We start from the raw sequence: 56,505 nt of genomic DNA, 5'->3' as shown, positions 1-56,505 counted from the left end.
GTCGCCAGGAACGCCTGCTAGTTTTCCGGGTGTTGAAGCAGAAGGTGGTGACACGGATTGCCCGAGGCCCGACCGCTGGATCCTGCCGGGCAGCGCCCCAGCTGGGATCCTCGCTTCAAACCCTGCATCCCCACCGTCAGCACCGCCGGCGCGACCGCACACCACTCCCTGCGCGGGCTCTTCGCTCAGGCCGATGACCTGGCCGCCCTCGACTGCGCCTCACCGGGCGAGACCGTAGCCGTCATCGAGTACCTGCTGGCCATCTGCTTCGCCTCCGGCACCTGTCCGTCCTCCGACGAGGACTGGCGCGCCTGGATCCTCGACCACAGGAGCCTCGCGCCTGCCGCCAAATGGCTGGCGGATCAACCGGAAGAGTCATGGGACCTGTTCCACCCCACAGAGCCCCTGGCACAGAACTCCCAACTGGCGCCAGATCTTCGCGAAAGCGGCACCGGCACGGCCCAGCTGGTCATCGAGCACGCCGGTGACTACAACCAGCACTTCGACCAGCATCACCTCGAACTCGACAACCCGCTCCCGGCGGCGGACGCGTTCCGCGCCACTCTCACGCAGCACGTCTACGCCCCTTACGGGCGGGCCCGTATGTCCGGGCAGCGGCTCGGCGCCAAGGTCACCAATCTCGCGGCGGGTCGGCTGACGGGACGGATCCGGGTCATCGCCCTCGGGCAGACGCTCGGCGAGACCCTGCGCCTGAATCTCTACCCGCCCGACGGACCAGGGGAGCCGCTCAACACCTCCTGGACGACGGCCGGCTTCGAGCGTCGTACGTTCAAGGAGAAGCCGAAGCCCCGCGTGCCGCGAAGCTCCGCGGACCTGCACAGCTCCCTGGGGCGTTCCGTGCTGCTGCGTCCGGCGCGCGGGCCGCATGGGCAGGCCATGGTCGACCGGGTCCTGATCGGCGCCGGCGAGGTGCTGGAGCCCGACCCTGCGCGTCATCTCCAGGACGCCGTGTACAGCGAGACGACGAACGGTATGTCGAAACCGCTGTGGCCCTCTCCCAGCCGGGCCCTCTGGCAACAGGCCCACGCCCTTTACAGCGCCGTCAGAGACGACCGGACCGGGATGTATGCCCGGCTGCGCTCCCTTCTTCCGTACGGGCGAACGGGGCCGCGCGCCACGTACCAGCTCTGGGCTGTCGGACTGCTGGCCAACAAAACGCTCCCCGTCATCTGGACGCACGGTGCCTACCCCTACGCCCCTGGCATGGAAGCGCACCTCTACCGGGCCTCCCGCCGGGGCTCGGACATCGCCGAATACATCGCACGGATCCTGAAGAACGCGGCAATCGTGGCCGCGGAGACCGCGTTCCCCGCCGTACGGGCCGCGGACGAGGCCGGTCAGGTGGCGCGGCTCGACGCCCGGTATGCCTTCTGGCCCGCAGCGGAGGACCCCTTCCACGAATTGCTGGACGAGGTGATCGACCGCGGGCTCGATGACGACGACCCGGTGTCCGCACCACTGGTCGCGTACGCACTGGAGTTGATGAACACGGCTCGCGCCCAGTTACTCCAGCGCCTGGACGCCCTGCCGTTCAGCGACCGCAATCACCGGGCGCGGGCCCGCGCCGTGCGGCTCTTCGAAGCTGCCATGTCCGGTGAGCGGGCCCCCGCCGAACTCCGAGGGGAGATCGCACTTGACTGAGCAGAGTCCGCCGGTCGGAACGGAGGGGAAGCCGTCCCGGTTCCCGCACGACAGCTCGGCGCTCACCACCTGGCTCACCGCCCTGATCCACAACCGCGAGTACGGGACTCTCGCCGAGCTCCGCCGGGCCCGGGTCCGTACCAACGCGCACATCCGCGCGGGCTGGTACGGAGGCGACGACCACCGCGACCTCTTCGAGCGGATGGCGTTCCTGTTCGCGATCTACCACCAGGGACGCTCCACCCCCTCGTACGGCCATGGCAGTCTCGGCGCCGCAGCCCGCAGGATCGGGGACGGGACCGGGCTCGGGCCGGAGAATCCCGGCGCCCAGCGGCTTCTGGACCGCGTCGTCGCCAGTCGGCGCATTCCCTGGCGCCACCTCCAGCACGCGGTCACCCGGCTCCGGTCCTGCGAGCAGCCCCCGCCGTCCTGGACAGACCTGACGGAGGACCTCATCAAGTGGCACGACCGCAAGGCACGCGTCGCATATCGGTGGTCGGTCGAGTTCCACACCCCGTCGGGAGCGACCGGGAAGCCCCGAACGAACCAATGACGCGACCGACGGATCCACTGCTGACGGATCCACCATCGATTCGACCGACGACGCGGAAGGACACCACCTCGTGACCGAGTCATCTCGGAGCCAGTTCCTCTCCTTGCATCTCATCGAGACCCTGGCAGCGGTCCTTCCCGTACGCGACGAGAATGGCCAGCCCAAAACCCTGGTCTTCGGCGGCGTGGAACGCCACATGATCACGAGCCAGGCCCGCAGACGTGCCGAGCGGGTTCATGCCCGAAACCGGGCCAACGCCGGCCGTGGGGCGCTGAAGGGGCGGAGCATGGGCGTCCGTACCCGCGAGTGGGCGCTGCTGGCCGGGCGTGAACTGGAGTCCGCTCACGGCTGGGACAGGGACAGGGCGCTGGTCACGGCCCGTGCGGTGATGGAGGCAAGCGGTCTCAGATTCGGCGACCCGAAGAAGAAGACCGTGGCCAATCTGACCAAGGTGCTCATCTTCGCGCCGTCCGACGCCGGAGTGCGGATCGCGCAGCACATCGCCGACCGGGCGGCGGAGGTCGAGGAGTGGCGCGAGACGTACCTCGATGCTCAGGCTCGCGCCGAGGCGGCGAAGAAGGCGCGTCGCGGGGCCAAGAAGAGGGCCGCGACGCCACCGGAGGCGGAGGCGGAGGACGAGGCCACGGCGGAAGCCGCCGCGGCCGTCGCCATTCCCCCGCTGCCCAAGGCCACCCGCGATGCCGTTCTGCTGGCCCTCGCTCCTCGCGACGCCGTGGACATCGCTCTGTACGGTCGTTTCCTCGCCGAGATTCCCGACTCACCGAACGTCGACGGGGCCGTCCAGACGGGGCACGCCTTCACCGTGCACGAGTCCGAGCAGATCGAGGACTTCTACGCGGCCGCCGACGACGCGAAACTCGATCGCAAACGCAATGCTCTGGACTTCCTCGACGCCGCGGACGACGCGGGCGCGGGCATGACCGGGTACCAGTCGCTGATCTCCGGCACCTTCTACCGGCACGCGGTTCTCGACCGCACGCAGCTCCGTGTCAATCTACGGGTGGCGGGGATGGACGAGGCCGAGGCCGAACAGGCCGCGTCCGAGGCCGAGAAGGAATTCGTGAACTCCTTTGTGGAGGCGTTTCCGGAAGCGAAGAAGAACTCCACCGCGTCTACCGGATCACTCCCGGCGCTCGTCCTCGCCTTCGAAGGGGAGCGCCCCTACAACTACGCGTCCGCCTTCCAAAAGCCGGTGGACGAGGGGCCCCTGTCGGCCGGCGGGGAAGGGCCGGCGGGCCCCGCCGCCGTACGCAGGCTGCTGCGCCACCACGACTTCGTCAGCCGCCGCCGCGACGATCTGCGTACCGCGCGGGTGCTCACGTACGACCCGGAAATCGATCTGCTCCTGAGCGAGTTGGGACTGCCGGAGTCGCTGTCCGTGGTGGAGCGAGCCGAGGGCCTCGCCCCGTGAACGGCACGAACGACTCGCACAACTCACACGACACGCACGTCCTGCTCATCCGGCTGGCCGGCCCCCTGCAGTCCTGGGGCATCACCGGCCGGTTCGCCCGTCGCGACACGCACAGCCGCCCCACCAAGTCAGGCGTGATCGGCCTGTGCGCCGCGGCTCTCGGGCTGCCCCGGGAAGACCCCCTCGGGGAACTCGCCGAGGTGCGTTTCGGAGTGCGGGCCGACCGGCCCGGCACGCCGCTTCGCGACTACCACACGATCGGCGGCGGGACGTATCCGCTGCGCCCGCGTGACCTCATCACCGACCACCAGCGAGCCGCCAAAGCGACGACGGCCCCGCTGCCGGACCCGCTGCCGGTCCCGCCGTCGGACGCCTCGTCGAAGTCCGGTTCGTTCGGCCGCGGGGAGCTGGAAGCCTGGTACGGCTCGCCGAAGTACGTCACCGCCGACCCGACGTCAGGAACCCTCGTCTCCGGAGAGGTACGCCGCCACAGCCTGATCACGGAGCGCTGGTACCTCGCCGACGCCGCCTTCCTCGTCGGTCTGGAGCACTCGGACACAGCCCTTCTGCAACGTATCGCGCACGCCCTGGAGCACCCGAAGCGGCTGCTCTGGCTCGGCCGCAAAGCCTGTCCGCCTTCGGGGGACCTCGCCGTCGGCATCGTTCCGGGCTTCCTCCTGGAAGCGTTCGAGGCACACGCCCTGCTTCCCGACGCCGTCGGCTACGAAGGCGAGCCGCGGCCCGCCACGCCGCGCGTACGTCCCTGGGCCTGGATCGAGAGCCCGCATCCTCTCCCCGGTGTCGGCCCCCTGTCCGACCAACCCGTGCACTTCGGAGCGGACGGAGGCACCCACTCCCTCCGCTGGGAGACCCGCCATCGCATCACCATCGCCGCACACGCCCGTGGATGGGACATCATTCCGTGAACACGACCGCCGCCGCGTCGGATGCGCCGTCGGGCGCGGGTGGGGCCGCCAGATTCGTCGCCGCACAGACGCTGCTGACCCTGGACGCCCGGCATCCGTTCGCCGGTAAATCACTCATCGACGCACAGGACATGCACCGGACCGTCATGAGCGGCTTTCCCGGCTGGCTGGACGACGGAAGCCCGGACCCGCGTGCCCAGATGGGCATCCTGTCGACCTGGACCGTCGACCTCCGTCAGGCGCGGCTGAACCTGGTGGTCCAGTCGTCGCTCCCCGCCGACTGGAACGGCATCCCCCGTGCGGCCCTGGCCGAGAAGCCGGAGCTCCTCACCGTCGACCGCACCTTCCGCGTCGGCGATCAGGTCGCCTTCCGCACCGTCGTCAACCCGGTCCGCAGCATTCCGCCTCCACCGGGCTCTCCACCGAAGACCCGAGGTACCCGCGTCCCCCACACACGCCCCGAACACGTGAAGGGGTGGTTCGCGCGCCGCCTCCAACCGCCCGGCGAACCCGCGACCGCCCCGGACGGTGTCACCCGCATCGGAGCGGACGCCGACACCGACCGGATCGCCGTGCGCATGCTCCCGCGCGTCTCCAGTCCAGCACCGCATAAGGGTCTGCGCATCGCCCGTGCGGAGATCAAGGGCGCCCTCACGGTCACCGACCCCAAGGCATTCGTCGCGGCCCTCGCCCAGGGCATCGGCCACGCGCGCGCGTACAGCTGCGGGCTGATCCTCGTACGCTGAACCGCTCAACCGCTGATCGGGAGACGCGGGCCTTCTGGGTGCGGCTGCCGAGCACTGGCGGATGATGGGCGTCGTACGGGGGCCTCAGTGGCAGGCCGGAACAGCCGACGCTGAGCAGCACAGGCACACCCCCCTCGCGCGCCTCGACGAAGGCGGCCTCGGACCACGCCGCCAGTCGACCAGGTCGTCGGCCTGTTGGAGGAGGTAGAGGATCCTCTCGTGGGCCAATCGGTCCGGTATGCCCCTCTGCCGGACGCCCCAGCCGAGCGGGCGGCAGCCTTCTCCCTCACCGTGGATCTGGGAGCCGTCTGACGGCCGGTAACCGATACCCGATACCCGACGGGCCGGCTCGCTGCGGACGCGACCGTGGCCGGGACTGAACCGCGACTGAGAGGCCCCCTGTGCACTGGCTCTTCGGCGATCAGCTCGGACCGCACTTCCTCACGCCGGGCGAGAACGGTCCGGCGCGGGATGCGCCGCTGTTGATGATCGAGGCGCGGTCGGTGTTCCGGCGTCGGCGGTTCCACCGGGCCAAGGCGCACCTGGTGCTCTCCGCCATGCGGCACAGGGCGGCCGAGTTCGGGGAGCGGATGCACTACGTCCGGGCGGACAGTTACCGGGAGGGGCTCGCCCAGATGGGTGACCGGGCGGTGACGGTGCATCACCCGACCTCGTACGCCGCCGCGCGCCTCGTACGCTCCCTGCCCCAGGTCACCGTGGGTCCGGCACGGGGCTTCCTGGTGCCCACGCGGTCCTTCGCCGCCTGGGCGGACGGGCGTGGCGGCGCCGGGCTGCGGCAGGAGGACTTCTACCGGTGGGTGCGGCGCGAGCACGACCTGCTGATGGACGGCGACGCGCCGGCCGGGGGCCGCTGGAATCTCGACCACGACAACCGGCAGCCGCCGCCGCGCGACGACAGCACGCTCCCGGTCGCCGCTCCCTACCGGCCGCGGGAGGACGAGATCGACGACGAGGTACGGCACGATCTCGACCGCTGGGAGCGGGACGGTGACGTGTCCTTCGTCGGCAGGGACGGCCCGCGGCTGTTCCCCGCGACCCGCGCCGAGGCGCGGGCGGCCCTCGGGCGCTTCCTCGCCCACCGCCTCGAAACCTTCGGCCCGTACGAGGACGCCATGCTGGCGGCCGACCCGGTGATGAGCCACAGCCTGCTGTCCTCCTCGCTCAACCTGGGGCTGCTCGACCCGGCGGAGTGCGTGGAGCGGGCGGAGGCCGAGTGGCGCGCCGGACGGGCGCCGCTGAACAGCGTGGAGGGGTTCGTCCGGCAGATCGCCGGATGGCGCGAGTACGTCTGGCAGCTGTACTGGTACTTCGGCGAGGAGTACCGCCAGTCCAACGCCCTGCGGCACAGCGCCGCGCTACCCGGCTGGTGGAGCGATCTGGACGCGGACGCCGTGCGGGCGCGGTGTCTGCGCACGGTCCTGGCCCAGGTGCGGGACACGGGGTGGACCCATCACATTCCTCGGCTGATGATCCTCGGCGGTTACGCCCTCCAGCGCGGCTGGGACCCGGAGGCGGTCACGGACTGGTTCCATCGCTGCTTCGTGGACGGCTACGACTGGGTGATGGTCCCCAACGTCATCGGGATGTCCCAGTACGCGGACGGCGGCCGGATGACGACGAAGCCGTACACCTCCGGCGGCGCCTACGTGAACCGCATGAGCGACTTCTGCGGCCCCTGCCGTTACGCACCGGGCGACCGTACGGGTGAGCGTGCCTGTCCTTTCACCGCCGGGTACTGGACATTCGTGCACCGGCACCGCGACCGGCTCCGCCACAACCACCGCACCGCCCGGCCGGTGGCTCAGCTCGACCGGCTCGGCGACCTGGACGTCGTGCGCCGGGAGCAGCGGGAGCGGGGGGACGCACCGCCCTGACGCGGTCTCGTCTGGTGTGGTCCCATCTGAAGGGGTCTCGCTCTGGCTGTCCGTGATCTTCGGCGTGATTCTGGCGTGATTCTGGCGTGATTCCGTCGCGGTCCTGTCGTGGTCCCGTCGTGATTCCGTCGTGGTCCCGTCGTGCTTCCCCCACCGGCCTTCGCCCGTCCCTTCCTGCCCCTCCGCGCACCCTCACCACGTTGAGTTATCCACAGGGCTGCCGTATTTCCCGTGGAGACGGAAGACTTGAGGGAAAGAAACCGAAGATCTGAACGGTCACCTTCGGGAGGAGAGCGTATGCCGGGCTCAGTGGTAGCCCTGCGGGACAGCCATCGGGCAGAGGTCGACGGCCTGTTGACGCGGGCGGTCGAGGAGGAGGTGCGCCGGTCGGGCGGGCGGACCGACGCGGCGGTGCTGCTCGCGCGGGGGCGTGCCGAGTTGGCGGACATGGCGGCGAAGGCCGCCGAGGAGTACGGCGCGTATGTGCGCGCCCTGGACGAGGCGGAGGCCACGCAACGGCCGTTGTCCGCGCGGCTGTCGCGGGGTGCGCTGGGCACGCCGGTGCTGGTGACGATCGTGGCCGCGGCGGCGGCCTTCGGTGCGGATCTCGGGTACGGCACCTCGGCGGGCACGGCGTTCGGCGCGGGGGCGACCGTCGCGGTGGCCGGGGCGGCGGCGACGCTCGTCAAGCTGACGGCGGGGCACTGGCCGGCCGCGCACCGGCGGGCCGGGATGCGCGGGCAGCCGGGCGGGACCGAGCAGTTGCGGCTCCAGTGGCTCACGGCCGTCGAAGTGCGGGGCATCCGGCCCTTCCTGGACCAGCACCGGATGGTGTCCGCGGCGACGCGGCGCAGCGCCGGCACCGCGCCGCAGCCGGCGGCCGCGCCGCCGCGCGTGCCCAAGCTGCGCGGCAACGACCGCAGCGCGGCGGCCCGGCGGCGCAGCGTGCTGGAGCAGTCCTTCCAGCATCTGCCGGAGTCCGACGGGCCGTTCGCGGGGCGCCGGGCCCAGCTCACGCAGATCTCGCAGTGGGTGCACCAGGCGCGGGCCAGTACGGAGACCAAGCCCACGGTCGTGCTGCTGCACGGGCCGCCGGGCAGCGGGCGGACGGCGCTCGCGGTGCGGGCGGCGCATCACTTGCGGGACCAGTTCCGCGGCGCGTGCGTGGTGGACCTGCGCGGCGAGAGCGCGGCGGAGGGGGGCGGCGCGCCGGGCGAGCCGCCGGTGCCGACCCGCGACGCGCTGATGCATCTCCTGAACCGGCTCGGCGCGCCCCGCGACCAACTGCTGTTCAGGGAGCGGTCCTCGCAGGACCAGCACGTCAAACGGTTGACGGAGCTCTACGACCAGCACCTGACGGGGCTGCCGGTCACCGTGGTCCTGGACGACGCCGCGGACGTCGACCAGGTCCGTACGCTGATCCCCGAGCGGTCCGAGAGCCTGGTGCTGGTCACCTCGGCCGCGCCGCTGGAGCTCCCGTCGGACCTGGTCGCCTGGGTGCACGAAATGCCGGTCGGGGCGTTGGACGAGGCGGGGGCCGAGGAGCTGCTGGGCGCGGCGGCCCAGGAGCCGCTGCCGGGCCCGTACGACGAGAAGTCGATGGCGCGGATACGGGAGCTGTGCGGGGGCCTGCCGCTGGCGCTGCGGATCGCGGGCTCCTCGCTCGGGCCGCGCTCCCCGCAGACGCTGGCCGCCGAGCTGGACGCGTACGGCCCGGTCGGCACGGTGGAGCGGGCCCTGTGGCTGCGCTACACCGACCAGCCGGAGGACGCGCAGCGGCTGCTGCGTCGGCTGGCGCTGGCGGGGCGGGCTTCGCTGGGGCCCGCCGCCGCGGCGGCGCTGCTCGGCGCCGGGGAGCAGGAAGCGGGCCGGCAGCTGACGGCGCTGGCCCGCGCGGGGCTGATCGAGCACGTACGCGGCGGCCGGTACCGGGTGCACGACCTGGTGCGGGACTTCGCGCTCGCCCGGCTGCGCGACGACGAGGAGGAGGGTGAGCGCATCGCCGCCCAGGAGCGGCTGATCCGCAGCTACGCGGAGCTGGCCGACTCCGTCATACGGCTGGTGGACGGCAAGACGTCTACGCGCGCGGACCAGTTCGGGTCGCACGGCTTCACGTCGCTGGACGCGGCGCTGCGCTGGCTGGACGACGAGTCCAGCTTCATCACGGCCGCGCTGCGGCACGCGGAGGGCGTGGACCAGTCGGTGGTGCTGCATCTGCTGGGCGCGTTGTGCGACTACTGCCTGCTGCGCGGCGATCTGTACCGGCTGGGCGAGCTGAGCGAGCTGACGCAGGCCACGGACCGCGGGCTGCTGGTGCGCTCGGTGCAGTGGCGCACGGGTGTCGCCGCCCGTCAGCTCGGCGAGCTGGACAAGTCCCGCACCACGCTGTCCTCGGTGGTGGACCTGTACTTCGACGCCCACCACCCGGCGGGCGCGGCCCGCGCGCTGCGCGATCTGGGCATCACCTTGCAGCACCAGGGCAATCTGGAGGAGGCCGCGGCGAAGCTGCGCGAGGCGCTCGATCTCCAGAGCACCCAGGAGCTGCGAGGCGACCGGGCGTGGACACTGCACGCGCTGGCGGCGGTCGAGCGCGACCGGGCCCGAATAGCCGAAGCCCTGGGGATGCTGCACGAGGCGCTGGAGCTGCACCGCGAGAGCGAGAGCGTGCACGGCCAGGCATGGGCGCACTTCCAGCTCGGCCAGGTGCGGCTGCGGATGGGCGAGGTGGGCCCGGCGGAGGAGGAGTTCCGCGAGGCCCTCGACCAGTACGGGCGGACGCAGGACGGCCGGGGCGCCTCGTGGGCGCTGACGCAGCTGGGCCGGGCCCGGCTGGTGGCGGGCGACTTCGCGGCGGCCGTCGACCAGCTGCGCCAGGCGCAGTCCCGGCACCGGGAGAACGAGGACGCTCGCGGCGAGGCGTGGACGCTGTACTACCTGGGGCAGTCGCTGGAGGAGCGGGGTGATCAGGACGCGGCGGTACGGGCGCTGGAACGGGCGCGCAATATGTTCAGCCGGATGCGGGACGTGTACGGGCTGGCGTGCGCCCGGCACCACTGCGCGCGGGTGACCCGTGACCAGCGGGCGGCGAAGACGGGTTCGCTGCGCAACAGCGGGTTCGCGCGGCAGCTGCTGCAGGACGCCCGGCAGGACTTCCACCGGCTGGGGGTGCCGCACGGCGAGGGGTGGTCGTGCCTGGAGCTGGCGGTGATCGACGGCGGCAACGGCCGGGCGTCGCAGGCGCTGGAGCTGGTGGAGGAGGCGACGGGGCTCTTCGCGGGCTACGGGGACCGGCGCGGGGAGAGCTGGGCGCGGTTCCTGCGCTGCACGCTGCTGCCGTTCGCGTCGCCGGGCGGCTCGGTGGTCGGCGTGGCGGTGGCCCAGGAGGAGCTGGCGCGGTTGCGGGAGGACCTGCGGGGCGCGGATTGGGTCGGCGATCCGTCGCTGGAGGACTGCGCGGAATCGTTCGCGCTGGTGCTGGAGCGCGGCGTCGAGCCGGAGACGGGTTGGCAGGCGTGGCGGCTCGGCATGGTACCGAGCCGCCGGGCCCGCGAGGTGATGGCGGTGCTGCCGCGGTAGCGGGATCGCCCCGGTGCCCCGGTGGGGGGCGGGCGGGCCCGCTCCCCCACCCCTGCCATGCGCCACGCGCCGTGCGCCGTGCGCCACGCGCCACGCGCCACGCGCCATGCGCCAACGGCAGGCGTCTCCCGTCCGCCACCGCGATCGCTCAGCCGCCGCGGCTACCGGTCGTCGGCTGGGAGGGGGACGCCCCGCCGTTCGTCAGGCGGGGGAGACGCCCTTCGCGCCCTTGGCGTTCTGCGCGCCCTTGGCAGGGGCCGCGGCCTCGCGCTTGGCGGTGCCGCCCTTCGCCGCGCCGCCCTTCGGGGCATCGCCTTCGGCGGACGCGGAGTCGGTGGTTCCGCGCTCGGCGGGCTTCGCGGGCCCGCTTCCTGCGGGCTCGTCGAAGTCCACCTTCCTCATGTGCTTGTTCATGCTCTTCATCAGCAGCCATACGGCTCCGCCGATGAGGGCGAAGACGATGAAGCCGAGGATGCCGGGGGTGACCTTGTTCTTGTCCAGGTCACTGGCGGCGAGCGGCACCAAGTGGGTGACGGCCAGGGAAGCTGTCGCGCTCATCATGGACTCAATTGTTGCGGATACCCGCGAAGAGGTCGTCCTCGGGGAGGGATGTCGGCACCCGCGACTGCGCGAGCTCGTACTCCTCGGTGGGCCAGACCTCCTTCTGGAGGTCCATGGGGACGCGGAACCAGCCGCCGTCGGGGTCGATCTGGGTGGCGTGTGCGATGAGCGCCTTGTCCCGGATCTCGAAGAAGTCGGCGCACGGGATGTACGTGGTCAGGGTCCGCTCGCGCTGCCCGAACTCCTTCCAGCGCTCCAGCCACTGCCCGTACGGCGAGTCGAGGCCGCGGGCGAGGAGCGCCTCGTGCAGGGCGACGGTGCGCTCCCGGTTGAAGCCCTGGTTGTAGTAGAGCTTCAGCGGCTGCCAGGGCTCGCCGGCCTCCGGGTAGTAGGAGGGGTCGCCGGCCCGCTCGAACGCCGCCATCGAGATCTTGTGGGTCATGATGTGGTCGGGGTGCGGGTAGCCGCCGTTCTCGTCGTACGTGGTCATCACGTGCGGCTTGAACGTACGGATCAGGCGGACGAGCTCGCCGGCGGCCTCGTCGACGTCCTGGAGCGCGAAGCAGCCCTCGGGCAGCGGCGGCAGCGGGTCACCCTCGGGCAGTCCGGAGTCGACGAAGCCCAGCCACTCCTGCCGGACGCCGAGGATGTCGCGCGCCTCGTCCATCTCCTTGGCGCGCACCTCGTGGATGTGCTCCTCGATGTAGGGGTCGCCCTGGAGCTTGGGGTTGAGGATGGAGCCGCGTTCTCCGCCCGTGCAGGTGGCCACCAGCACGTCCACCCCCTCGGACACATACTTGGCCATGGTGGCCGCGCCCTTGCTCGACTCGTCGTCGGGGTGGGCGTGCACGGCCATCAATCGAAGCTGCTCAGTCAAGGCTCGATCCTCAGTCACTGGTCAAAAGAGATGCCTCCTATAGTGACCGAAGCGGGGCCCGATTCATTCCGGGTTCCACAACCAGGAGGACGATCATGAGCGCGGTGCGCGAGGAGCTGCCCGCCGGGCGCTACGGCCGGACGGCCGACCAGCGTGCCGACCGGAAGCTGAAGGTGATCGGCGCGGTGCTGGGCGCGGCCCTGGTCGGCGTCGTCATCTGGTTCGGCGTCCACCACATCTCCTCGGCGGACGTCACCGGCGAGCTGATCCGCTCCAAGATCGTCTCCGACGACTCCGCGCAGGCCGTCCTGGAGGTCCGCAAGGACCGGGACGAGACGGCCGTGTGCACGGTGCGCGCGCTCGACAAGAACCAGGCCGAGGTCGGCCGCAAGGACGTCACCCTGAACGAGCGCGAGGACCATCTGACGACGCTCGTCAAGATCCGCACCACCGGCCTCGCGACCGCCTCGGAGCTGGTCGGCTGCAAGGCCGCCACGAGCGGGTGACGTTCCGGCGGGCCCCCCGTTGACCTGCGCTGACGCGTTTCGTATGGCTTTCCTCCTCCCCCTTTCCGCCCGGAATTGTTAGGCTCGTGGTTTCGCCCACCTTTGAAGGCGCACCCTTCTGAGTAGGGCGTTCATTTGTATTCCCAGTACCGACGAGGAGCACCTGTGACCCAGACCAGCGACAACGTCACCTGGCTGACTCAGGAGGCGTACGACCAGCTCAAGGCCGAGCTGGAGTACCTGTCTGGTCCCGCTCGCACCGAGGTCACCGCGAAGATCGCGGCGGCCCGTGAAGAGGGTGACCTGCGCGAGAACGGCGGGTACCACGCGGCCAAGGAGGAGCAGGGCAAGCAGGAGCTCCGGGTCCGCCAGTTGACCCAGCTCCTCCAGCAGGCGAAGGTCGGCGAGGCCCCGGCGGACGACGGCATCGTCGAGCCCGGCATGACCGTCACCATCGCCTTCGACGGCGACCCCGACGACACGCTGACCTTCCTGCTGGCGTCGCGCGAATACGCGAGCGCGGACATCGAGACCTACTCCCCGCAGTCCCCGCTGGGCACCGGGGTCAACGGCAAGAAGGTCGGCGACGACGCGGAGTACGAGCTGCCGAACGGTCGCACGGCCACGGTGAAGATCCTCGCCGCCAAGCCCTACCAGGGCTGACCCGACAGCACACAGCGCTCGGCCCGGACCTCCGCGGAGGTCCGGGCCGAGCCGCTTGTACGGGCCCGAGTGCTCGTACGGCCCCGAGCGCTTGTACGGGCCCCACGTGCCGTACGCGTCCGACGTGGGCTCGGACCTGAGGGCTTGAGCCCCAGGCCATGGGCCCCGGGCCGTAAGCCACAGGCCATGAGCCTCAGGCCGTGGCCGAGCGGTACTTGCGGACTGCGAGCGTCCGGAAGATCACGATGATCACGACCGACCAGATCAGCGACGCCCAGACCGGGTGCTGCATCGGCCAGGCCGCGGCCACCGGATAGTCCGGCGGCAGATTGCCGAACAGATGGCGGGCCGCCTGCACGGTGGCGCTGAACGGGTTCCACTCCGCGATGTTCCGCAGCACCATCGGCATGTTGTCGGCGGGCACGAAGGCGTTCGAGATGAACGTCAGCGGGAAGAGCCAGATCAGCCCGCCCGAGGTGGCGGCCTCCGGGGTGCGTACGGACAGCCCGATCAGCGCGCCGATCCACGAGAAGGCGTACCCGAGCAGGAGCAGCAGGGCGAAGCCGGCCAGCGCCTTCGGGAAGCCCGCGTGGATGCGCCAGCCGACGATCACGGCGACGACCGCCAGCACCACCAGGGTCAGCGCGGTCTGCACCAGGTCCGCGAGCGTACGGCCGGTGAGGACCGCGCCGCGGGCCATGGGCAGCGAGCGGAACCGGTCGATGAGCCCCTTGTGCATGTCGTCGGCGATGCCCGCGCCGGCGCCCGCCGTGGCGAACGTGACGGTCTGCGCGAAGATGCCGGCCATCAGGAACTGGCGGTACATCGTCGGGTCCGTGTTGCCGCCGAGGCTGATCGAGCCGCCGAAGACGTAGCTGAACAGCACCACGAACATGATCGGCTGGATCAGCCCGAATATCACCATCTCCGGGATGCGCAGCATCCGGATCAGATTGCGCTTGGCCACGACCAGGGAGTCGCGGACGGACTGGGTGACGCCGCCGCGGGGCTGCGGGATCGCGGCGCGGGCCGGGACGTCGCTGACGGTGCTCACTTGGCGCCCTCCTTCACGTCGGCTCCCTTGACTCCCTTGGCTCCCTTGGCGCTCCTGGTCTTCTTGGACCCCTTGGGCCCCTTGGCGTCCGGGTCGGCGCCGTCATCGGCCGCCGTCTCGCCGTCGGCCTCGGCCGCGTGGCCCGTGAGGGAGATGAACACGTCGTCCAGGGTCGGGCGGCGCAGCCCGATGTCGTCGATCTCGATGCCGCGCGAGTCCAGCTCCCGGATCACCTCGGCGAGCAGCTTGGCGCCGCCGGTGACGGGGACGGTGACCTTGCGGATGTGCTCCTCGACCGTGGCCTCGCCCTTGCCGAAGCCCCGCAGGACCTCCTGGGCCGCGGCGATGCGCTCGCGCTCGTGCACCACCAGCTCGACGCGCTCGCCGCCCGTACGGGCCTTGAGCTGGTCGGAGGTGCCGCGGGCGATGACCCGGCCGTGGTCGATGACCGCGATGTCGTGCGCGAGGTGGTCGGCCTCCTCCAGATACTGCGTGGTGAGCAGCAGCGTCGTGCCGCCCGCCACCAGCTCCCGGATGACCTCCCACAGCTGCTGCCGGTTGCGCGGGTCCAGGCCGGTGGTCGGCTCGTCCATGAACATCACGGGCGGGCTGACGACCAGGGCGGCGGCGAGGTCGAGGCGGCGGCGCATGCCGCCGGAGTACGTCTTGGCGGGCCGGTCGGCGGCGTCGGCGAGGTTGAATCGCTCCAGCAGCTCCACGGCCCGCGCCTTCGAGTCGCGTCCGCTCATCTGGTAGAGCTGGCCGACCATCTGGAGGTTCTCGCGGCCGGTCAGGTACTCGTCGACCGCCGCGAACTGGCCGGAGAGTCCGATCGAGCGGCGGACCTCGTTGGGTTTCCGCAGGACGTCGATGCCGGCGACCTCGGCCTTGCCCCGGTCGGGCTTGAGCAGGGTGGTGAGCACCCGCACCGCCGTGGTCTTCCCGGCCCCGTTCGGGCCGAGCATTCCGAGCACCGTTCCTTCCGGGACGTCGAGATCGACGCCGTCCAGTGCCCTCACGTCGCCGAAGGTCTTCACGAGACCCTCGGCGTAAATGGCGCCTGGCATGGATTTACCCCCGTTTTTGGGATGGTTCCACGATGAATTTATGGTTCGCCGGAATTGACGCACCTTGCGGCTTTTGTCCACCGTAAGGCCGCCATCAAACCGACACCTCCCGGACCATACCCCAGACGCGATACATCGCGATATCCCTATGTCGCGAGCACCTGCCGCAGGTGCTCGCGGACGCCCGCAGATGCTCGCGGATGCCCGCAGGTGCTTGCGGACGCCCGCAGATGCTCTGCGACACCCGCGGACGCCCGCCGCGGACACCTACGACGCGCATACGCGATCCTCACGCCCGGACGGTGTAGCCCGCCTCGCGCAGGGCCGTGCCCACCTCGACGCAGTGCTCCGGCCCCTTGGTCTCCAAGTGCAGCTCCACCTCCGCCTCCGCGAGCCCGAGCCGGGGATCGGTCCGAACGTGGCTCACATCGAGGACGTTAGCGTCCACCACTGACAACACGTCCAGAAGCGCCGCCAGGGCTCCTGGACGGTCCGTCAGACGCAGTCGCAGCGAGAGATACCGGCCGGCGGCGGCCATGCCGTGCCGCAGCGTCCGCTGCATCAGCAACGGGTCCACATTGCCCCCCGACAACACGGCGACCACGGGCCCCTCGAAGACCTTCGGCGCCGACAGCAGCGCGGCCACCGGGCTCGCCCCGGCCGGCTCCACGACGAGCTTCGCCCGCTCCAGGCAGAGCAGCAGCGCGCTGGACAGCTCGTCCTCGGAAACGGTACGGACCTCGTCCACGAGATCGCCAATGATTTTGAACGGGACGTCGCCCGGACGCCCCACCTTTATGCCGTCCGCCATCGTCGTCGGCGCCTCGATCGACACCGGGCGCCCGGCCGCCAGCGACGGCGGGTACGCGGCGGCGCCCGCCGCCTGCACCCCCACGACCCGTACGTCCGGCCGCAGCGCCTTGACGGCCACCGCGATGCCCGCGGCGAGCCCCCCGCCGCCGATGCCGACCACGATGGTCCGCACCTCGGGGCACTGCTCCAGGATCTCCAGCCCCACCGTGCCCTGCCCCGCGATGATGTCGGGGTGGTCGAAGGGGTGGATGAAGACGGCCCCGGTCCGCCGCGCGTACTCCTGCGCGGCCTCCAGCGTCTCGTCCACGACCTGCCCCTGCAGCCGCACCTCGGCCCCGTACTCGCGGGTCGCGGCGACCTTCGGCAGCGGCGCGCCCTGCGGCATGAAGACCGTCGAGCCGACCCCCAGCAGGGACGCGGCCAGGGCCACCCCCTGCGCGTGGTTGCCCGCGCTCGCGGCGACGACGCCCGCCGCCCGCTCCGCGGGACTGAGCCCGGCGATCCGCACGTACGCGCCGCGCACCTTGAAGGACCCGGTGCGCTGCAGGTTCTCGCACTTGAGGTGCACGGGGGCGCCGACCAGACCGGACAGATAACGGCTGCCCTCCAGCGCGGTGGACCGCGACACCCCTGAGAGCATCTTCTGCGCACTGCGCACATCGTCCAGGGAGATCGCGGGCAGCTGGGCCCCCTCGGGGCCGTCCTCGTCACCAACTTGTAGGGCCATGGCCGCAAGTCTCGCAGCTCGCCCCTCCTGCGACCGCTGCGGCCCGTGCGTAACCATTGGTTTGCGCAGCGCTGGTACGGGCGGCCCGTCGGCCGCGTACTGTGTCCCCCATCCTCAGCCCACCGCACGAAGTGAGCCTCCGGCCATGCCCACCCCTTCGGACATGACGACAACCGCTGCGACCCGGGGCGCGACCCCCGGGTCAGAGACCACCGCGGCCATCGACCCCGTCGTCCTCGACGCGCTCCAGCACCAAGTGGCCGTCTTCGCGCGCCGGGCGGAACAGACCCGCCTGGGCGGCGTCGGCCAGGCCCGCAACTCCATGGACCGCGCCGCCTATCTGCTGCTCAACCGGCTCGACCAGGAAGGTCCGATGGGCGTCAAGGCGCTCGCCGCGGGCATGGGCATCGACTCCTCGACGGTCACCCGTCAGGTGGCGCCGCTCGTCGACTCCGGCCTGGTCAAGCGGACCTCGCACCCCGAGGACGGCCGCGCCGTCGTCCTCCAGCTCTCGCCGCGCGGCCTCGCGCGGCTGGAGGAGGTGCGCACCTCCCGGCGCGAGCTGATGGCGATCGTGACGGACGAGTGGACCGAGGAGGAGCGGAACGCCTTCACCACGCTGCTCACCCGGTTCAACGCCTCGCTGTCCGTCATCCACACCGCGCTCCCCCAGGAGCCGCCGGCCTCCTGACCCGGCCCCCGGACCGCCCCGTCCGGCCTCTTGACCCGGTGCGCGGCCTGCCGTGTGCTTGAGGGCACGGGAGGCACGGTGGGAGAGCGGCAAGCGGCACGGGAACGCCGCCGCGCCCGGGAGTTCGAGGCATTCGTCGGGGGCGCGGGCGGCCGGCTGCTGCACGCCGCCGCGCTGCTGACCGGCGAGGAGGAGCCGCACCGCGAGGCCGCCGAGCGGCTTCTCGTGGCCGCGCTGGCCCGTACGTACGCGGACTGGGACCGGCTGCGCGGCGAGGACCCGTACGACCGCACCCGCCAGGAGCTGGCCGCCCGCTTCGCGCACGCCGCCTGGCACCGCCGGCCCGCCCGTACCGGCGTGCTGGGGCGGCTCTCCCGGCAGGAGCGCCTGGTCCTCGTCCTGCGGCTGTACGAGGGCGTGGCCGAGGAGCAGACCGCGGCCCAGCTGGGCCTCCCCGTGGAGCGCGTGCGGGTCCTGTGCACCCGAGCCGTCGCCGCGCTGCGCAGCACCGCCCCCGTGCCCGGCCGGCGGGCCGAGATGGCCGCCCCGTGAGCGTCCACGACCGCAAGGAGGACGAGGTCCGCCGGATGCTGGACACCCCGCATCCGGTGGTCCGCCCGGAGCTGGCCCAGCAGGCCGCCGAGCGCGGCCACAGGCTGCTGCGCCGCCGCCGGGCGCTGCGGCGGCTGGGATGGGTGCTGCTGGCGGTGGCCGTGGTGGCGTTCTGCGTGTGGGCCGCGCTCGTACAGCCGTGGGTGGCGCCGCCGTCGGACACCGCGCCCCCTCTGGAGGGGTGGTGAGCGCGTCGGCCTTCGGAGGGGGTGAGCGCGTCGGCACGCCCCCGGCGCCATACGGCGAAGGGCCCCGGCTCGTACGAACCGGGGCCCTTCGCGTTCCGTGCGTTCCCGCCTCAGCCCAGCGCGCGGGTGAGGTCGGCGAGCAGGTCGTCCGCGGACTCGATGCCCACGGAGAGGCGCACCAGGTCGGCGGGGACCTCCAGGGCGGAGCCCGCGGTGGAGGCGTGCGTCATCCGGCCGGGGTGCTCGATCAGCGACTCGACGCCGCCGAGCGACTCCCCGAGGGTGAACAGCTCGGCGCGGTTGCACACCTCGACGGCCGCCTCCTCGCCGCCCGCGACCCGGAAGGACACCATGCCGCCGAAGGCGCGCATCTGTTTGGCGGCGGTCTCGTGGCCGGGGTGGTCCGCCAGCCCCGGGTAGTAGACCTGGGTGACCTTGGGGTGCGAGACGAGCAGTTCGGCGATGCGCGAGGCGTTGGCGCTGTGCCGGTCCATGCGGACGGCGAGGGTCTTGATGCCGCGCAGGGTCAGCCAGGAGTCGAAGGGGCCGGAGATGGAGCCCATGGCGTTCTGGTGGAAGGCCAGCTCGTCGGCGAGGGCGGTGTCGGAGGTGATCAGGGCGCCGCCGACGACGTCCGAGTGGCCGCCCATGTACTTCGTCGTGGAGTGCACGACGATGTCCGCGCCGAGCGCGAGCGGCTGCTGGAGGTAGGGGCTGGCGAAGGTGTTGTCGACGACGAGCCGGGCCCCGGCCGTGCGCGCGACGTCGGCGACGGCGGCGATGTCGGTGATGCCGAGCAGCGGGTTGGAGGGCGTCTCGACCCAGACGACCTTCGTACGGGGGCGGATCTCGGCCCGTACGGCGGCCGGGTCCGAGGTGTCGGCGACGGACCACTCGACGCCCCAGCGCTCGACGACCTTGGAGAAGAGGCGGAACGTGCCGCCGTACGCGTCGTTCGGGATGACGACGTGGTCGCCGGGGGTCAGCAGGGTGCGCAGCAGGCAGTCCTCGGCCGCGAGCCCGGAGGCGAAGGCGAGGCCGCGGCTGCCGCCCTCCAGCGCCGCCAGGTTCTCCTCCAGCGCGGTGCGGGTGGGGTTGGCACTGCGGCTGTACTCATAGCCGCCGCGCAGTCCTCCCACACCGTCTTGCTTATAGGTGGAGACTTGGTAGATGGGCGGAACGACCGCGCCGGTCAGCGGGTCGGCCTCCTGCCCGGCGTGGATCGCGAGGGTTTCGAAGCTCTGGACCGGGTGCGGCTGTGAGTGCTTGTCGCTCATTGACCCGAGGGTAGTACCCCGCATCCCGGAACACTCCTGTTCACTTGTCACCGGGGGATGAACGATCCGCCGCCTTCGTCCGTTGAACGATTCCGCCCCCGCACATCAGCTACATACCAGCTATCAGCCCGCCCTACGACGACGCCCCTCCGCCTACGACCACCCAACGGGACGCCCCATGGAGTTTCTGTTCATCCTGATCGCCCTCGTCATGATCTGCGGGGTCGTCGCGGTCCCCGCGATGCGCCGCAGGCGTGCCGGACAGCAGGCCGTACAGGGCGCACGGCTCGCGACCGACCCCGAGGGGGCGTACGGGTTCGTGCCGACGCCCCAGCTCGACGTGCGGCTGCCCGGCCCGGACCCGGAGCTGCTCGCCGCGCTCGACGAGGCCCGCCGCACGCAGGACTGGCAGCCGGCGGCGCGGCTCCTGGCCGGTACGGACACGGCGGGCGAGCTGCGCTGGCAGCGGGTCCAGACGCTCGCGGGCGCGGCGGCGATGGAGCTGGCCGAGGCGCCCGGCACGGGCGGCATGTGGCTGCGCCACTGGCGGGTGGTGGCCCCGAAGGACCCGGGCGGCGCGGCGGTGCAGGCGCAGTTCCTGCTCCAGCAGGCGCTGCGGGACCCGTCCTCGCAGGACTACCGCATGATCCTGGAGGAGGCCCGTACGGTCTGCGGCGAGGCGGCGCTGCTGGCGCCCGGCGACCCGGTCCCGTACATCGTCGAGCTGGGCGTCGCGCGGGGGCTGGGGGCGACCGAGGCCGAGTTCCAGTCCGTATGGGAGACGGTGATGGCGCGCGCGCCGCACCACATGGGGGCGCACCTGGTGGCGCTGCGCTACTGGAGCGCGGCGTGGCACGGCTCGGCGGAGCAGGCCGACGCCTTCGCGGAGCGGGCGGCGGGGTCCGCGCCGGAGAAGACGCTGCTGCCGGCGCTGCCGCTGTTCGCGGTCCACGACCACCTTCCGGACGTCAACCTGGTGCGCGGCCTGTACCGCGGTGCGGTGGTGTCGCGGGCGATCGACGGGGCGCTCTACGCCGTCCAGCAGTCCCCCTCCGACCATCCGGTACTACCGCACGTACGCCATTTGCTGGTGTGGTTCCTCGTCCGTGCGGAGCGTTATGGGGAGGCGATGGAGCAGCTGCGGCGGGTCGACGGGCATGTGGGCGCGGTCCCGTGGTCGTACGGGGCGAGCCCGGCGGCGGAGTACGCGACGTACCGGGCGCTGGCGGTGGCGGGCTGGGAGGCGCAGGGCGGCAGCCCGGCGACGCTGCCGCCGCGGAGCTGACCCCCGCGGGGGCGCCGGAATGCCTCCACGAGCCGAAGCGTTGTTCCCACAGAGCCCGCCTGTCCGGTCCAGAGGAGCCTCCATGCTGTTCCACCGCAACAAGAACCACCTCCCCACGCCGGAGGAGGCGCTCAAGGGCCGCCCCGAACCGGCCTTCACCCTGACCGGCCGGCACACGGTCCTGGACACGCCGCTGACCGGCCCGTACCCGGAGGGCCTGGAGACGGCGGACTTCGGCCTCGGCTGCTTCTGGGGTGCGGAACGCAAGTTCTGGCAGGCGCCGGGGGTGTGGACGACCCTGGTCGGCTACCAGGGCGGACACACGCCGAACCCGTCGTACTACGAGGTGTGCAGCGGCATGACGGGCCACACGGAGGCGGTCCGCGTGGTCTACGACCCGGCGGTGACGTCGTACGCGGCGCTGCTGAAGATCTTCTGGGAGTCGCACGACCCGACGCAGGGCTTCCGCCAGGGCAACGACACCGGCACGCAGTACCGCTCGGCGGTCTACACCCACACCCCGGCCCAGGCCGCCGAGGCGGAATCCTCCCGCACGGCCTACCAGGCGGCCCTCACCGCCTCGGGCCACCCCGCCCCCATCACCACGGAAATCCTCCCCGCCGACGGCCGCCCCTTCTACCCGGCCGAACCGGAACACCAGCAGTACCTGGACAAGAATCCTGCGGGCTACTGCGGCATCGGCGGCACGGGGGTCTCCTGCCCAGTCGGCGTGGCGGGGGCTTCCGCTCCGGACGCCTGAGGCCGACGCCTGAGCCGATCGTCTGAGCCGGGCGTCTGCCCCGGTTGTCTGAGCCGGTCGCCCGGGTCCGACACCCGAACCGGCCACCTGAGCCCGACGCCCGAGACGCTGACGCCCCCGCGACGACGTGAGTCGCGGGGGCGCTGCTACGTCCGGAGGTCTGGCCTCATCCGAAGATCGGGGCGCGTCCGAAGGCCGGGCCGGGTCCGAAGGTCAGAACTCGAAGGGCCCCGGCGACTGGGTCGACGTGGCGTTGCAGGTGGCGGTGACGCCGAGGACCACTACCTTCAGGGTCTTGGCCTCCAGGCTGTCGCCGGCCGCGACCTTGCCCTTCAGGGGGCCGGTGGAGACTTCGGCGCCGGCCGGGATGGCCGGGTTGGAGTTGCCGGTGAAGGTCTTGGCGCCGGAGCCGTGGTTGGTCATGGTGAGGGTGGATTTGACGGAGTTCGCCCCGAGGTCGATGGGCGACGTGATGGCCTTGGTGGACAGGCTGATGGTCGCGTTCGTCCCGCTGTGGGCGGCGGTGAGCTTCGCCGAGCCGGAGCCGAACGCTCCGCACTCGAACGAGATCGTGGCCGTGTCCGCCGTCACCGCGCTCGCGGCCGGAGCGGTCACCAGCGCGCCGATGGCCAGCGCGCTGACGCCGAGGGCCGTGCCGATGCCGTACCCGACGTGTCTGTTGCGTATGGCGTGTCTCATGGGGTCCCGCCTCCATGTGGGGTGTACGGGCTGACGTCGCCGGCCGCCGCCGCGCGGGCTGCGGGCGCACCGCATGAGTGGGCATGAGGGGCCGCACCGCCGCCGCCTCGGGGCGCACATCTCCCCTTGTGGCGGACACATCTGACGGGCAGTCAGCGACGATGGCCCATTGCGACACGGCCCCCTGGAGAAAACAAGGCCGATCCCATGATTTTTGTCATGGTACGAACAATGACGCAGTGGGCCTCCCCCGTCGGGCCCACTGCGCCTCGCCCCACCGCCCGCCGCTCAAGCACGGCTCGCGGCTCGTGGCGCACGGCACGCGGCACGCGGCACGCGGCACGCTAAACACCGCACGCGAAACACGGCACGCTCAAGACCGCCGCGCCCGGAACCGGAAGCTCCCGACACCCGTCGTGATCTCCGGCTCGTCGAAGCCCGCCGCCCGCAGCCGGGCGGCCAGGGTCTCCACCGGGACGACCACGCACGTGTCCCGGATATGGATCATCCGGAACCGCCACCCGCCCAGCGCGTCGCACCCCGCGAAGACCCCGCCCGGCCGCAGCACCCGCCGGGCCTCCGCGAAGAGGCGGTCCTGGAGCGCCGGCGACGGCACGTGGTGGAGCATCGTGAAGCAGACGACCGAGTCGAACCGCCCGTCGGGCAGCGGCATGTCGGCCCCGTCGCCGTGGACGACCTCGGCCCGGTCCCCGTACCGGTCGACCAGCCGCTTCGCCGAGTCGCGGTCGACCTCCAGAATGGTCAGGCGCTCGGCGAGACGCAGCAGAACGTGGGTGGTGGCGCCGTACCCCGGACCGATCTCCAGGGTCTCGGAGCCGAACTCGACACCCTCCAGGGCCCAGGGCAGCAGCTGGTCCTCGACGGCGCGGGCCCACCTGTCGGAGTTGCATACGCGGCGGTGAATGAGGTTCATGGGCATGTGACCAGGCTAGGGAGCCGGTACGGAGCCGAATACGGGGTGGAGTGACAACTCATGTCGCGAGAAGGACAGTTGGTGCCGCCGGGCGGGAGCGCCATCGTCGTCGGCAGTTTCGCGATGAGCGACGGCCAGTGGTTCGAGCGCCATCAGCACGGCGCGCACCAGCTCGCCTGGGCGCGCAGCGGCGTCTGCGCCGTACGGACCTCCGACGCCACGTGGGTGCTGCCGGCGTCCATGGCGCTGTGGATACCGGCCGGCACCACGCACTCCACCGGCGCGGTCCGCGCCGCCCTGCTGCGCAGCCTGTACTTCTGGCCCGAACGCTGCCCGGTCCGCTGGGAGTCGCCGCAGGTCGTGGCCGTATCGGCGCTGCTGCGCGAGCTGATCTGCCACCTCGCCGAGGACGGCCTCGACGCCGCCGCCCGCGGCCGCGCGGAACGCGTCGTCCTCGACCAGCTCAGGCCGGTGTCCGTGGCGACCGTACGGGCCCCGATGCCCGACGAGCCCCGCGCCCGGCGCGTCGCGCGCGCCCTCGTCGCCGACCCCGCCGACGGACGCTCGCTGGCCGAGTGGGGCCAGGTCGTGGGGGCGAGCGGGCGGACCCTGGCGCGGGCCTTCGTGACCGATACGGGCATGACGTACGGGCAGTGGCGCACCCAGCTGCGGCTACAGGCCGCGATGCCGCTGCTCGCGGCGGGCGCGACGGTCGCCTCCGTCGCCCACCGCGTCGGGTACGGGTCCCCGAGCGCCTTCGTCGCGGCCTTCCGGCGCAGCGTGGGCGTACCGCCGGGGCAGTACTTCGCACCCGGTGAAAGCGAACCCGGCTGAAGCCAATCCGGCTGAAGCCAATCCGGGCGCCCCGCCCTCCGGCGCCTCCGCTTGACCCTCACCCCACGTCAGGCCGCAGCCTGGGCTGCGACGAAAGGCGATCCCATGAGTTATTCGGTCGGGCAGGCAGCCGGCTTCGCGGGGGTGACGGTCCGCACCCTGCACCACTACGACAAGGCCGGGCTGCTGACCCCGAGCGACCGCAGCGCCGCCGGGTACCGGCTCTACAGCGACGCGGACCTGGCGCGGCTCCAGCAGATCCTCTTCTACCGGGAGCTGGGCTTCTCCCTGGAGGAGACCGGCGCCGTCCTGGCCGGACCGCAGGACGACGTCCTCGACCGGCTGCGCTCCCGGCACCGGCTGCTGAACGAGCAGATCGCCGGACTCCAGCGGCTCGTCAAGATCGCCGAGCGCGCCATGGAGGTCCGGCGTACGGGCGTCGAGCTGACGCCCGAGGAGCGGTTCGAGGTGTTCGGCGAGGTCGCCCCCGACCTCAGCTACGCCACGGACGCGCACCTCAAATGGGGGCACAGCGCGGGCCACCAGGAGTCGATCGCCCGCGCCGCCGCGCACACCAAGGAGGACTGGCGGCAGCTGATGGCCGAGGCCGCCGCGTGGCGCGAGCGGCTGCTCGCCGCCTTCGACGCGGGCGCGGCGCCCGACGGCGACCCGGTCATGGAACTCGCCGAGGAGCACCGCCTGCACATCGGCCGGTGGTTCACGCCCTGCCCGCCCGAGATGCACTGCCGCATCGCCGACGACTACGTGGCGGACGCCCGCGCCTTCGCCCTCGTCGTGCCGGCCTCCGAACAGCGGCCCGGCCTGGACCGGTTCCTGCGCGCGGCCGTCCACGCCAACGCCGGACGGGGGGCCTGAACCATGAAGGTGCTCATCTTGGCCGCCGGATCGCGGGGCGACGTCGCGCCGTACACGGGCGTCGGGGCGCGCCTGCGCGAGGCCGGGTACGAGGTGGCGCTCGCGACGCACGGTACGTACGAGCCGCTGGTACGGGCGAGCGGGCTGGAGTTCCGGTCGCTGCCGGCCGATCCGAACGGCGGGGGATCGGACAGTGGACGCGGGGGCAGGGGCGGCGAGGGTTCGGAGGACGGCGGCGGCGGCGCGGCGAACGGCAGAGATACCGAAGGCGGTTCCAAATCCCTGCTGCGCAAGGCGTCCGCCTTCATCCAGGAACTGGGCCGAGGCATCGCGGACGCCGTCGCGCAAGGCGCGGATCTGCTGCTCCTGTCCACCACGACGGCCCCGCTGGGATGGCACGCGGCGGAGGCGTCGGGAATCCCCTCCCTGGGCGTGTATCTGCAACCGGTGGCGCCCACCGGCTGCTTCCCCCCTGTCGTCGGCGGCACCCGCTCCCTAGGCCGCTGGGGAAATCGGGCCGCCGGCCGGGTCTCCTTGCGCGTGGTCGACCGTCTGCACGCGGCGGCGGCACGCGACCTCCGCGACCGCCTGGGCCTGCCCGCCGTCCCGCCGGGCGCGATGCGCCGCCGCCAGGAGGCGGCGGGGTGGCGGATTCTGCACGGTTTCAGCGAGACCCTCGTGCCGCGCCCGGCGGACTGGCGGGAGGGCTTGGAGGTCGTCGGCAACTGGTGGCCCCACCACCCGGCCGGGGCCCGGCTCCCGGCGGAAGTCGCCGACTTCATCGGGGCGGGCCCGCCGCCGGTGTTCATCGGCTTCGGCAGCATGGCGGGCGGCGACGGCGAGCGGCTGTCCGGCCTGGCCGTACAGGCGCTGCGCGCGGCCGGGCTCCGGGGCGTCCTCCAGGCGGGCGCTGCGGGCCTCTCCGCGTCGTCCGCCGCCGCCCATGGCGACGACGTGCTGACGGTCGGGGACGTGCCGCACGCCCCGCTCTTCCCGCGGATGGCGGCGGTCGTGCACCACAGCGGCGCGGGCACGGCGGCCGCGGGGCTGCGGGCCGGGGTGCCGGCGGTTCCCGTGCCGGTCATGGCCGACCAGCCGTTCTGGGCGCGACGCTTGACGTCACTGGGCGCTGCCACGGCGCCGATCCCCTTCACGGAGCTGACCGCGGACCGCCTCGCGGACGCCTTGCGCTCGGCGGTGACGGACGCCTCGTACCGGGCCGGGGCCGCGCGGGCGGCGCTCGCGGTCGATGCCGAGGACGGGGCGGGGCGGGTGGCGGCGGCGGTGAAGGCCGCGGTGGGCGGGTAACGCGGGGCCGTCCGCAGCCTCTCCGGCCGGCGAGGGGGCACCTCTTGGGCGGGCCGGGAGCCGGCCGGGGCGAACAAGGGCGAGCCGAGGCGGCCCGTCAGCGGGCCAGGCAGCCGCGAGCGGACATCCACAGGGCGGCGACTATCTTCCTCGGGCTCCCGCGCCCAGCCTGGCGGTTCCTCTTCTCCGCCGCCGATCTCCGCCGCCGATCTCCGCCGCCGACGGATCGGGCGAACCTGCGGCGGCTGCGGGCAGAGCGCCACGCGATGCCCCGACCGCGGCCTACCTCCGGCGCAGCACCGCCGCGTCCGCCGCCGCCCTGCCGTGCGCCCAGCCCTCGGCGTCCCGGCCCTTGAGGCGATGGGACGTCGTGGCCGGGAAGAGGCGTTCGGCGCTCTCGCCCACGGCCACGTCGCGGGCGGCGAGGACCGGCAGGGCCTCGCTCGGCTCCTCCGCGGCGACTTCCTCGGCGGCGGTGACCAACCGGTCGCGGATGCGGCCCGCGTAGGCGATGAGGAAGGACTCCCGGAAGTCGCGCGTACGGCGCGAGCGGCCCCGCGCGTGGTGTTCGTCGCCGGCCCGGCGCATGGCGGCGGTGGCCTGGACGAGCAGCGAGGCGTACATCAGCTCGACGAGTTCGAGGTCCGACGCGAAGCCGACGACCGTGGAGAAGTCGAACTCGGCCGACCAGACCGCACGGCAGTGATTGGCCTCGGCGACCGCGTCGAGCAGCAGCGCCTTCGCCGGCTCGTACGGGCCCTCGACCCCGATCCGGCAGGCGTCCGGCCCCTCTGCCGCATCCCCCGGAAGCCCCGAACCCGCCGCCTCCGCGGCCAGCAGCGCCGCGTCGATCGAGTGCCGCGCCATCAGCTCCTGGGCCTTCGCGGAGAGCGCCTCCGCCTCCTCCGCGAACTCCGTCGACTCCGCCTTCGCCAGCAGCGCCCTGACCCTGCCGAGCAGCCGCGGCCCCGCGGCGGCGCCGTCCGGAGCCGGTATGGGCCGGGGCCGGGCGGCGGTCCCCGGCGGGGGTCCGACCGGTGTGATCCGGGGCAGCCGGGCGATCCGCCGCAGCGCTCCGAGCACGCCCGCGACCGTCTCGAAACGGCTCAGCCGCTCCCGCCCCGCGAGGCTCTCCAGATAACTCCCGTCACCGCCACCGTCGCAGTCACTGTCGTCGCCGTCACGGTCGTCGCCGTCGCCGTCCCACCAGACCGTCGCCGCCCCCACCGCCGCCAGCTGCTCAGACCAGCGGGCGTCGAGCGACCGCGGCGGATAGCGGCGCGCCTCGGCGGCGATGGCGTCGCAGACGAACCGGCCGGTCGCGGCGTCCGGCTCGCGCCGCATCAGCCGGACGACGTCCGCGGGCTGCCAGCCGTACTCCCAGGCGCGGCGTACGAGCTCCTCGGCGGCACCCAGCAGCGCCCGGCTCACGGCCCGCGGCCCGGCGGGCGCGGCGGCCAGCGTGGAGGCGGCGGCGTCGAGCGCGTCGTCGAGGCCGTCCTCGGGGACGGCGGCGAGGCCGCGCAGCGCGTCCCGTACGGTCTCCAGCAGCTCGGCCGCCTCCTGCCGCTCCCGCCCGCCGCCACCGCTGCCGCTGCCGCGCTTGCTCACGTGCTGTGCCCCGCTCGTCTCTGGTCGTTCGCGTAGACCCCTATTCTCCCGTGCGGGCCGGCCGGGTCGGACGCCGCCCGGACACCGCCGCCCGGACACCGCCGCCCGCACGCCGCCGCCCGGAGGCCGCCACGAAGCAGCCCCCCGCACAGCCCCGAAGCGGCGGGGCCCGGGGCCGCTCGTAGGCTGACCGCATGCCGACCACACACCCCGTCGCCGACGGCGACGCCTTTCAGATCACCGCGGTCCTCGCCGGCGCCTTCGCCGCCGATCCGGTCATGGGCTGGTTCTTCCCGGAGACCGAGTTCCCGGACGAGCAGGCCCGTATCGAGTGCCTCGCCGCGTTCTTCGGGACGCTGCTGGAATTCCAGTACGGGCCCTACGGCGCCTGCGAGGTGGCGAGGCCGGACGAGGGCCTGAGCGGCGGGGGCTCCGGCCCGGTGGCCGCTGCCGCCCTGTGGACGCCGCCGGGCTCGCCCGAGTTGTCGGAGCAGACCGAGCAGGCGATGGGGCTGCGGATGGTGGAGCTGATCGGCGACCGGCTGGACCGGCTGGTCAGCGCCTACCGGCGGCTGCGCGAGCACGTCCCGGACACGCCCCACTGGTACCTGGGGGTGCTGGGCGCCGACCCGGCGTTGCGGGGCGGCGGGTACGGCGCGGCGCTGCTGCGCTCGCGGCTGGCGACGTGCGACGCGGACGGCGTTCCGGCGTATCTGGAGGCGTCGAAGGAGGCCAATATCGGCTACTACGAGCGGTTCGGCTTCGCGATACGCGGCGGGGCCGCCGGGGTCGAGCTGCCGGACGGCGGCCCGGTGGTGTGGCCGATGTGGCGCGAGCCGCGCTGACGGCCCTGGGCCCCTCCACCGCCGCACACCACTCCACCACCACCAACCACAGAGCGGCGGCCCGCACGAAGTCGTGCGGGCCGCCGCTCGGCGGAGAAATCAGCGGGACGGGATCAGGCGCCCGTGGCGCTGCCCGCCACCCAGTTGTCCCAGCTCATGTTCCAGCCGTTGAGGCCGTTGTCCGGCTGGACCAGCTTGTCGTCGGAGCCCTTGACCGTCACCACGTCGCCGACCATGGAGTTCGAGAAGAACCAGGAGCCGGGGGTCGAGGAGTCGTTGCCGCCCTGGGCGTCCTGGAGGCCGACGCAGCCGTGGCTGGTGTTGGCCGTGCCGAAGATGCCGTGGCCCCAGTAGTTGCCGTGGATGAACGTGCCCGAGTTGGACAGGCGCATCGCGTGCGGCACGTCCTTGATGTCGTACTCACCGCCGAAGCCGACCGTGTCGCCGTTCATCCGGGTCTCCTTGAACTTCTCGGAGATCACCATCTGGCCGTTGTACGTGGTGTGGTCGGGCGAGCCCGCCGAGATCGGGATGGTCTTGATGGTCTTGCCGTCCCGGACCACCGTCATCTGGTGGGACCGCGCGTCGACCGTGGAGACCTGCGAGCGGCCGATCTTGAAGGAGACCGTCTTCTGCTGGACGCCCTGGACGCCCGGCGCGGACTCGACCTTGTCGAGGTCCATCTTCATGGTGACGGTCGAGCCGGCCTTCCAGTACTCCTGCGGGCGGAAGTCGAGGCGCTGGTTGCCGAACCAGTGGCCGACGACCTTCTGGCCGCTGGTGGAGTTGACCGTGATGTGCGACTGGACGGCCTTCTTGTCCTTGATCGGCTTGTCGAAGTTGATCGACACGGGCATGCCGACGCCGACGGTGGAGCCTTCGTCCGGGGTGTACGTGCCGATGAAGCTGTTGGACGGGGCGACCGTCGTGAAGGACGAGTTCTCGGTGGCCTTGCGGCCGTCGGAGTCCTGGGCCTCGGCGGCGATCTTGTACGTGGTCTGCCGCTCCAGCGCCTTCTTGGGCGTCCAGGAGGAGCCGTCGGAGGATATGGACCCCTCGACCGGCTCGCCCTTCTCCGTGGTCATGGTGACCTTGGTCAGCTTGCCGTCGGAGACGGTGACCTTGCCGCCGGTGTTGATGCTCGCGCTGGAGGAGCCGTTCTTCGACGCGATCTTGATCTTCGCCTTGGAGGCGTCCTTGGCCGCGGCCTCGTCGACCTTGCTCTGCGACTTGCCGTGACCCGCGTCACCGCCCTTGTCGTCTCCCCCGCCACAAGCGGCGAGGGTCAGTACGCCGCCGAGCACAGCGGCCGCGGCCACGAGGCCCTTACGGCGCTTGCCGTACGTCATCACACGCTTCTCCATTACTGCTGATCCCCAACGTCCCCGATCCGCATCGAGGGGCACGCCCGCTTTGCGGTCACCCAGTAGAGAACGCCTTCACCGATTCAGCGGTTCCATTCGTCGCGAAAGTGTGGGGAAGCCCACTCAAACGAAAGCCCCGGCTCCGCAACCAGCGGAGCCGGGGGCCTGATATAGGCGCTCTACGGGCGAAGGAAGAGGATTTCTCCCCGAATAATCCTCTTCCCCTCCCAGATCTCACCATGCAGTGATTCGTCCAACCGTCCAGCCGTCCAGTCGCCCGTCCGTCCAGCCGTTCATCCCGCGCGGCTGGACGGCCGACCGTCCGGGCCGGCCCTGGTCGTCCTCTCAGCCGTCCTCAGCCGTCCCCGTCCTCAGCCGTCCCCGTCCTCAGTCGTCCTCGTCGTCGAGCGCCCACTCCCTCGACTCGGGGTCGTAGTCGATCTGCTCGCTGCTCCACGACGCCTGGGTCAGCTCGACCCCCGGCACCTCCCTGACCACGTCGACCGGGTCGACGAGATAGGCCAGCGCCTCCGCCGCGTCGGAGGAGACCGAGGCGCGGGCGTGCCCGCGCTCGTCGTCGTGGAGCGATCCGTCGCCGTCGACGCGGTCGAGGGCGGCCGCGGTCAGCTTGCCGGAGTCGTTGACCTCCAGCACCAGCTCGACCCGAAGTCGTACAAACCGTGATGACTCATCTGTGCTCATGCCCGGAGCGTAAGGGCAGGCGGAACCGCGACTTCCAAACGACCCGCGGGTATCACTACCATCGGAGGCTCGCCTCCCCAATCGCCGCCATCTCAAGGGAGATTCATTTCCGTGACCGCACGCCGTCCGCTGCTGACCGCCGCTGCCGCGGGCACGCTGCTGTGCGCGTTGTGGTTCGTACCGTCCGCCAAGGCGACGGCCGAGCACACCACCCCCACCCAGCACAGCCACCGCTCCACCACCAGCGTCCCCGCCTCCGATTCGAAGACCTCGCTCGACGCCGCCGGACCCGCGACGGCCGCCGAGCCCGCCGCCATGAAACAGGCGAGCGGCGATCTGGCCCTCGCCGACACCGGCAGCGTCGACACCACCCCGTATCTGGTCGGCGGGATCGGCTTCCTCGGCCTCGGGGGCGCGCTGGTCACCGCCGCCGTCCGTCGTACGCGCCTGTCGGACGGCTGCTGACCAGGCACCAGGCACCAGGCACACCCCAGCCGCGCCGAACGGACTACGGGCCCCCGGCCCGTAGTCCGTTTTCGCGCGTTACGCCAGCGGCCCCGTCACCGTCTCGGCCGCCTCCGTGAGCTTCCCGGACCGTACGAACTCGTGCGCGGCCGCCAGGTCCGGCGCGAGGAAACGATCCGCTCCGGGGCCCTCGACCCCCGCCGCCCGTACGGCCTCCAGCACGGCGCGCGTCGCGGGCGCGGGGGTGAGGCCCGTGCGCAGCTCGATGGCGCGGGTGGCGGCGACGAGCTCCACGGCGATGATCCGGGCGAGATTGTCCACCGCCGTACGGAGTTTGCGCGCGGCCGACCAGCCCATGGAGACGTGGTCCTCCTGCATCGCGGAGGACGGGATGGAGTCCACGGACGCCGGAACGGCCAGCCGCTTCAACTCGCTGACCAGGGCCGCCTGCGTGTACTGAGCGATCATCAGGCCGGAGTCCACGCCCGCGTCGTCCGCGAGGAACGGCGGCAGGCCGTGCGAGCGGTTCTTGTCCAGCAGCCGGTCGGTGCGGCGTTCGGCGATCGAGCCGAGGTCGGCGGCGGCGACGGCGAGGAAGTCCAGTACGTACGCGACGGGCGCGCCGTGGAAGTTGCCGTTGGACTCGACGCGGCCGTCGGGCAGGACCACCGGGTTGTCGACGGCGGCGGCGAGTTCGCGGTCGGCGACGAGCCGGGCGTGGTCGAGGGTGTCCCGGCCGGCGCCCGCGACCTGCGGGGCGCAGCGGATCGAGTACGCGTCCTGGACGCGCGGCGCGTCGTCCTGCTGATGGCCGATCAGCCCCGAACCGGCCAGCACCGCCGACATGTTGGCGGCCGAGGCGGCCTGGCCGGGGTGCGGGCGGATGGCGTGCAGCTCGGCGGCGAGCACCTTGTCGGTGCCGAGCAGGGCCTCCATGGAGAGCGCCGCGGTGATGTCCGCGGAGGTGAACAGCCGCGCCAGGTCCGCGCAGGCCATCACCAGCATGCCGAGCATGCCGTCGGTCCCGTTGAGCAGCGCGAGCCCCTCCTTCTCGCGCAGTTCGACGGGGGCGATGCCGTGCTCGGCGAGGAGTTCGGCGGCGGGCCGCACCGTGCCGTCGGGGCCCTCCGCCTCGCCCTCGCCCATGAGCGTCAGCGCGCAGTGCGAGAGCGGCGCGAGGTCGCCGGAGCAGCCGAGCGAGCCGTACTCGTGCACCACGGGCGTGATCCCGGCGTTGAGGATCGCGGCCATCGTCTCGACGACCAGGGGGCGTACGCCCGTACGGCCGGAGGCGACGGTCTTCAGCCGCAGGAACATCAGGGCCCGCACGACCTCGCGCTCGACGCGCGGCCCCATGCCGGCGGCGTGCGAGCGGACGATGTTGCGCTGGAGCTGGGCGCGCAGGTCGGGGCTGATGTGCCGGACGGCCAGCGCCCCGAAGCCGGTCGAGACGCCGTAGACGGGGTCGGGCTTGGCCGCGAGGTCGTCGATGACCCGGCGGGCGGCGGCGACGGCGGCCAGCGCCTCGTCCGCAACCTCGATCCGCGCCGCGCCGCGCGCCACGTCGATCACGTCCTGAGCCGTCGTACCGGAGGCCCCCACCACCACAGTGTGCATATCCATATTCAGGCACCCTAAAGACTGAATCGTGAGCTGTCACCATCCGCACGGAACCGGACGCGGCGGCTCAGGGGCGGCGCCCCCGGAAGCGGCGGCGCTCGGCGGGAGCGCCCTCGCGCGGGGTGTCGGCGAGCCGCACCACCGGGTCGTCCGCGCCCCCCTCGCGCCCTGCCACCACCGGCTTCTCGGACCGCGCGGCCTTCGCCCGGTACTGCGCCGCGTCCGCCAGCCGGAACAGCCGGCGCGCCGACCGTACGGGCCCGATCGGGTCCCCGGTGGAGGCGACCCCGCACGCGACGCCCTGGCCCAGCTCCAGGTCGCCCGCGCGGCGGCACAGCTCATCGGCCACCCGCACCACCTCGTCCGCCGTCGGCCCCACCGACAGCAGGCAGAACTCGTCCCCGCCCAGCCGCGCCGCCAACGCGTCCGGCAGCATCGCCCCGCACAGGGAGAGCACCGAGCTGAAACGTTCCAGCAGGCTGTCGCCCACCGCGTGCCCCAGCGTGTCGTTGACCCGCTTCAGCCCGTTCAGATCGCAGACCAGCAGGCTCACCACCGCGCCGGTGTCGCGGTGCAGCTCCACGGCCTCGTCCAGCCGCGCGTCCACCGCGCGCCGGTTGGCGAGCCCCGTCAGCGGGTCCTCGAAGGCCAGCTTGCGCACCTCCTCCAACCGCTCGGTCTGCGCGATCCCGGCCGCCGCGACCGCCGCCAGCACGGTCGCGAAGTCCGCGTCCCGCCCGTCGAAGACCGGCTCGCCCACCGCCCGCGCCACATACAGCTCGCCCCAGGCCCGCCCGTGCAGCACGATCGGCGCGACCACGCAGCAGCCGCGCCCCCGCCGCCGCAGGGCGTCCGCCCGGTGATGGCGGTACGGGCCGGGGCGCGCCGCGCCGCCCTCCGCCGACTCCACCCAGGCGTGCGGCTCACCGCCGCTCACCCACTGCTCGTGCAGGAACTCCGCGACCTCCGGGAAGTCGTGCACGGGGTACGACTCCTCCGCCGGGAACTCCTCCTCCCCCTCGGCCCGCTCCCCGTCGTTCACGAGCACCCGCAGCCGCCCCCGGTCCCGCTCCCACACCGACACGGCCGCGAACGAGCCGCCCAGTGCGCGCCGCGCCCCGCCGGCCGCCGCGCGCACCGAATCGCGCGGAGTGTGCGCCGCCGCCATGGCCTGCGCCAACGCCACCACGGCCCGCAGCCGCGCACCGCCTCCGTCGCCGTCCCCGTCGCCCGTCACGCTCGCCTCACATTCCGTAACCGTGTGCACGCTCTGCACCCAGCGTAAGAATGCCGCCACCAATCCGCTTTACGGGGGTTTGGTCGGTTTTGTTGGCGTTTAACGGATTTTGGCGATCAGGCGCCGGGCCACTCGGGCGACCGCTTCTCGTTGAAGGCCGCCACGCCCTCCGTCCGGTCCCCCGAGAACGCCACCGTGCGCCAGGCGGCGTCCTCGACCTCCAGGCCGGTCCGCAGGTCCAGTCCGTGGCCGAGGCGCAGCGCGCGCTTCGCGGCCCGCAGGCCGACCGGCGAATTGCGGGCGATCCGCTCCCCGAGCGCGAGCCCCGCCTCGCGGGCCTCGCCGTCCGCGACGAGATCGTCCACGAGACCGAGGTCCAGGGCCTCCTCCGCCGGGACCCTGCGCGCCGAGAAGATCAGTTCGGCGGCGCGCGCCGCGCCCACCCGCCTCGGCAGCAACTGAGTACCCCCGCCGCCCGGAATCACACCCACGGACACCTCCGGCAGCCCCACCACGGCGCTCGCGTCGGCCACGATCACATCACACGACAGCGCCAGCTCGAACCCGCCGCCGAGGGCGAAACCGTGCACCGCGGCCACGGTCGGCATCGGCAGCTCCAGCACTCCCGTGTACGCGGCGCGTGCCACCGGCCGGTGCCGGCCGAGCTCCGCGTCCGTGAGCGCGTTGCGCTCCTTGAGGTCCGCGCCCACGCAGAACGCGCGCTCGTGCGTGGAGGCCACCACGACGGCCCGTACGTCCTGGTCGGCGGCGAGGGCGTCGGTGGCCTGGGTGATGCAGCGGGCCATCTCGGTGGAGATGGCGTTCATGGCCTTGGGGCGGTCGAGGACGAGTTCGGCGACGTGCCCGTGGCGGCGGATGGCGATCCAATCGCCGTAGCGCTGCTCATTCATGCCAGTGCCCTTCGGGTGTTAACGGCCGTAAACGTATGGGCGGATCATCGCAGGGGGTGCGGGGTTGTGGCCATGGGCCGCCGGCTGCCGCCTTGGCGGCGTCGCCGCCAGCCTCCCCCTCGGGGCTCCGCCCCGGACCCCGGTCCTCAAACGCCGGACGGGCTGGATCGGGCTGGCCTTACAGTCCTGGGCCTCAGTCCTCAAACGCCGGACGGGCTGGATCGGGCCGGCCTTACCGTCCTGGACGGTGTCGCGATGCTCCCCTCGGGGCTCCGCCCCGAACTCCGGTCCTCAATCGCCGGACGGGCTGGATGGGCCGGCCTTCCCCTCCCGGGCCTCAGTCCTCAAACGCCGGACGGGCTGAATGGGCCGCCCATCCCGTCCCAGGGGATCAGCCCCTCCTGCTCAGCAGCCACGGTTCCACCACGCCCAGCCCTCGTACCGGGCGTTGCCACATCGGCTGGAGGGCGAAGCGGTAGCCGGGGTCGGCGCCGTCGCGTTCCTTGGCGGCCAGGGCTTCTTCCGCTTCGGAGATGGGGGCGTCGCCGGTCCGGGAGAGTTCCTCGGCGAAGGCGCCGTCGACCAGGACCGCGTCCTTGGGAGCTATCGACGTGAGCCGGCTCGCCAGGTTCACGGTCGTGCCGAAGACGTCGCCCATGCGGGTCGTGACCGTGCCGAAGGCGATGCCGACGCGGAGCTCCGGCATGGTGTCGTCGTTGGTCATGGTCTCGATGAGGCGCAGGCCGATCTCGGCGGCGATGCCGGCGTCGTCGGCCGAGTAGAGCACCTCGTCGCCGAGGGTCTTGATGAGCCGGCCGCCGTGGGCGGCGACGAGGTCGGCGGCCGTGGTCTCGAAGGCTTCGACCAGTTCGCCGAGTTCCTCTTCCTCCAGCCGCCGGGTCAGCCGGGTGAAGCCGACGAGGTCCGCGAAGCCGACCGCCAACCGCCGATCGACCATTTCCGCGTCGTCCTGCGCCTGCACCACACGGCCGGTGGCGGCGGCCAACTGCCGCCGCCACACATAGACGAGGAATTCCTCTAGCTCCGGGAGGAGCAGCTCGATGAGCGGGTACGTCATCTCCGTACGCGTCATGCCCGGTTCCTGGGGCTCCGTCAGGCCCTCCAGGAAGGAGTCGATCTGCCAGTCCGCCAGCCGGGCCGTCGTCTGCCCGGTGGACCGGGCGACCTGTACGGCCATGGGCTCGCTGAGCAGCCCGGCCTCCACCAGGCCCGCGAGCCGTCGCAGCGCCAGGACGTCCGCCTCGGTGAGCGCCTTGGCCTGGCCGATGTCGGCGAAGCCCATGGCGCGCCAGAAGCGGGAGGCCAGCTCCATGGAGACGCCGGCCGCGCGGGCCGCCTGGAAGGGGGTGTAGCGCCGCTCCGCGCCGAGGATCAGCTGTTCCAGGCGCAGGGCAAGAGGGTCGTCGTCCCCCTCGGCGGCGGCGCCATCCGCGTCGTCGACGGTCACCGCCCGCCCCCTGTCCGATCCGTGCGCACTGCCCTGCCGATCACTGTTCGCCCGTGCTCCGTGCCTGTACCGCGGTGTCCCGCGCACTGCTCCGCGGTCCCCCTCGGGACCGCGACGGGACGCCTCAACGATACGACAGGTGTGCCGTAGCTCACTCTCCGGACTCCGCGCGCCCTGATGCCCCTTCGGTCTCTTCCACCCCGGTCACCTCGTCAGATACAGGAGATACAGGCGTACCGGCGGTCGCGGCATGGCTGGGGGCGGGGGAGGGCCGGGGAGGGCCGGGTGACAGCCGGGGAGGGCCGGGTGACGGCCGGGTACGGGATCGCAGGGCCGCGCGAGGGTCCGTACGGGCCGCTGTCCTCCGTCCCTCAGCCGCCCGCCGTCCGCCGTTCCTCAGCCGCCAGCCGCCCGCCGTTCCCCTCAGCCGCTCGCCGCCCGCAGATGCACGATGTCCCCCGCCCCCACCGGCTCCTGCATCCCCTCCGCCGTCGCGAGCACCAGCCGCCCGTCCCCGTCGATCGCGACGGCCTCGCCGACGAGTTCGCGGTCGCCCGGCAGCTCCGCCCGTACGGTCCGGCCGAGCGTGGCGCACCCCGCCGTGTACGCCTCCTGCAACCGGCAGGCCCCCGGATCGCCGCCGGTCGCCCGCCACTGCCCGTACCACTCCTCCAGCGACCTCAGTACGGCCCTCAGCAGCGGATCGCGGTCCGTCACCGGCGCGCCCGCCAGCAGCAGCGAGCCGGCCGTCGGCACCGGCAGCTCGTCCGCGCGCAGCGAGACGTTGAGGCCGATGCCCAGCACCACCCCGGCCCCGGCCCGTTCGGCGAGAATCCCGCCGGTCTTGCGCTCGGCGGGGACGGCACCGGCCTCTCCGGAACTCTCCGGGACCGTCACCAGCAGGTCGTTCGGCCACTTCAGGGCCATGTCCACGCCCGCCGCGCGGGACAGCGCGGTGGCGGTCGCCACCCCAGCGAGCAGCGGCAGCCACCCCCACCGCTCCATCGGCACCTCGTCGCCCGGTTCCAGGTACACCGAGAAGAAGATCCCGGAGCGGGCGGGGGCGGACCAGCGCCGGTCGAGCCGCCCGCGTCCGGCCGACTGCTCCTCGGCGACGAGTACGGCGCCGGGGGCGAGACCCGCGCCCTCTCCGGCGAGCGTGGCCAGGTCCGTGTTGGTGGAGCCGGTCACGGGCACCACATCGATGGAGGTCCACAGCGCGCCGGGCCGTACGAGGGCGCGCCGCAGGGCCGCGGCGTTCAGCGGCGGCCGGTCGAGGTCGGACCAACGGCTGCCGGAAGGGCCGGAGGAGGGGCCCGGGGAATCCGCGGAGCCGGAGGGATCAGAGGCGTCGGAGGGATCAGAGGCGTCGGAGGGCGTCATGAAGGCCAGCCTAGGAGGGGACGGTGTGGCCAACGACGCACTGCCACGGCGCAGCCACGCGGATACGCTACGAACCGGTAGCCAGAAGGGTCCCGACCGGCCTTTTCCGGCCCCCGAGAGCCCCCGACAGTCCCCCGAACCTCCGAATTGCACCGGAAAGTCCGAGTCAGCCATCCAGGACGAGCAGGAGCCGCATCGCGATGTCCGAGCCGCAACACGCCACACCGGACGCAACCAGTCACACCACCGCCGGGAAGCTGGCGGATCTGCGTCGCCGCATCGATGAGGCGACGCACGCGGGCTCCGCGCGCGCGGTGGAGAAGCAGCACGCGAAGGGCAAGCTGACGGCGCGCGAGCGCATCGACCTGCTCCTGGACGAGGGGTCGTTCATCGAGCTGGACGAGTTCGCGCGGCACCGCTCGACCAACTTCGGCATCGAGAAGAACCGCCCGTACGGGGACGGCGTCGTCACCGGCTACGGCACCGTCGACGGCCGTACGGTCTGCGTCTACTCGCAGGACTTCACCATCTTCGGCGGCTCGCTCGGCGAGGTCTACGGCGAGAAGATCGTCAAGGTCATGGACTTCGCGCTGAAGACCGGCTGCCCCATCGTCGGCATCAACGACGGCGGCGGCGCCCGCATCCAGGAGGGCGTCGCGGCGCTGGGCCTGTTCGCCGAGATCTTCCGCCGCAATGTGCACGGCTCCGGCGTGATCCCGCAGATCAGCCTGATCGTGGGGCCCTGCGCGGGCGGCGCGGTCTACTCCCCCGCGATCACCGACTTCACGGTGATGGTCGACCAGACCTCGCACATGTTCATCACCGGCCCGGACGTCATCAAGACGGTCACCGGCGAGGACGTCGCCTTCGAGCAGCTCGGCGGCGCGCGTACGCACAACACGACCTCGGGCGTGGCGCACCACATGGCGGGCGACGAGAAGGACGCCATCGACTACGTCAAGGCGCTGCTGTCCTACCTGCCCTCCAACAACCTGTCCGCGCCGCCCGCCTTCCCCGAGGAGGCGGACCTGGAGACCTCGGACGAGGACCGCGAGCTGGACGTCCTCATCCCGGACTCCGCGAACCAGCCGTACGACATGCACACCGCCATCGAGCACGTGCTGGACGAGGGCGAGTTCCTGGAGACGCAGGCGCTCTTCGCGCCGAACATCGTCACCGGCTTCGGCCGCGTCGAGGGCCACCCGGTGGGCATCGTCGCCAACCAGCCGATGCAGTTCGCGGGCTGTCTGGACATCGACGCCTCGGAGAAGGCCGCGCGCTTCGTGCGCACTTGCGACGCCTTCAACGTGCCGGTGCTGACCTTCGTCGACGTGCCCGGCTTCCTGCCCGGCGTCGACCAGGAGTACGGCGGCATCATCCGGCGCGGCGCGAAGCTGATCTACGCCTACGCGGAGGCGACGGTCCCGCTGATCACGGTGATCACGCGGAAGGCGTTCGGCGGCGCGTACGACGTCATGGGCTCCAAGCACCTGGGCGCGGACCTCAACCTGGCCTGGCCGACGGCGCAGATCGCGGTCATGGGCGCGCAGGGCGCGGTGAACATCCTGCACCGCCGCACGATCGCCGCGGCCCCGACGCCCGAGGCGCAGGAGGAGGTGCGCCAGGAGCTGATCGCGGGCTACGAGGACGCGCTCCTCAACCCGTACGTGGCGGCCGAGCGCGGTTACGTCGACGCCGTGATCATGCCGTCCGAGACGCGTCGGCACGTCGTGCGCGGGCTGCGCGCGCTGCGCGACAAGCGCGAGTCGCTGCCGCCGAAGAAGCACGGCAACATCCCGCTGTAGTCGCGCGCACCGTGCTGTGACACGGTGCCGTAACACCGTAAGGAGGCCGCAGTGATCAAGGTTGTACGGGGCAATCCGACCCCGGAGGAGTTGGCCGCCGCCCTCGCGGTGGTGCAGGCCCGCGCGGCGTCGGCGCCGGAGGCCGCGCCGGACGGGAAGGGCCGCGACGCGTGGGCCGACCCGGCCCGTACGGTCCCGGGCCGGCGGCTCCCGCACCCCGGCCCGGCGGCGTGGCGCACGACGTACTGGCCGGTCTGAACCCACCGCTGAGACACACCACCGAAATCACCCGCGTACCCCCTGTCACCTGGGCACCTTTCCGGTGGTGGGAGACCGGGGGAAATAGTCCTTCCGCTTGCGGCGCCTGAGTACGCGTACTCAGGCGCCGCGCCGGTGGCCCCCGGACCATTGATTTCATGCTGTGGTCCGACCCGCCCGAAGAACCGCCCCAGGAGCTGCGCGAAGCGCAGGCGATGCTCCACCGGGCGGGCATCGTGCTGGCCATCGGCATGGTGATCCTGTTCTTCATCCTCGGCCTGGCCTGATTCCGGTTCCTCAAGAAATGAAGACCGGCAGCCGGCGGTGCCCGTTCGAGATGAAGCTGCTGACCGGCCGCAGCTCGGCGGCGGGCACAGCCGGCCGGAGCCGGGGGAACCGGCCGAAGAGCAGCGGCAGCGCGACGGCGGCCTCCAGCCGGGCCAGGGGCGCGCCGATGCAGTAGTGCACGCCGTGGCCGAAGGCCAGATGCTCCTTGTCGGCGCGGGTGACGTCGAAGCGGTCGGCGCTGTCGCCGTGCAGCGCCGGGTGGCGTCCGGCGGCGGCGTACGAGGCGATGATGGCGTCGCCCTTGCTGATCAGCGGGCCGCCGTCGAGGCGGATGTCCTCGATCGCGTAGCGCATCAGGATGTTGGCCACGGGCGTCTCGGCGCGCAGCGTCTCCTCGATGACGTCGTGCCATGTGGCGCGGCCCGCCCGGACGAGGGCCAGTTGGCGGGGGCGGGTGAGCAGGGCGTGCACGGCGTTGTCGAGGAGGTTGACGGTGGGCTCGTGCCCGGCGCCGAACATCAGCAGCAGGGTGTCGACGAGTTCGGCCTCGCTGAGCCCCTGGCTCCCGCCGCTCCCGCCGCTTCCTCCGTCGTCCTCGTCGCGGGCGGCGATCAGGGCGCTGGTCAGGTCGTCGCACGGCGCGGCCCGCTTGGCCTCGACCAGCGCGGCGAGCACGGCGCGCAGTTCCGCAGTGTTGGCCTCGGCCGCCGCCGGGGAGTTGGCGGTGTCGAACATGGCGTCGACGGTGCGCCGCAGCTCGGGCCGGAGCCGCTCGGGCACGCCCATCAGCTCGTTGATCACCTGGAGCGGTACGGGGTAGGCGTAGCGTTCCCGCAGGTCGACGGGGCGTCCATGCGCACCGGCGGCCGCGAGGTCGTCGAGCAGCCCCTCGACGACGGCCTCGATACGGGGCCGCAGCGCCTGGGTGCGGCGCGCGGTGAACGAGGAGGCCACCAGCCGGCGCAGCCGCGCGTGCTCGCGCCCGTAACCGGTGGCCATGCTGTTGGTCGTCACCCAGATGTACAGCGGCCAGTCGGGCCGGATCCGGCCGTCGGCGAAGGCCGCCCAGTGCCGCCGGGTGTCCTTGGAGACCCGGTCGTCGGTGAGCAGCCGCTTGAGGTGGTCCGGGCTGGTCACCGACCAGGCGCGCACCCCGCCGGGAAGTTCCACGCGCGCCGCGGGGCCGCGGGCCCGCAACCGGGCCCCTTCGCCGTGGATGTCGCGGCCGGCGAGGTCGATGACGATGGGGTCGGCGAGTTCGGCGAGTTCGGCGGGTTCGGCGAGTTCGGCGAGTTCGGCGAGTTCGGCGAGTTCGGCGCAGGACTCGGGCTCGGGCTCGGAACGGGGCTCGCGCATGCGGGTCTCCTCGGGCTCCGCCGACGGCGGTGGGCCGGCGGCCGACGGGAAGCTGCGGCCGGAGGGCCGCCGTACCGGAGACCAGGACAGCACGCCCCCGGAGCCCGCTCCCCCACATTTTTGGGCGGGTCGCGCCGATGCCGTACGAGCGTGCCGACCGGGAGGACGAACCGGTCCGGACGGCTGGGGCGAGGCCCTACGGACATCTGCCCCAGCGCTGCTACCGCGCGCTCCATCCCGGCACCCGGTTTCGGGGCCGGTTTCGGGGCCGCCTTGGCGGGGGAGCCGGGGCCAGTTCCGGGCCGGTTTCGGGGCCAGTTCCGGAGGGGTCGCGGCCCGTCTCGTACGCCCCGCCAGAGCGCCCGGCGCGCTACCCCGGCGCGCGGAGCGCCGTAGCCGGGCGCTGCGCGAGGGCGATGCGCGTCGTCACCACGCCCGTCACGAGCGCCAGCGCCCCCGCGCCGCCCACGATGAGCGCGGTGACGGACGGCGACAGGTCCAGGCGGGCGGTGCCGGTCAGGGCGCGGGCGCTGCCGGCCAGGACCGCACCGGCGACCGCCGAGCCGAGCAGCAGCGCGGCGAGCACGGTGACCGCGTTCTCCAGGACCGTCATCCGGCCGATCTGCCGGCGGGTGGCCCCGACGAGCCGCAGCAGCGCGAACTCGCCGGAGCGCTCCATCGTCGTCATGACCAGCGTGTTGACCACGGAGATCGAGGTGAAGACGGTGATCACGGCGAGCAGCAGGTACGTCACGGTCATCGACGCGTCCTGCCGGTGCCGGGCCTCGGCGGCGTACGCGGCGTGGTCGAGCACCCGCCACCCCGCGTGCCGCCCTTGGGCGAGCGCGGCGAGCCCGTCCGCGACCGCGCGCTCGTGGCCCGGCGCGGAGCGTACGTACACGGTGTCCTGCCCGAGGGTCTCGCCGTCCATGAGGTGGCGCGCGGCGATCCGTTGCGGGAGCACGATGTCGCCGAAGCCGTCGCCGCGCGTGTAGCGGTAGGCGACCCGTACCCGTTCGACGCGGTCGTCGTCCATGAGGAGGCGCACCTCGTCGCCGGTCCGCGCGCCCGCCGCGCGGGCCAGCCGCTCGCTCAACGCCACGTCGTGCGCGCCGAGTTCCACCGTTCCGCGGGACCCGGGCCGGCCGGTCGCGCCGAGGTCGAGCACCCGCCCGAGGGGCCCGTCGGTGACGGCCTGCGCGACGCCGCCGGGGCCGTGCCGCGCGTCCTCCTCACCGGTGAGCACCTTCGCGTACGTGCTGGTCGTGCCGACCGCGGCGGCCACCCCCGGCACCCGGCGCACGGTGCGGGCGGCGTCGGCGGGCAGTTCGTCGCCGCTGGTGACGATCTGGTCGGCGACCATGCGCCCGCTGTCCTGGCGCTGCTGTTCGCGCCACTTCATCTGCGGCACGAACAGCGAGACCGCCGCGAACGCGACCGTCAGGGCCAGCGGCATGATCGCCGAGGCGAGGCGGCGGTGGCCCGTGCCGAGGTTGGCGCCGGCCACGTAGCCGACGCCGGAGAAGAGCAGTCTGCACAGCCCGCCGAAGCCCGCACCGACCAGGCGGCCGATCCAGGGGGCGAGCAGCGCGATGGCGATCATGAAGACCATGACCATGCCGGACGCCGCGTTGACGTCGGAGCTCGAACCCGGATCGCCCGCGATGGACTCCAGCCCCCAGACGCCGCCGCCGAGTACCAGCAGCCCGGCGGCGGTACGTACCCACCCGGCCCGGCGCCGGGGCGCCGCCGCCTCGCCCAGCGCCCGCATCGCACGCACCCGCGCGGCCCGCCGGCCGCTGCTCCACACCGCGGCCTCGGCCGTCACCCAGCAGACGGCCGCCGCCGAGGCCAGGCTCACGGGCCCGAAGTCCAGCCGGAAATCCGGGGAGAACAGCCCCTGCCCGGTGAGCGCCGCCCGCAGCCCCGCGGCCAGCAGCACCCCCAGCCCGCAGCCCGGAAGCAGCGCCGCCACGGTGACCACGAGCGCCTCGTAGGCCACCATCCGGCGCACCTGGCGCGGGGTCGCGGCGATCGCCCGCAGCAGCGCGATCTCCCGCGTCCGCTGCTGTACGGACAGCGAGAACGTCCCCGCCACCGCGAACGCCGCCACGAACAGCGAGATGAACCCGAACGGCACCGCGAACGCCACCACATCCGGCCCGCCCGCCGCGGCCCCGGCCCGCGCGCCGGACTCCAGCAGCACCGCGCACGCCGTCACCAGCGCCTGGGCGCAGACCATCGCGACGAAGGAGCCGGCGAAGTCGGTACGGCGGGACCGCACGGTCCACCAGGCGAGTTGCAGTAACGCCACGATCAGTCCCCCAGCCAGGTCCGCGGCCCGCGCCCACCCCTGTGCGCCGCCCCACGATCACAGTGAACTCCCGATCGTAGTCGGCGGGTTGTCCGCTTCGACGGCGGGCGGGGGCGCGGGCGGCGACGGGTCCGGCGTCAGCTCCGGCATCGGGTCCGGCATCGGGTCCGGCATCGGGTCCGGCGGCGGGTCCGGCGCGGAGTCCGGCGCGGAGTCCGGCACCGGGTCCGGCACCGGGGGCGTCCGCCTACCATGGCCCGTATGGATCTCAGCCCCTCGCGCCGTCTCGTGCTCGCCTCCCAGTCCCCCGCCCGGCTCGGACTGCTCCGGCAGGCCGGGTTCGCGCCGGACGTGATCGTCAGCGGCGTGGACGAGGACGCGATCAGCGCGGAGAGCCCCGCCGAGCTGGCGCGGGTGCTCGCCGAGGCGAAGGCCGATGCCGTGTCCGTACGGGCCGAGGCGGCGGGCGCGCTCGTCGTGGGCTGCGACTCGGTGCTGGAGCTGGACGGGCAGGCGTACGGCAAACCGGCGGACGCCGAGGACGCCACGGCCCGCTGGAAGGCCATGCGCGGCCGCGCCGGGATTCTGCGCAGCGGCCACTGCGTGATCGACACGGCGAACGGCCGCCGCGCCTCGGCGACGGCGTCCACCACCGTCCGCTTCGGCGAGCCGACGGACGACGAGATCGCCGCCTACGTCGCCACCGGCGAACCGCTGCGCGTCGCGGGCGCGTTCACGATCGACGGCCGGGCCGCCCCGTTCGTCGAGGGCATCGACGGCAACCACGGCACGGTCCTGGGGCTCAGCGTCCCGCTGCTGCGCGAACTGCTGGCCGGTCTGGACGTGCGCGTCACAGACCTCTGGGCATGACGAAGGGCGCGGAAGGAGACCTTCCGCGCCCTTCGCCGAACCCGCCGCTCAGGGCATGGCCCGGCTCAGCTCCCCCAGGGCCTTGTCGGCCCCCTGCGACAGTCCCCCGGTCAGCTGCCCCACCCCGTCGGCCAGCCCGCCCCTCAGCTTCCCCACGCCCTGGTGCAGCTGCGTGGTCGCCTGGCCCGTTCCCTTGGCCAGCCCGCCGCCGACCCCGCCCTCGACCCCGTTGGTGACCCCGGGGTAGAGGCTGAACTGCGGCTCGGCCCCCTCCATCGGCTTCGGCATCGGCGCGGTCGGCAACGGAGCCTCAGGAGTGGGAACGGGCGGCATGGGCGCCGCCGGCCCCGGAACGGAGGGGGCGGCGGAAGCGGCCCCCTGGGCCATCGAAAGTGCGGACGCGGCGAGGACTACGGCTGTTGCGATGCGCTTGATCATGCTTGGTCAACGAGAGGGGCCGGGACGGGTCACCGCGGTAGCGCGGATGCCGTAGCCTCCGGCGGTCGCGGGGGGGGCGTGACCGTCGGGCCCCCTGCCGGGACCCTGCGCATATGCGATTCTGGGAGGTCGGCCCGCCGGGAGAGAGCGGCGGCCGGTTCGTCGCCCCGGAGGACACGCCCGCCCATGCCCGCGCCCGCGCCCACGCCCGCAGCCCCCGGTCCGCAGTCCGTGGACCGGGCGTTGGATCTGCTCGACGCGGTCGCCGAGGCGGCCGGGCCGGTGACCGCCAAGGCGCTGGCGCGGCGGCTGGGTTGCGGGTTGTCGACCGTGTACGCGCTGCTCGGTTCGCTCACCGCGCGCGGGCATCTCACGCGTTCCGCCGCCGGCTACACGCTCGGCTACCGGCTCCCGGTGCTGCACCGCGCCTTCCAGCGGCAGATGCGGATCGACGACGGGCTGCACGAGGTGCTGCTGCGGGTGCGGCGGGCCGCGGGGGCCGAGGCGTACTTCAGCACGTACCGGGACGGCGAGATCGCGGTGCTGGACGGGACGACCGCGATCCACGACACGGACGCGGTCTTCTCGGTGGGCCAGGAGACGACCGCGCACGCCACCGCCCACGGCAAGGTGCTGCTCTCCGCGCTGCCGCGGGCCGCGCGGCACCAGTACCTGGCCGCGCGCGGCATGCGGCGGCTGACGCCGCGCACGATCACGTCGCCGGACCGCTTCGACCTCGAACTGCGGCGCGTGCGCCGGGACGGCTTCGCCGTGGAGATCGAGGAGGCGCAGCCGGGCATGGCGTGCGTCGCGGTGCCGGTACGGGCGTCCGCGGGCGCGAGCGGCGGGGCTCGGAGTCGGCCGGTCACGGCCATCTCGGCGGCCCTGCCGTTGGGCGAGTTCACCCGGCGTCGCGAATCGCTGACGGAGGCGGTCCGGCGTGCCGCCGTGGAGGCGGAGGGGCTTACCGTGCACGGCGTGTGAGTCCGTGGGGTGCGGCGCCGGGCTCTCCGGGGCGGGGGTCCGGGACCGTATATTTACGGGCCGCTCACCCGGCATTTCTACGGAACCCGGCACTCCGGCCCGCAAATACACGTCAGCGTCCCGGACCCCCGCCCCTGCGAACCCGTCGCCTCCCGTCCGTACCCGGCTGACGGGTCTCGGGGACATACGACTCCCGTCCGTACCCGGCTGACGGGTCTCGGGGGGCGTACGGCTCCCGTCCGTACCCGGCTAAAGGGTCTCGGGGGGGTACGACTCCCGTCCGTACCCGGCTAAAGGGTCTCGGGGGGCGTACGGCTCCCGTCCGTACCCGGCTAAAGGGTCTCGGGGGGCGTACGGCTCCCGTCCGTACCCGGCTGACGGGTCTCGCTCGGGGCGTACGACGGGATCGGTGGGCCCGTCAGGCCGGGTGTGGGCCTCCTGCTCTTGCCGAGCGCTCGTCGGATGGTTCGCCGTCCGATTCCCGGTCGTACAGCACCAGGCTCAGCACGATCAGGCCCAGCACGACCATCATCGCCGCGAAAGCCGGCCAGCCGACCAGGCCGACGGCGAAGGCCCCCAGCAGCGCGTGCACGACCGCGCACGTGATGAGCACGATGCGCAGGAAGATGCCGGGCGGGCGGTCGCGCCAGGCGGTGCGGGCGAGGGCGAAGGCGCAGAGGAGGAGGTAGAGGGCGCAGACGGCGCCCGCGGCCCACGCGCCGACCGTCATCGCGTGCGGGTCCAGGCCCGCCAGGGACATGCCCTGCTTGTCGACGACCAGGCCGAGGAACCAGTTGAGGAAGGCGATGCCGATCGCCTCCAGCACCAGCACCGCGGCCGTCGTCGCGGCTATCGCTCGGCTCTTCACCCCACCGCCCCTCCCGTACTGCGTCGCGCGGGCGGCGCATACGCGTTACCCGCGGTACGTTCGACATCGGGCACGCTACTCATGGGTAAGCGACTGGACAAGGGTTCCGACGCGAGCAGTGACGAGCGGTGGACAGGCCGGAAGGGCGGGCAAACTTTCCCGCGCCCGTTCGTAGGGTCTCCACAAAGAATCCGCGCCCCTCACCCCGCACGCGGCTGGAGACCTTGACCACATCGCGGCACGACCGGCGCTCCAACGATCCGGGCGTACCGTGGGACACCAGGGGAGTTGGGCCCCCATGGCCCACATTCGGCTTCCGCCTCACGCTCCGTGTGGGCAAGCTCACCCCGGGAGTCGGGTCGGCACAGAGTGTTGCCAGTACCTAAACTCACCTTGTTTCAAGGAGGGAGCCATCGTGCGCAAGGTGCTCATCGCCAACCGAGGCGAAATCGCTGTCCGCGTCGCCCGTGCCTGCCGGGATGCCGGAATCGCGAGCGTAGCCGTCTACGCCGATCCGGACCGGGACGCCCTGCACGTCCGCGCGGCCGACGAGGCCTACGCGCTGGGCGGTGACACCCCGGCGGCCAGCTACCTGGACATGGCCAAGGTGCTCGCCGCCGCTGCCGAGTCGGGGGCGGACGCCGTCCACCCGGGCTACGGCTTCCTGTCCGAGAACGCGGAGTTCGCCCAGGCCGTCCTGGACGCCGGGCTGACCTGGATCGGCCCCCCGCCACAGGCCATTCGCGACCTCGGCGACAAGGTGGCGGCCCGTCACATCGCGCAGCGCGCCGGGGCCCCGCTGGTCGCCGGCACCCCCGACCCGGTCTCCGGGTCGGACGAGGTCGTCGCCTTCGCCGAGGAGCACGGCCTGCCGATCGCCATCAAGGCGGCGTTCGGCGGCGGCGGCCGCGGCCTGAAGGTCGCCCGCACGCTGGAGGAAGTACCGGAGCTGTACGACTCCGCGGTGCGCGAGGCGGTGGCCGCCTTCGGCCGCGGCGAGTGCTTCGTCGAGCGCTATCTCGACCGGCCCCGGCACGTGGAGACGCAGTGCCTGGCCGACACCCACGGCAACGTCGTGGTCGTCTCGACCCGCGACTGCTCGCTCCAGCGCCGCCACCAGAAGCTGGTGGAGGAGGCCCCCGCGCCCTACCTGAGCGACGAGCAGAACGCCGAGCTGTACCGGGCGTCGAAGGCCATCCTCAAGGAGGCCGGCTACGTCGGCGCGGGCACCGTCGAGTTCCTCGTCGGCCAGGACGGCACGATCTCCTTCCTGGAGGTCAACACCCGCCTCCAGGTCGAGCACCCGGTCACCGAGGAGGTCTCCGGCATCGACCTGGTCCGCGAGATGTTCCGCATCGCCGACGGCGAGGAACTGGGCTACGACGACCCGGCGCTGCGCGGTCACTCCTTCGAGTTCCGCATCAACGGCGAGGACCCGGGCCGCGGCTTCCTCCCGGCGCCCGGCACGGTGACCAAGTTCGAGGCGCCGACCGGTCCGGGCGTGCGCCTGGACGCGGGCGTCGAGTCCGGTTCGGTCATCGGCCCCGCCTGGGACTCGCTGCTCGCCAAGCTCATCGTCACCGGCGCGACGCGCGGCCAGGCGCTCCAGCGCGCCAAGCGGGCGCTCGCCGAGTTCACGGTCGAGGGCATGGCCACCGCCATCCCGTTCCACCGCGCGGTCGTCGAGGACCCGGCCTTCGCGCCCGAACTGGGCGGCTCCAACGGTCCGTTCGAGGTCCACACCCGGTGGATCGAGACCGAGTTCGCCAACACCATCGAGCCCTTCGCGGGCGCGGTCGCCGACGAGGACGAGGCCCTCGGCCGGGAGACCGTCGTCGTCGAGGTCGGCGGCAAGCGGCTGGAGGTCTCCCTCCCGTCCTCGCTCGGCATGTCCCTGGCGCGTACGGCCGCGGCCGGCGGCGCGAAGCCGAAGCGGCGCGCGGCGAAGAAGGCGGGCTCCGCCGCCTCGGGCGACGCGCTCGCCTCCCCGATGCAGGGCACGATCGTCAAGGTCGCCGTGGAGGAGGGCCAGGAGGTCGCCGAGGGCGAACTGATCGTCGTCCTGGAGGCGATGAAGATGGAGCAGCCCCTCAACGCCCACCGCTCCGGCACGATCAAGGGCCTGACGGCGGAGGTCGGCGGCTCCGTCACCTCCGGCGCGGTCATCTGCGAAATCAAGGACTGACCCCTCGGTCCCGATGCGCTCCCTCGGGCCCCCGCCGGTGAATCGGCGGGGGCCCGAGGTGTTCCGGAGCGGTCACGTGCCGCCCCGGCCAGTGGCATCCTTGCTGTCATGAGCTCACCGGCGGTGGGCCGCGGTGAGCGGGAGGATGACGCAATGGCGACGGACACGGCGCAGACGTCACAGCGACCCATGCGCGCGGACGCGCGGCGCAACTACGAGCGTCTGCTGGCCGAGGCCCGTACGGCCTTCACCCAGCACGGCACGGACACCTCGCTCGAAGACGTCGCGCGCCGCGCGGGCGTCGGCATCGGCACCCTCTACCGGCACTTCCCCAATCGCATCGCCCTGATGAGCGCCGTCTTCCAGGGCGAGGTCGACGCGCTCCTCGCCCGCTCGCGCGAGCTCCTCGCCGCCCCCGAACCGTGCCGCGCCCTCGTGGAGTGGCTGCGCGCGATCATCGCGCACGCGAGCACGTACCGCGGGCTGTCCCGCGAACTGATCGCCGCGCAGAGCGACGAGGGGTCCGCCCTGTCGCGGTGCAGCACGCCGATGCGCGAGGCGGGCCGTACGCTCCTCTCCCGCGCCCAGCAGGCCGGGGCCGTACGCACCGACGTCGGCATCGCCGACCTCATGCAGCTGACCAGCGCCATCGCGCTCGCCACCGAACAGTCCCCGGACGACCCGGAGTTGGCCGACCGGCTGCTGATGCTCACCCTGACCGGCCTGCGGGCCCCCGGCACGGAGTGCGCCGAGCGGGGGTAGCCGCGGGCCCGGTCGGGTAATGTGGACGGCTCAGGCAGTGAACACGTCAAGGAGGTGAGACCCATTACCGCTGCAGCAGGCTGGGTGCTCCCTCCGCACGGCCGTACGGTCCACCGGACATAGGTGACCACGGGAGCCCCACGAAGGCATCCCGAAAGGTCCCCTTCCATGTCGGTTTCCGCATCATCCGCCCTTTCCGCACACCCCGCTCGTCCCGCTGACCCGGCCGCCGTCGTCACCGCGCTCCGCGCCGCCGGGTGCGTCTTCGCCGAGGACGAAGCGGAACTGCTCATAGCCGAGGCCCGTACGCCCGCCGAACTCGACGGCATGGTGCGTCGGCGGGCCGACGGCCTGCCCCTCGAACACGTCCTGGGGTGGGCCGAGTTCCGCGGCCTGCGCGTCGCCGTGGACCCGGGCGTCTTCGTGCCGCGCCGCCGCACCGAGTTCCTCGTCGAACGGGCCGTCGCCGCGGCCCCCGCGCGCTCAACCGGACCGGTCGTCGTCGATCTGTGCTGCGGCTCGGGCGCGGTGGGTCTGGCCCTGCGCGCGGCCCTCGGCCGCGCCGAACTGCACGCCGCCGACATCGACCCCGCGGCGGTCCGCTGCGCCCGCCGCAACGCCGCCTCCCACGGCGGTGACAGTGGTGACGGCAGTGACGGCGGTGACAGCCGGGTGTACGAGGGCGACCTGTACGAGCCGCTGCCGGCCGCCCTGCGCGGGCGCGTCGACATCCTGGTCGCCAACGTCCCGTACGTACCCACCGAAGCCATCGGCACCCTCCCGCCCGAGGCCCGCGACCACGAACCTCTGGTCGCCCTCGACGGCGGCATGGACGGCCTCGACGTGCTCCGCCGCGTCACCGCGGCGGCCCCGCGATGGCTGGCACCCGGCGGCTCCCTGCTCGTCGAGACCAGCGAACGCCAGGCGGCGCACGCCGCCTCGGCCTTCGCCGCGAGCGGCCTGATCACCCAGGTGACCACCTGCGACGAACTCAACGCCACGGTCATCACGGGCACCAAGCCGCCGACGGAGACGGCAGCGGTGAGTGAGGGGTGAGCGGGCGGGGCGCGGAGCCCGCCCTTGGGGGCAGCCCTTGGGGCAGCTTTCAGGGGCAGGTCCTGCCCCTGCTGCGGGCGGCATCCGGCGGTCGGCCGGTCTGTGCGCCTGCCGCGAAGCGGCTCACCGGCGGTCGGCCGGTGTCGGTCAGTGTCAGTGTCGGTCAGTGACGATCTGCTGGGGCACCTGAGCCCGTACGCCCGTAGCAAGGCTGGCATACGGGTCCGGTGGCCGGTTAGCGGCGGCGCAGGTCGGCCACTCTGCCGGGGATCGGGTCGCCGACCGCGGCGGCCGCGCGGAGTTGTGTGCCGCTGGGGCCGGGCGGGTGGTTGCGGCGCTGGCCCGGCAAGGGAGCTACGTCCCGCCGGGGCCGGTGCCCCGGCGGCACGGAGTCGCCGCCGCTGGGGCCGACCGTCCCCCCCGAGCCCGACCCCGCGCCGGGCCCGGCGACCGCGATCTGCACCCCTTGGTCCGCCAGCGCCTGGAGCTCCGTGGCGGCGCGCTCGTCGTGCGCGGGCGGCTCGTCGGTCACCAGCCGGGTGATCACATCCGTGGGAACCGTCTGGAACATGGTGTCGGTGCCGAGCTTCGTATGGTCCGCGAGCACCACCACCTCGGCCGCCGCCTGCACCAGCGCGCGGTCGACGCTCGCGGAGAGCATGTTGGACGTGGACAGGCCGCGCTCGGCGGTCAGTCCGCTGCCGGACAGGAAGGCGCGGGAGACCCGCAGCCCCTGGAGGGACTGCTCGGCCCCGCTGCCGACCAGGGCGTAGTTGGAGCCTCTGAGGGTCCCGCCGGTCATCACGACCTCGACCCGGTTGGCGTGGGCCAGCGCCTGGGCGACGAGAAGGGAGTTGGTGACCACGGTCAGGCCGGGTACGCGCGCGAGCCGGCGGGCCAGCTCCTGCGTGGTCGTACCGGCGCCGACGACGACGGCCTCGCCCTCTTCGACGAAGCTCGCCGCGAGATCGGCGATGGCCGTCTTCTCCGCGGTCGCTAGATGGGATTTCTGCGGAAAGCCGGACTCCCTGGTGAAACCACCCGGCAGCACCGCACCGCCATGCCGGCGGTCGAGCAGTCCTTCTGCCTCCAACGCCCGTACGTCCCGCCGTACGGTCACTTCGGAGGTCTGGACGACACGGGCGAGCTCACGGAGCGAAACCGCCCCGTTGGCCCGCACCATTTCGAGGATCAATTGGCGACGTTCTGCTGCGAACACGAAACTGACAGTAACGCCAACGACCAACTGTTTTCAGCAGCTTGCAGCAATTAACGGAAATTGTCCGTAGCCGCTACCCCGGAGTGGTATAGGAGAGAAGCGCACCGGCGCAGTCGGCCCGCGCGGCGCGCACCCCTTCCGCCCGCGCCGCCCGCCTACTCCTCGCTCTGCGTCTTACGGGTGTGCAACTGCCGCGCGACCTCGGCGATCGAGCCGGACAGCGACGGGTACACGGTGAACGCGTTGGCGATCTGCTCCACCGTCAGGTTGTTGTCGACGGCGATCGAGATGGGGTGGATCAACTCGCTGGCCCGCGGCGCGACCACCACGCCGCCGACCACGATGCCGGTACCCGGGCGGCAGAACAGCTTCACGAATCCGTCCCGGATGCCCTGCATCTTCGCGCGGGCATTGCGCAGCAGCGGCAGCTTCACCACACGCGCGTCAATCCTCCCGTTGTCCACGTCCGCCTGCGTGTAGCCGACAGTCGCAATCTCCGGGTCCGTAAATACGTTCGCGGATACAGCCTTGAGATTGAGCGGAGTGACCGCGTCGCCCAGGAAGTGGTACATGGCGATACGGCCCTGCATCGCCGCGACCGAAGCCAGCGCGAAGACGCCGGTGCAGTCGCCGGCCGCGTACACGCCCGGCACGCTGGTCCGCGACACCTTGTCGGTCCAGATGTGGCCGGACTCCTTGAGCCTGACCCCGGCCTCCTCCAGCCCCATGCCGCCGGTATTCGGAATGGAGCCGACCGCCATCAGGCAGTGCGTACCCGAAATCACCCGGCCGTCCGCCAGAGTGACCTCCACGCGCTCCCCCACCCGCTTCGCGGACTGTGCGCGGGAGCGCGCCATCACATTCATTCCGCGCCGGCGGAACACGTCCTCCAGCACCGCCGCGGCGTCCGGGTCCTCGCCCGGCAGCACCCGGTCGCGGCTGGAGACCAGCGTCACCTTCGAGCCGAGCGCCTGGTACGCGCCGGCGAACTCCGCGCCCGTCACGCCGGAGCCCACCACGATCAGCTCCTCGGGGAGCTCCTCCAGGTCGTAGACCTGCGTCCAGTTGAGTATCCGCTCGCCGTCCGGCAGCGCGTCCGGGATCTCACGCGGGTGCGCGCCCGTCGCGATCAGCACGGAGTCCGCCGTCAGCGTCTCCTCGGAACCGTCCGCGGCCCGTACGGTCACCGTCCGCGAGCCGTCGGCGGCCCGTTCCGGCTCCAGCCTGCCGCGGCCGCGCAGCACGCGTGCGCCCGCACGCGTGACGGACGCCGTGATGTCGTGCGACTGGGCCAGCGCCAGGCGCTTCACGCGCCGGTTCACCTTGCCCAGGTCCACGCCGACGACGCGGGCCACCTGCTCCAGCGGCGGCGTGTCGTCGGCGACGATGATCCCGAGCTCCTCGTACGAGGAGTCGAAGGTCGTCATCACCTCAGCCGTCGCGATGAGAGTCTTCGACGGCACGCAGTCGGTCAGCACCGACGCCCCGCCCAGACCGTCGCAGTCGACGACGGTCACCTCCGCGCCGAGCTGCGCGCCCACCAGCGCCGCTTCGTAGCCGCCGGGTCCGCCACCAATGATCACGATCCGAGTCACATACTCCATTGTCCCGCACCCGTCACGAGGTCTCCGCCCGGGGCCCTCCGTCCGGGCTCTCACCTGAGCGTGCCGCCACAAATGCCGTTCCGGCCCACTCCCGTACCCTCAGAACCATGTCGCTCTACGCCGCGTACGCCGGCAACCTCGACGCGCGGCTGATGTCCCGCCGCGCACCGCACTCGCCGCTCCGCGGCACAGGCTGGCTGACCGACTGGCGGCTGACCTTCGGCGGCGAGCAGATGGGCTGGGAGGGAGCGCTCGCCACCATCGTCGAAGCGCCCCGGTCCCAGGTCTTCGTCGCGCTGTACGACATCGCCCCGATGGACGAGGAGTCCATGGACCGCTGGGAGGGCGTCGGCCTCGACATCTACCGGCGGATGCGGGTGCGCGTGCACACCCTGGACGGCGAGGAGGCCGCCTGGCTGTACGTGCTCAACGGGTACGAGGGCGGGCTGCCCTCCGCCCGTTACCTCGGTGAGCTAGCCGACGCCGCCGAGTCCGCGGGCGCGCCCCACGACTATGTGATGGAGCTGCGGAAACGGCCCTGCTGAGGTGTGCGTACGGCCGTAAACTCGGCGCACGACGGGCCGGCAGGGACCGGAAGGGGAGGGCACTATGCCCACATACCAGGTGTACTTCACCGAACAGGCCGGGGTGGCCCGCGACCGCCTCGACGACTCGCAGCGCGCCGCCTTCGACAAGGGCATCTCGCTGCTCGCCCGCGACCCGTTCCCCGCGCTCTCCCGCCCGATAAGCGCCACCGGCGACGACCGGACCATCCGGCTGACGCAGAACATCCTGGTGGAGTACACGGTCAGCATGGGGCGGCTGCTGGTCTTCATCGTCGAGGTCTTCAACGACAAGGACATCTTCGTACGGGACGCGGACTGAGCCGGGGGCCGCAAGCCCGCGGCAGCAAGGCCCCAGCACCACCCGCTGTCACCGACGCTGCCACCGCCGCCACCTGTGCCACGTCTGTCACCTGCGACATCTACGCGCGTAGGAGATTTCCGGATACCCTCGTCCGCGTGAACGCATCAGTTACTCCGGAGATCCAGGGCGACCCCTACGCCGCCGCCGACGCCGCCGCCGCCCGCCTGCGCGAGCTCACCGGCGCCGAGACCCACGACGTGGCCCTGGTCATGGGCTCCGGCTGGGTACCCGCGACCGACGCGCTCGGCACCGCCGAGCACGAGTTCCCGGTCACCGAGCTGCCCGGCTTCCCGCCGCCCGCCGTCGCGGGCCACGCCGGCACGATCCGCTCGTACCGGATCAAGGACAAGCGGGCCCTCGTCTTCCTCGGCCGCACGCACTACTACGAGGGCCGCGGCGTCGCCGCCGTCGCGCACGGCGTACGGACCGCCGTCGCCGCCGGCTGCAAGACCGTCGTCCTCACCAACGGCTGCGGCGGCCTCCGCGAGGGCATGCGCCCCGGTCAGCCGGTGCTGATCAGCGACCACCTCAACCTCACGGCCACCTCCCCCATCGTCGGCGCCAACTTCGTCGACCTCACGGACCTCTACTCGCCGCGGCTGCGGGCCCTCTGCCAGGAGGTCGACCCCAGCCTTGAGGAAGGCGTGTACGCCCAGTTCCCCGGCCCGCACTACGAGACTCCGGCCGAGATCACCATGGCCCGCGTCCTCGGGGCCGACCTGGTGGGCATGTCCACCACCCTCGAAGCGATCGCCGCCCGCGAGGCCGGGGCCGAGGTGCTCGGCATCTCCCTCGTCACCAACCTGGCCGCCGGCATGACGGGCGAACCCCTCAACCACGAAGAGGTCCTCCAGGCCGGCCGCGACTCGGCGGCCCAGATGGGCAGCCTGCTGGCGCAGGTACTGGACCGGCTGTAACGAGCACGGGCGTGCCGGGGCGGGTGCGGGTGCTACGGGTGCAGGTACGGGCATGGGTGCGGCGTGCTGTGGGTGCGGGGCCGGGTCCTACGGGGTGGGGTCCTCCACCGCATATTTACGGGCCGCAAACCCGGAAACGCCAAGTCACCCAGCACTTCGGCCCACAAATACACGTCAGCGTTCCGGACCCCACCCCTACGGCCCCGGCCCCTCCCCTCTCGTCGCCGTCGGACTGCCGGTGGGGGGCGCGAACGGAAGCCCCCCGCAGCACGGCACGGCACGGTGCGGTGCGGCATGGGGTGGCACGGCACCTGTCGTTCCCCTCACGTCGCCGTCGAACGGCCGGTGGGGGGGCGAACGGAAGCCACCCCGCAGCACGGCACGGTGCGGTGCGGCATGGGATGGCACCTGTCGTTCCCCTCACGTCGCCATCGAACGGCCGGTGGGGGGGCGAACGGAAGCCACCCCGCAGCACGGCACGGTGCGGTGCGGCATGGGATGGCACCTGTCGTTCCCCTCACGTCGC

At 72.5% G+C, this 56,505-nt stretch carries 53 protein-coding genes; 30 read left to right on the top strand and 23 right to left on the bottom strand.

Annotation, left to right across the window (positions count from 1 at the left end):
- Positions 1-57 precede the first annotated feature (57 nt).
- The 7 genes from AB0I49_RS35315 (at position 58) to AB0I49_RS35285 (ending at position 10,790) form a co-directional block, all read left to right on the top strand.
- A complete protein-coding gene (locus AB0I49_RS35315) occupies positions 58-1,662 on the top strand; it encodes a type I-E CRISPR-associated protein Cse1/CasA (RefSeq protein ID WP_363231306.1) in 1,605 nt (534 codons plus the stop codon).
- A complete protein-coding gene (casB, locus tag AB0I49_RS35310; RefSeq protein ID WP_363231305.1) occupies positions 1,655-2,215 on the top strand; it encodes a type I-E CRISPR-associated protein Cse2/CasB in 561 nt (186 codons plus the stop codon). The genes AB0I49_RS35315 and casB overlap by 8 nt, the downstream gene beginning before the upstream one ends.
- A gap of 70 nt (positions 2,216-2,285) precedes the next feature.
- Positions 2,286-3,647, top strand: a complete 1,362-nt coding sequence (locus AB0I49_RS35305; RefSeq protein ID WP_363231304.1) for a type I-E CRISPR-associated protein Cas7/Cse4/CasC — start codon at positions 2,286-2,288, stop codon at positions 3,645-3,647.
- Positions 3,644-4,573 (top strand): type I-E CRISPR-associated protein Cas5/CasD, encoded by a 930-nt coding sequence (cas5e, locus tag AB0I49_RS35300; RefSeq protein WP_363231303.1) that lies wholly within the window; start codon positions 3,644-3,646, stop codon positions 4,571-4,573. Before AB0I49_RS35305 ends, cas5e begins: the two co-directional genes overlap by 4 nt.
- Positions 4,570-5,319, top strand: a complete 750-nt coding sequence (locus tag AB0I49_RS35295; RefSeq protein ID WP_363231302.1) for a type I-E CRISPR-associated protein Cas6/Cse3/CasE — start codon at positions 4,570-4,572, stop codon at positions 5,317-5,319. The genes cas5e and AB0I49_RS35295 overlap by 4 nt, the downstream gene beginning before the upstream one ends.
- Positions 5,320-5,720: 401 nt before the next feature.
- Entirely contained in the window at positions 5,721-7,214 is a 1,494-nt protein-coding gene (locus AB0I49_RS35290; protein WP_363231301.1) for a cryptochrome/photolyase family protein, read from the top strand.
- Positions 7,215-7,511: 297 nt separating this feature from the next.
- A complete protein-coding gene (locus tag AB0I49_RS35285) occupies positions 7,512-10,790 on the top strand; it encodes a tetratricopeptide repeat protein (RefSeq protein ID WP_363231300.1) in 3,279 nt (1,092 codons plus the stop codon).
- A gap of 201 nt (positions 10,791-10,991) precedes the next feature.
- On the opposite strand, the gene AB0I49_RS35280 is transcribed toward AB0I49_RS35285, so the two are convergent.
- Together AB0I49_RS35280 and mca are read right to left on the bottom strand one after the other, a co-directional pair.
- The gene (locus AB0I49_RS35280; RefSeq protein ID WP_363231299.1) at positions 10,992-11,351 is read right to left on the bottom strand and encodes a hypothetical protein; all 360 of its coding nucleotides are present in this window, start codon (positions 11,349-11,351) and stop codon (positions 10,992-10,994) included.
- 4 nt (positions 11,352-11,355) lie between these two features.
- Entirely contained in the window at positions 11,356-12,228 is an 873-nt protein-coding gene (mca, locus tag AB0I49_RS35275) for a mycothiol conjugate amidase Mca (protein WP_363231298.1), read from the bottom strand.
- A 95-nt stretch (positions 12,229-12,323) separates the two neighbouring features.
- On the opposite strand from mca, the gene AB0I49_RS35270 reads away from it, so the two are divergent.
- Together AB0I49_RS35270 and greA are read left to right on the top strand one after the other, a co-directional pair.
- A complete protein-coding gene (locus AB0I49_RS35270; protein ID WP_363231297.1) occupies positions 12,324-12,734 on the top strand; it encodes a DUF4307 domain-containing protein in 411 nt (136 codons plus the stop codon).
- A gap of 165 nt (positions 12,735-12,899) precedes the next feature.
- Positions 12,900-13,397, top strand: a complete 498-nt coding sequence (gene greA / locus AB0I49_RS35265) for a transcription elongation factor GreA (RefSeq protein ID WP_363231296.1) — start codon at positions 12,900-12,902, stop codon at positions 13,395-13,397.
- 193 nt (positions 13,398-13,590) lie between these two features.
- Here greA and AB0I49_RS35260 read toward each other — a convergent pair whose 3' ends face one another.
- From AB0I49_RS35260 to ilvA, 3 genes are all read right to left on the bottom strand, one after another.
- Positions 13,591-14,451 carry an ABC transporter permease gene (locus AB0I49_RS35260; RefSeq protein WP_363231295.1) on the bottom strand — a complete coding sequence of 287 codons (861 nt, stop codon included), beginning with the start codon at positions 14,449-14,451 and terminating at the stop codon, positions 13,591-13,593.
- On the bottom strand, positions 14,448-15,518 hold the full coding sequence (locus AB0I49_RS35255) for an ATP-binding cassette domain-containing protein (protein ID WP_363231294.1): 1,071 nt from the start codon (positions 15,516-15,518) through the stop codon (positions 14,448-14,450). The genes AB0I49_RS35260 and AB0I49_RS35255 overlap by 4 nt, the downstream gene beginning before the upstream one ends.
- Positions 15,519-15,807: 289 nt before the next feature.
- On the bottom strand, positions 15,808-17,058 hold the full coding sequence (gene ilvA, locus AB0I49_RS35250; RefSeq protein ID WP_363231293.1) for a threonine ammonia-lyase: 1,251 nt from the start codon (positions 17,056-17,058) through the stop codon (positions 15,808-15,810).
- A 163-nt stretch (positions 17,059-17,221) separates the two neighbouring features.
- Here ilvA and AB0I49_RS35245 point away from each other — a divergent pair, with 163 nt between their 5' ends.
- The 3 genes from AB0I49_RS35245 to AB0I49_RS35235 all read left to right on the top strand — a co-directional run bounded on the left by AB0I49_RS35245 (position 17,222) and on the right by AB0I49_RS35235 (position 18,549).
- Positions 17,222-17,749 carry a MarR family transcriptional regulator gene (locus AB0I49_RS35245; protein ID WP_363231292.1) on the top strand — a complete coding sequence of 176 codons (528 nt, stop codon included), beginning with the start codon at positions 17,222-17,224 and terminating at the stop codon, positions 17,747-17,749.
- A gap of 78 nt (positions 17,750-17,827) precedes the next feature.
- Positions 17,828-18,301 carry a sigma factor-like helix-turn-helix DNA-binding protein gene (locus tag AB0I49_RS35240; protein ID WP_363231291.1) on the top strand — a complete coding sequence of 158 codons (474 nt, stop codon included), beginning with the start codon at positions 17,828-17,830 and terminating at the stop codon, positions 18,299-18,301.
- A complete protein-coding gene (locus AB0I49_RS35235) occupies positions 18,298-18,549 on the top strand; it encodes a hypothetical protein (protein WP_363231290.1) in 252 nt (83 codons plus the stop codon). Before AB0I49_RS35240 ends, AB0I49_RS35235 begins: the two co-directional genes overlap by 4 nt.
- Positions 18,550-18,659: 110 nt before the next feature.
- Here the strand turns inward: AB0I49_RS35235 and AB0I49_RS35230 are convergent, their stop codons facing one another.
- Positions 18,660-19,826, bottom strand: a complete 1,167-nt coding sequence (locus AB0I49_RS35230) for a cystathionine gamma-synthase (protein WP_363231289.1) — start codon at positions 19,824-19,826, stop codon at positions 18,660-18,662.
- A 178-nt stretch (positions 19,827-20,004) separates the two neighbouring features.
- On the opposite strand from AB0I49_RS35230, the gene AB0I49_RS35225 reads away from it, so the two are divergent.
- Together AB0I49_RS35225 and msrA are read left to right on the top strand one after the other, a co-directional pair.
- Positions 20,005-21,111, top strand: coding sequence for a hypothetical protein (locus AB0I49_RS35225; RefSeq protein ID WP_363231288.1), 1,107 nt, complete (start codon positions 20,005-20,007; stop codon positions 21,109-21,111).
- A gap of 82 nt (positions 21,112-21,193) precedes the next feature.
- Entirely contained in the window at positions 21,194-21,871 is a 678-nt protein-coding gene (gene msrA / locus AB0I49_RS35220) for a peptide-methionine (S)-S-oxide reductase MsrA (RefSeq protein ID WP_363231287.1), read from the top strand.
- Between the two features lie 213 nt (positions 21,872-22,084).
- Here the strand turns inward: msrA and AB0I49_RS35215 are convergent, their stop codons facing one another.
- Together AB0I49_RS35215 and AB0I49_RS35210 are read right to left on the bottom strand one after the other, a co-directional pair.
- Positions 22,085-22,570, bottom strand: coding sequence for a hypothetical protein (locus tag AB0I49_RS35215; RefSeq protein WP_363231286.1), 486 nt, complete (start codon positions 22,568-22,570; stop codon positions 22,085-22,087).
- 373 nt (positions 22,571-22,943) lie between these two features.
- Positions 22,944-23,510, bottom strand: coding sequence for a class I SAM-dependent methyltransferase (locus AB0I49_RS35210; RefSeq protein ID WP_363231285.1), 567 nt, complete (start codon positions 23,508-23,510; stop codon positions 22,944-22,946).
- Between the two features lie 54 nt (positions 23,511-23,564).
- Between AB0I49_RS35210 and AB0I49_RS35205 the strand changes: the two genes are divergently transcribed.
- The 3 genes from AB0I49_RS35205 to AB0I49_RS35195 all read left to right on the top strand — a co-directional run bounded on the left by AB0I49_RS35205 (position 23,565) and on the right by AB0I49_RS35195 (position 26,522).
- Positions 23,565-24,338 (top strand): helix-turn-helix transcriptional regulator, encoded by a 774-nt coding sequence (locus AB0I49_RS35205; protein WP_363231284.1) that lies wholly within the window; start codon positions 23,565-23,567, stop codon positions 24,336-24,338.
- 105 nt (positions 24,339-24,443) lie between these two features.
- Positions 24,444-25,214: a MerR family transcriptional regulator gene (locus AB0I49_RS35200; RefSeq protein ID WP_363231283.1), complete on the top strand. Its 771-nt coding sequence runs from the start codon at positions 24,444-24,446 to the stop codon at positions 25,212-25,214.
- 3 nt (positions 25,215-25,217) lie between these two features.
- Positions 25,218-26,522, top strand: coding sequence for a glycosyltransferase (locus tag AB0I49_RS35195; protein WP_363231282.1), 1,305 nt, complete (start codon positions 25,218-25,220; stop codon positions 26,520-26,522).
- A gap of 282 nt (positions 26,523-26,804) precedes the next feature.
- Here AB0I49_RS35195 and AB0I49_RS35190 read toward each other — a convergent pair whose 3' ends face one another.
- On the bottom strand, positions 26,805-28,133 hold the full coding sequence (locus AB0I49_RS35190; protein ID WP_363231281.1) for a DUF2786 domain-containing protein: 1,329 nt from the start codon (positions 28,131-28,133) through the stop codon (positions 26,805-26,807).
- Positions 28,134-28,327: 194 nt separating this feature from the next.
- On the opposite strand from AB0I49_RS35190, the gene AB0I49_RS35185 reads away from it, so the two are divergent.
- Positions 28,328-28,978 (top strand): GNAT family N-acetyltransferase, encoded by a 651-nt coding sequence (locus tag AB0I49_RS35185; protein ID WP_363231280.1) that lies wholly within the window; start codon positions 28,328-28,330, stop codon positions 28,976-28,978.
- A 113-nt stretch (positions 28,979-29,091) separates the two neighbouring features.
- Here the strand turns inward: AB0I49_RS35185 and AB0I49_RS35180 are convergent, their stop codons facing one another.
- Both AB0I49_RS35180 and AB0I49_RS35175 read right to left on the bottom strand, forming a co-directional pair.
- Positions 29,092-30,342 carry an Ig-like domain-containing protein gene (locus AB0I49_RS35180; protein WP_363231279.1) on the bottom strand — a complete coding sequence of 417 codons (1,251 nt, stop codon included), beginning with the start codon at positions 30,340-30,342 and terminating at the stop codon, positions 29,092-29,094.
- A 387-nt stretch (positions 30,343-30,729) separates the two neighbouring features.
- Positions 30,730-31,044 carry a hypothetical protein gene (locus AB0I49_RS35175; protein ID WP_363231278.1) on the bottom strand — a complete coding sequence of 105 codons (315 nt, stop codon included), beginning with the start codon at positions 31,042-31,044 and terminating at the stop codon, positions 30,730-30,732.
- Between the two features lie 111 nt (positions 31,045-31,155).
- On the opposite strand from AB0I49_RS35175, the gene AB0I49_RS35170 reads away from it, so the two are divergent.
- A complete protein-coding gene (locus tag AB0I49_RS35170; RefSeq protein ID WP_363231277.1) occupies positions 31,156-31,509 on the top strand; it encodes a hypothetical protein in 354 nt (117 codons plus the stop codon).
- A 78-nt stretch (positions 31,510-31,587) separates the two neighbouring features.
- Here the strand turns inward: AB0I49_RS35170 and hutH are convergent, their stop codons facing one another.
- The 5 genes from hutH to AB0I49_RS35145 all read right to left on the bottom strand — a co-directional run bounded on the left by hutH (position 31,588) and on the right by AB0I49_RS35145 (position 38,128).
- Positions 31,588-33,132, bottom strand: coding sequence for a histidine ammonia-lyase (hutH, locus tag AB0I49_RS35165; RefSeq protein WP_363231276.1), 1,545 nt, complete (start codon positions 33,130-33,132; stop codon positions 31,588-31,590).
- 64 nt (positions 33,133-33,196) lie between these two features.
- Positions 33,197-34,297: a GGDEF domain-containing protein gene (locus AB0I49_RS35160; RefSeq protein ID WP_363231307.1), complete on the bottom strand. Its 1,101-nt coding sequence runs from the start codon at positions 34,295-34,297 to the stop codon at positions 33,197-33,199.
- A 185-nt stretch (positions 34,298-34,482) separates the two neighbouring features.
- Positions 34,483-35,277, bottom strand: a complete 795-nt coding sequence (locus AB0I49_RS35155; RefSeq protein WP_363231275.1) for an enoyl-CoA hydratase-related protein — start codon at positions 35,275-35,277, stop codon at positions 34,483-34,485.
- A gap of 391 nt (positions 35,278-35,668) precedes the next feature.
- Positions 35,669-36,745, bottom strand: a complete 1,077-nt coding sequence (locus AB0I49_RS35150; protein WP_363231274.1) for an adenylate/guanylate cyclase domain-containing protein — start codon at positions 36,743-36,745, stop codon at positions 35,669-35,671.
- 423 nt (positions 36,746-37,168) lie between these two features.
- Complete coding sequence (locus AB0I49_RS35145; RefSeq protein ID WP_363231273.1) at positions 37,169-38,128, bottom strand: biotin--[acetyl-CoA-carboxylase] ligase; 960 nt, start codon at positions 38,126-38,128, stop codon at positions 37,169-37,171.
- Between the two features lie 200 nt (positions 38,129-38,328).
- On the opposite strand from AB0I49_RS35145, the gene AB0I49_RS35140 reads away from it, so the two are divergent.
- From AB0I49_RS35140 to AB0I49_RS35130, 3 genes are all read left to right on the top strand, one after another.
- Entirely contained in the window at positions 38,329-39,933 is a 1,605-nt protein-coding gene (locus tag AB0I49_RS35140) for an acyl-CoA carboxylase subunit beta (RefSeq protein ID WP_363231272.1), read from the top strand.
- Positions 39,934-39,984: 51 nt separating this feature from the next.
- Positions 39,985-40,191 (top strand): acyl-CoA carboxylase subunit epsilon, encoded by a 207-nt coding sequence (locus tag AB0I49_RS35135; protein WP_363231271.1) that lies wholly within the window; start codon positions 39,985-39,987, stop codon positions 40,189-40,191.
- A gap of 158 nt (positions 40,192-40,349) precedes the next feature.
- On the top strand, positions 40,350-40,478 hold the full coding sequence (locus AB0I49_RS35130; protein ID WP_363231270.1) for a hypothetical protein: 129 nt from the start codon (positions 40,350-40,352) through the stop codon (positions 40,476-40,478).
- A 10-nt stretch (positions 40,479-40,488) separates the two neighbouring features.
- Here the strand turns inward: AB0I49_RS35130 and AB0I49_RS35125 are convergent, their stop codons facing one another.
- From AB0I49_RS35125 to AB0I49_RS35115, 3 genes are all read right to left on the bottom strand, one after another.
- Entirely contained in the window at positions 40,489-41,835 is a 1,347-nt protein-coding gene (locus AB0I49_RS35125) for a cytochrome P450 (protein ID WP_363231269.1), read from the bottom strand.
- 370 nt (positions 41,836-42,205) lie between these two features.
- Positions 42,206-44,149 carry an FtsX-like permease family protein gene (locus AB0I49_RS35120; RefSeq protein WP_363231268.1) on the bottom strand — a complete coding sequence of 648 codons (1,944 nt, stop codon included), beginning with the start codon at positions 44,147-44,149 and terminating at the stop codon, positions 42,206-42,208.
- Positions 44,150-44,206: 57 nt separating this feature from the next.
- Entirely contained in the window at positions 44,207-44,383 is a 177-nt protein-coding gene (locus AB0I49_RS35115; RefSeq protein ID WP_363231267.1) for a hypothetical protein, read from the bottom strand.
- 18 nt (positions 44,384-44,401) lie between these two features.
- On the opposite strand from AB0I49_RS35115, the gene AB0I49_RS35110 reads away from it, so the two are divergent.
- Positions 44,402-45,019, top strand: coding sequence for a nucleoside triphosphate pyrophosphatase (locus AB0I49_RS35110; protein ID WP_363231266.1), 618 nt, complete (start codon positions 44,402-44,404; stop codon positions 45,017-45,019).
- A 48-nt stretch (positions 45,020-45,067) separates the two neighbouring features.
- Here the strand turns inward: AB0I49_RS35110 and AB0I49_RS35105 are convergent, their stop codons facing one another.
- Entirely contained in the window at positions 45,068-45,307 is a 240-nt protein-coding gene (locus AB0I49_RS35105) for a hypothetical protein (RefSeq protein ID WP_363231265.1), read from the bottom strand.
- A 336-nt stretch (positions 45,308-45,643) separates the two neighbouring features.
- Between AB0I49_RS35105 and AB0I49_RS35100 the strand changes: the two genes are divergently transcribed.
- Positions 45,644-46,441: an IclR family transcriptional regulator gene (locus tag AB0I49_RS35100; protein WP_363231264.1), complete on the top strand. Its 798-nt coding sequence runs from the start codon at positions 45,644-45,646 to the stop codon at positions 46,439-46,441.
- Positions 46,442-46,859: 418 nt separating this feature from the next.
- On the opposite strand, the gene AB0I49_RS35095 is transcribed toward AB0I49_RS35100, so the two are convergent.
- Positions 46,860-47,309: a hypothetical protein gene (locus AB0I49_RS35095; RefSeq protein ID WP_363231263.1), complete on the bottom strand. Its 450-nt coding sequence runs from the start codon at positions 47,307-47,309 to the stop codon at positions 46,860-46,862.
- A gap of 415 nt (positions 47,310-47,724) precedes the next feature.
- Here AB0I49_RS35095 and AB0I49_RS35090 point away from each other — a divergent pair, with 415 nt between their 5' ends.
- From AB0I49_RS35090 to AB0I49_RS35080, 3 genes are all read left to right on the top strand, one after another.
- Positions 47,725-49,494 (top strand): biotin carboxylase N-terminal domain-containing protein, encoded by a 1,770-nt coding sequence (locus AB0I49_RS35090; RefSeq protein ID WP_363231262.1) that lies wholly within the window; start codon positions 47,725-47,727, stop codon positions 49,492-49,494.
- A 153-nt stretch (positions 49,495-49,647) separates the two neighbouring features.
- A complete protein-coding gene (locus tag AB0I49_RS35085; RefSeq protein ID WP_363231261.1) occupies positions 49,648-50,256 on the top strand; it encodes a helix-turn-helix domain-containing protein in 609 nt (202 codons plus the stop codon).
- Positions 50,257-50,424: 168 nt separating this feature from the next.
- A complete protein-coding gene (locus tag AB0I49_RS35080) occupies positions 50,425-51,312 on the top strand; it encodes a putative protein N(5)-glutamine methyltransferase (protein WP_363231260.1) in 888 nt (295 codons plus the stop codon).
- Positions 51,313-51,547: 235 nt separating this feature from the next.
- Here AB0I49_RS35080 and AB0I49_RS35075 read toward each other — a convergent pair whose 3' ends face one another.
- Together AB0I49_RS35075 and AB0I49_RS35070 are read right to left on the bottom strand one after the other, a co-directional pair.
- A complete protein-coding gene (locus AB0I49_RS35075) occupies positions 51,548-52,531 on the bottom strand; it encodes a DeoR/GlpR family DNA-binding transcription regulator (RefSeq protein WP_363231259.1) in 984 nt (327 codons plus the stop codon).
- Positions 52,532-52,686: 155 nt separating this feature from the next.
- On the bottom strand, positions 52,687-54,135 hold the full coding sequence (locus AB0I49_RS35070; protein WP_363231258.1) for an NAD(P)H-quinone dehydrogenase: 1,449 nt from the start codon (positions 54,133-54,135) through the stop codon (positions 52,687-52,689).
- 107 nt (positions 54,136-54,242) lie between these two features.
- On the opposite strand from AB0I49_RS35070, the gene AB0I49_RS35065 reads away from it, so the two are divergent.
- From AB0I49_RS35065 to AB0I49_RS35055, 3 genes are all read left to right on the top strand, one after another.
- The gene (locus AB0I49_RS35065) at positions 54,243-54,680 is read left to right on the top strand and encodes a gamma-glutamylcyclotransferase (RefSeq protein ID WP_030893269.1); all 438 of its coding nucleotides are present in this window, start codon (positions 54,243-54,245) and stop codon (positions 54,678-54,680) included.
- A 64-nt stretch (positions 54,681-54,744) separates the two neighbouring features.
- The gene (locus tag AB0I49_RS35060) at positions 54,745-55,020 is read left to right on the top strand and encodes a hypothetical protein (protein ID WP_363231257.1); all 276 of its coding nucleotides are present in this window, start codon (positions 54,745-54,747) and stop codon (positions 55,018-55,020) included.
- A 137-nt stretch (positions 55,021-55,157) separates the two neighbouring features.
- Entirely contained in the window at positions 55,158-55,979 is an 822-nt protein-coding gene (locus AB0I49_RS35055) for a purine-nucleoside phosphorylase (RefSeq protein ID WP_363231256.1), read from the top strand.
- Positions 55,980-56,505 lie beyond the last annotated feature (526 nt).

This window comes from Streptomyces sp. NPDC050617, assembly GCF_040654795.1.
Lineage (GTDB): Bacteria > Actinomycetota > Actinomycetes > Streptomycetales > Streptomycetaceae > Streptomyces.
Note: the sequence above shows the minus strand (reverse complement) of the source record. Positions and strands in the feature narration are given on the sequence as shown.

Coding starts and splice junctions, on each gene's coding strand:
- AB0I49_RS35195 (WP_363231282.1), top strand. CDS start 25,218: ATGAAGGTGCTCATCTTGGCCGCCGGATCGCGGGGCGACGTCGCGCCG.
- AB0I49_RS35255 (WP_363231294.1), bottom strand. CDS start 15,518: ATGCCAGGCGCCATTTACGCCGAGGGTCTCGTGAAGACCTTCGGCGAC.
- AB0I49_RS35080 (WP_363231260.1), top strand. CDS start 50,425: ATGTCGGTTTCCGCATCATCCGCCCTTTCCGCACACCCCGCTCGTCCC.
- AB0I49_RS35070 (WP_363231258.1), bottom strand. CDS start 54,135: ATGGAGTATGTGACTCGGATCGTGATCATTGGTGGCGGACCCGGCGGC.
- AB0I49_RS35155 (WP_363231275.1), bottom strand. CDS start 35,277: ATGAATGAGCAGCGCTACGGCGATTGGATCGCCATCCGCCGCCACGGG.
- ilvA (WP_363231293.1), bottom strand. CDS start 17,058: ATGGCCCTACAAGTTGGTGACGAGGACGGCCCCGAGGGGGCCCAGCTG.
- AB0I49_RS35180 (WP_363231279.1), bottom strand. CDS start 30,342: ATGGAGAAGCGTGTGATGACGTACGGCAAGCGCCGTAAGGGCCTCGTG.
- AB0I49_RS35205 (WP_363231284.1), top strand. CDS start 23,565: ATGTCGCGAGAAGGACAGTTGGTGCCGCCGGGCGGGAGCGCCATCGTC.
- msrA (WP_363231287.1), top strand. CDS start 21,194: ATGCTGTTCCACCGCAACAAGAACCACCTCCCCACGCCGGAGGAGGCG.
- AB0I49_RS35185 (WP_363231280.1), top strand. CDS start 28,328: ATGCCGACCACACACCCCGTCGCCGACGGCGACGCCTTTCAGATCACC.
- AB0I49_RS35130 (WP_363231270.1), top strand. CDS start 40,350: ATGCTGTGGTCCGACCCGCCCGAAGAACCGCCCCAGGAGCTGCGCGAA.
- AB0I49_RS35105 (WP_363231265.1), bottom strand. CDS start 45,307: ATGCCGAAGCCGATGGAGGGGGCCGAGCCGCAGTTCAGCCTCTACCCC.
- AB0I49_RS35140 (WP_363231272.1), top strand. CDS start 38,329: ATGTCCGAGCCGCAACACGCCACACCGGACGCAACCAGTCACACCACC.
- AB0I49_RS35200 (WP_363231283.1), top strand. CDS start 24,444: ATGAGTTATTCGGTCGGGCAGGCAGCCGGCTTCGCGGGGGTGACGGTC.
- AB0I49_RS35145 (WP_363231273.1), bottom strand. CDS start 38,128: ATGACGCCCTCCGACGCCTCTGATCCCTCCGACGCCTCTGATCCCTCC.
- AB0I49_RS35160 (WP_363231307.1), bottom strand. CDS start 34,297: ATGGCGGCGGCGCACACTCCGCGCGATTCGGTGCGCGCGGCGGCCGGC.
- AB0I49_RS35270 (WP_363231297.1), top strand. CDS start 12,324: ATGAGCGCGGTGCGCGAGGAGCTGCCCGCCGGGCGCTACGGCCGGACG.
- AB0I49_RS35280 (WP_363231299.1), bottom strand. CDS start 11,351: ATGATGAGCGCGACAGCTTCCCTGGCCGTCACCCACTTGGTGCCGCTC.
- AB0I49_RS35100 (WP_363231264.1), top strand. CDS start 45,644: ATGCCCGCGCCCGCGCCCACGCCCGCAGCCCCCGGTCCGCAGTCCGTG.
- AB0I49_RS35065 (WP_030893269.1), top strand. CDS start 54,243: ATGTCGCTCTACGCCGCGTACGCCGGCAACCTCGACGCGCGGCTGATG.
- AB0I49_RS35125 (WP_363231269.1), bottom strand. CDS start 41,835: ATGCGCGAGCCCCGTTCCGAGCCCGAGCCCGAGTCCTGCGCCGAACTC.
- AB0I49_RS35060 (WP_363231257.1), top strand. CDS start 54,745: ATGCCCACATACCAGGTGTACTTCACCGAACAGGCCGGGGTGGCCCGC.
- AB0I49_RS35210 (WP_363231285.1), bottom strand. CDS start 23,510: ATGCCCATGAACCTCATTCACCGCCGCGTATGCAACTCCGACAGGTGG.
- AB0I49_RS35175 (WP_363231278.1), bottom strand. CDS start 31,044: ATGAGCACAGATGAGTCATCACGGTTTGTACGACTTCGGGTCGAGCTG.
- AB0I49_RS35110 (WP_363231266.1), top strand. CDS start 44,402: ATGGCCCGTATGGATCTCAGCCCCTCGCGCCGTCTCGTGCTCGCCTCC.
- AB0I49_RS35230 (WP_363231289.1), bottom strand. CDS start 19,826: ATGAGCGACAAGCACTCACAGCCGCACCCGGTCCAGAGCTTCGAAACC.
- AB0I49_RS35225 (WP_363231288.1), top strand. CDS start 20,005: ATGGAGTTTCTGTTCATCCTGATCGCCCTCGTCATGATCTGCGGGGTC.
- AB0I49_RS35215 (WP_363231286.1), bottom strand. CDS start 22,570: ATGAGACACGCCATACGCAACAGACACGTCGGGTACGGCATCGGCACG.
- AB0I49_RS35245 (WP_363231292.1), top strand. CDS start 17,222: ATGACGACAACCGCTGCGACCCGGGGCGCGACCCCCGGGTCAGAGACC.
- AB0I49_RS35085 (WP_363231261.1), top strand. CDS start 49,648: ATGGCGACGGACACGGCGCAGACGTCACAGCGACCCATGCGCGCGGAC.
- AB0I49_RS35285 (WP_363231300.1), top strand. CDS start 7,512: ATGCCGGGCTCAGTGGTAGCCCTGCGGGACAGCCATCGGGCAGAGGTC.
- hutH (WP_363231276.1), bottom strand. CDS start 33,132: ATGGATATGCACACTGTGGTGGTGGGGGCCTCCGGTACGACGGCTCAG.